The 57,671-nt window shown below is 70.7% G+C and carries 37 protein-coding genes and 1 pseudogene (2 of these 38 running past the window's edge); 21 read left to right on the top strand and 17 right to left on the bottom strand.

Features of this window, described 5'->3' with window-relative positions; translation table 11 throughout:
- The 5 genes in view from rhaS to HNR67_RS38135 are tightly spaced (at most 38 nt apart) and all read left to right on the top strand, a layout consistent with a single transcriptional unit that may run on beyond the window.
- Nucleotides 1-478, top strand: partial view of a rhamnose ABC transporter substrate-binding protein gene (rhaS, locus tag HNR67_RS38155; RefSeq protein ID WP_185008073.1) — the end only. It extends 584 nt beyond the left edge of the window; 478 of the gene's 1,062 nt are visible here — the last part of the coding sequence; the start codon falls outside the window, past its left edge; it ends in the stop codon at nucleotides 476-478.
- 16 nt (nucleotides 479-494) lie between these two features.
- Nucleotides 495-1,667, top strand: coding sequence for an L-rhamnose isomerase (gene rhaI, locus HNR67_RS45360; RefSeq protein ID WP_185008071.1), 1,173 nt, complete (start codon nucleotides 495-497; stop codon nucleotides 1,665-1,667).
- A complete protein-coding gene (locus HNR67_RS38145) occupies nucleotides 1,655-3,691 on the top strand; it encodes a bifunctional aldolase/short-chain dehydrogenase (RefSeq protein ID WP_407645162.1) in 2,037 nt (678 codons plus the stop codon). The genes rhaI and HNR67_RS38145 overlap by 13 nt, the downstream gene beginning before the upstream one ends.
- Nucleotides 3,692-3,729: 38 nt before the next feature.
- Nucleotides 3,730-3,951, top strand: a complete 222-nt coding sequence (locus HNR67_RS38140) for a LuxR C-terminal-related transcriptional regulator (RefSeq protein ID WP_185008067.1) — start codon at nucleotides 3,730-3,732, stop codon at nucleotides 3,949-3,951.
- Nucleotides 3,948-5,324, top strand: coding sequence for a rhamnulokinase (locus HNR67_RS38135; RefSeq protein ID WP_312989021.1), 1,377 nt, complete (start codon nucleotides 3,948-3,950; stop codon nucleotides 5,322-5,324). Before HNR67_RS38140 ends, HNR67_RS38135 begins: the two co-directional genes overlap by 4 nt.
- Before the next feature lie 25 nt (nucleotides 5,325-5,349).
- On the opposite strand, the gene HNR67_RS38130 is transcribed toward HNR67_RS38135, so the two are convergent.
- The 4 genes from HNR67_RS38130 to HNR67_RS38115 form a co-directional block, all read right to left on the bottom strand.
- The gene (locus HNR67_RS38130; protein ID WP_185008063.1) at nucleotides 5,350-5,937 is read right to left on the bottom strand and encodes a TetR/AcrR family transcriptional regulator; all 588 of its coding nucleotides are present in this window, start codon (nucleotides 5,935-5,937) and stop codon (nucleotides 5,350-5,352) included.
- Between the two features lie 44 nt (nucleotides 5,938-5,981).
- The gene (locus HNR67_RS38125) at nucleotides 5,982-6,920 is read right to left on the bottom strand and encodes an endonuclease/exonuclease/phosphatase family protein (RefSeq protein ID WP_185008061.1); all 939 of its coding nucleotides are present in this window, start codon (nucleotides 6,918-6,920) and stop codon (nucleotides 5,982-5,984) included.
- A gap of 509 nt (nucleotides 6,921-7,429) precedes the next feature.
- Nucleotides 7,430-7,813: a MerR family transcriptional regulator gene (locus HNR67_RS38120; protein ID WP_185008059.1), complete on the bottom strand. Its 384-nt coding sequence runs from the start codon at nucleotides 7,811-7,813 to the stop codon at nucleotides 7,430-7,432.
- A 14-nt stretch (nucleotides 7,814-7,827) separates the two neighbouring features.
- Nucleotides 7,828-8,292 carry an alpha/beta fold hydrolase gene (locus HNR67_RS38115; RefSeq protein WP_185008057.1) on the bottom strand — a complete coding sequence of 155 codons (465 nt, stop codon included), beginning with the start codon at nucleotides 8,290-8,292 and terminating at the stop codon, nucleotides 7,828-7,830.
- A 249-nt stretch (nucleotides 8,293-8,541) separates the two neighbouring features.
- On the opposite strand from HNR67_RS38115, the gene HNR67_RS38110 reads away from it, so the two are divergent.
- Nucleotides 8,542-11,790 (top strand): GH92 family glycosyl hydrolase, encoded by a 3,249-nt coding sequence (locus HNR67_RS38110; protein WP_185008055.1) that lies wholly within the window; start codon nucleotides 8,542-8,544, stop codon nucleotides 11,788-11,790.
- 8 nt (nucleotides 11,791-11,798) lie between these two features.
- Here HNR67_RS38110 and recQ read toward each other — a convergent pair whose 3' ends face one another.
- Both recQ and HNR67_RS38100 read right to left on the bottom strand, forming a co-directional pair.
- Nucleotides 11,799-13,646, bottom strand: coding sequence for a DNA helicase RecQ (gene recQ / locus HNR67_RS38105; protein ID WP_185008053.1), 1,848 nt, complete (start codon nucleotides 13,644-13,646; stop codon nucleotides 11,799-11,801).
- 171 nt (nucleotides 13,647-13,817) lie between these two features.
- A complete protein-coding gene (locus HNR67_RS38100) occupies nucleotides 13,818-14,588 on the bottom strand; it encodes a hypothetical protein (protein ID WP_185008051.1) in 771 nt (256 codons plus the stop codon).
- A gap of 176 nt (nucleotides 14,589-14,764) precedes the next feature.
- On the opposite strand from HNR67_RS38100, the gene HNR67_RS38095 reads away from it, so the two are divergent.
- A complete protein-coding gene (locus HNR67_RS38095; protein WP_185008050.1) occupies nucleotides 14,765-15,928 on the top strand; it encodes a cytochrome P450 in 1,164 nt (387 codons plus the stop codon).
- A gap of 82 nt (nucleotides 15,929-16,010) precedes the next feature.
- Nucleotides 16,011-18,068 (top strand): helix-turn-helix transcriptional regulator, encoded by a 2,058-nt coding sequence (locus tag HNR67_RS46010; protein ID WP_185008048.1) that lies wholly within the window; start codon nucleotides 16,011-16,013, stop codon nucleotides 18,066-18,068.
- Nucleotides 18,069-18,344: 276 nt separating this feature from the next.
- Here HNR67_RS46010 and HNR67_RS38085 read toward each other — a convergent pair whose 3' ends face one another.
- Nucleotides 18,345-18,662, bottom strand: a complete 318-nt coding sequence (locus tag HNR67_RS38085) for a hypothetical protein (protein WP_185008046.1) — start codon at nucleotides 18,660-18,662, stop codon at nucleotides 18,345-18,347.
- Between the two features lie 944 nt (nucleotides 18,663-19,606).
- Between HNR67_RS38085 and HNR67_RS38080 the strand changes: the two genes are divergently transcribed.
- Together HNR67_RS38080 and HNR67_RS38075 are read left to right on the top strand one after the other, a co-directional pair.
- Nucleotides 19,607-22,711, top strand: a complete 3,105-nt coding sequence (locus HNR67_RS38080; RefSeq protein WP_312989016.1) for an ATP-binding protein — start codon at nucleotides 19,607-19,609, stop codon at nucleotides 22,709-22,711.
- Between the two features lie 220 nt (nucleotides 22,712-22,931).
- A complete protein-coding gene (locus HNR67_RS38075) occupies nucleotides 22,932-23,555 on the top strand; it encodes a helix-turn-helix transcriptional regulator (RefSeq protein ID WP_185008042.1) in 624 nt (207 codons plus the stop codon).
- Nucleotides 23,556-23,559: 4 nt separating this feature from the next.
- Here HNR67_RS38075 and HNR67_RS38070 read toward each other — a convergent pair whose 3' ends face one another.
- Nucleotides 23,560-24,579 carry an SAM-dependent methyltransferase gene (locus HNR67_RS38070; RefSeq protein ID WP_185008040.1) on the bottom strand — a complete coding sequence of 340 codons (1,020 nt, stop codon included), beginning with the start codon at nucleotides 24,577-24,579 and terminating at the stop codon, nucleotides 23,560-23,562.
- A gap of 228 nt (nucleotides 24,580-24,807) precedes the next feature.
- On the opposite strand from HNR67_RS38070, the gene HNR67_RS38065 reads away from it, so the two are divergent.
- From HNR67_RS38065 to HNR67_RS38030, 8 genes and pseudogenes are all read left to right on the top strand, one after another.
- Nucleotides 24,808-25,365 (top strand): CGNR zinc finger domain-containing protein, encoded by a 558-nt coding sequence (locus HNR67_RS38065; RefSeq protein WP_185008038.1) that lies wholly within the window; start codon nucleotides 24,808-24,810, stop codon nucleotides 25,363-25,365.
- Between the two features lie 53 nt (nucleotides 25,366-25,418).
- Nucleotides 25,419-26,108 carry a haloacid dehalogenase type II gene (locus HNR67_RS38060; protein WP_221490188.1) on the top strand — a complete coding sequence of 230 codons (690 nt, stop codon included), beginning with the start codon at nucleotides 25,419-25,421 and terminating at the stop codon, nucleotides 26,106-26,108.
- Nucleotides 26,105-27,460, top strand: a complete 1,356-nt coding sequence (locus HNR67_RS38055; RefSeq protein WP_185008034.1) for an MmgE/PrpD family protein — start codon at nucleotides 26,105-26,107, stop codon at nucleotides 27,458-27,460. Before HNR67_RS38060 ends, HNR67_RS38055 begins: the two co-directional genes overlap by 4 nt.
- Nucleotides 27,461-27,485: 25 nt before the next feature.
- Nucleotides 27,486-28,616 carry a class I SAM-dependent methyltransferase gene (locus HNR67_RS38050; RefSeq protein WP_185008032.1) on the top strand — a complete coding sequence of 377 codons (1,131 nt, stop codon included), beginning with the start codon at nucleotides 27,486-27,488 and terminating at the stop codon, nucleotides 28,614-28,616.
- Between the two features lie 125 nt (nucleotides 28,617-28,741).
- A pseudogene (locus HNR67_RS38045) lies at nucleotides 28,742-29,719 on the top strand (LLM class flavin-dependent oxidoreductase).
- Nucleotides 29,720-29,889: 170 nt separating this feature from the next.
- Entirely contained in the window at nucleotides 29,890-33,318 is a 3,429-nt protein-coding gene (locus HNR67_RS38040; protein ID WP_281403275.1) for a BTAD domain-containing putative transcriptional regulator, read from the top strand.
- Nucleotides 33,319-33,353: 35 nt separating this feature from the next.
- Nucleotides 33,354-34,262 (top strand): hypothetical protein, encoded by a 909-nt coding sequence (locus HNR67_RS38035; RefSeq protein ID WP_185008028.1) that lies wholly within the window; start codon nucleotides 33,354-33,356, stop codon nucleotides 34,260-34,262.
- A complete protein-coding gene (locus HNR67_RS38030; protein WP_185008026.1) occupies nucleotides 34,263-34,994 on the top strand; it encodes a MerR family transcriptional regulator in 732 nt (243 codons plus the stop codon).
- Here HNR67_RS38030 and HNR67_RS38025 read toward each other — a convergent pair.
- The 4 genes from HNR67_RS38025 to HNR67_RS38010 are packed head-to-tail and all read right to left on the bottom strand — an operon-like array spanning nucleotide 34,983 to nucleotide 39,152.
- On the bottom strand, nucleotides 34,983-36,281 hold the full coding sequence (locus HNR67_RS38025; RefSeq protein WP_185008024.1) for a glycosyltransferase: 1,299 nt from the start codon (nucleotides 36,279-36,281) through the stop codon (nucleotides 34,983-34,985). The two genes, HNR67_RS38030 and HNR67_RS38025, sit on opposite strands and share 12 nt — an antisense overlap.
- Nucleotides 36,275-37,429 carry a cytochrome P450 gene (locus tag HNR67_RS46540; RefSeq protein WP_185008022.1) on the bottom strand — a complete coding sequence of 385 codons (1,155 nt, stop codon included), beginning with the start codon at nucleotides 37,427-37,429 and terminating at the stop codon, nucleotides 36,275-36,277. The genes HNR67_RS38025 and HNR67_RS46540 overlap by 7 nt, the downstream gene beginning before the upstream one ends.
- Nucleotides 37,426-38,358: an SAM-dependent methyltransferase gene (locus HNR67_RS38015; protein ID WP_185008021.1), complete on the bottom strand. Its 933-nt coding sequence runs from the start codon at nucleotides 38,356-38,358 to the stop codon at nucleotides 37,426-37,428. The genes HNR67_RS46540 and HNR67_RS38015 overlap by 4 nt, the downstream gene beginning before the upstream one ends.
- Nucleotides 38,355-39,152, bottom strand: a complete 798-nt coding sequence (locus HNR67_RS38010) for a class I SAM-dependent methyltransferase (RefSeq protein ID WP_185008019.1) — start codon at nucleotides 39,150-39,152, stop codon at nucleotides 38,355-38,357. Before HNR67_RS38010 ends, HNR67_RS38015 begins: the two co-directional genes overlap by 4 nt.
- Nucleotides 39,153-40,490: 1,338 nt before the next feature.
- Between HNR67_RS38010 and HNR67_RS38005 the strand changes: the two genes are divergently transcribed.
- Nucleotides 40,491-41,498 carry a polyprenyl synthetase family protein gene (locus HNR67_RS38005; protein ID WP_185008017.1) on the top strand — a complete coding sequence of 336 codons (1,008 nt, stop codon included), beginning with the start codon at nucleotides 40,491-40,493 and terminating at the stop codon, nucleotides 41,496-41,498.
- Here HNR67_RS38005 and HNR67_RS38000 read toward each other — a convergent pair.
- On the bottom strand, nucleotides 41,458-42,471 hold the full coding sequence (locus HNR67_RS38000; protein ID WP_185008015.1) for a UbiA family prenyltransferase: 1,014 nt from the start codon (nucleotides 42,469-42,471) through the stop codon (nucleotides 41,458-41,460). The genes HNR67_RS38005 and HNR67_RS38000 overlap by 41 nt on opposite strands.
- Nucleotides 42,472-42,731: 260 nt before the next feature.
- On the opposite strand from HNR67_RS38000, the gene HNR67_RS37995 reads away from it, so the two are divergent.
- Nucleotides 42,732-42,872 (top strand): hypothetical protein, encoded by a 141-nt coding sequence (locus HNR67_RS37995; RefSeq protein WP_185008013.1) that lies wholly within the window; start codon nucleotides 42,732-42,734, stop codon nucleotides 42,870-42,872.
- Here HNR67_RS37995 and HNR67_RS46535 read toward each other — a convergent pair.
- Both HNR67_RS46535 and HNR67_RS37985 read right to left on the bottom strand, forming a co-directional pair.
- Nucleotides 42,862-43,872: a cytochrome P450 gene (locus HNR67_RS46535; protein ID WP_185008011.1), complete on the bottom strand. Its 1,011-nt coding sequence runs from the start codon at nucleotides 43,870-43,872 to the stop codon at nucleotides 42,862-42,864. The genes HNR67_RS37995 and HNR67_RS46535 overlap by 11 nt on opposite strands.
- Before the next feature lie 148 nt (nucleotides 43,873-44,020).
- Entirely contained in the window at nucleotides 44,021-45,946 is a 1,926-nt protein-coding gene (locus HNR67_RS37985; protein WP_312989008.1) for a KedN5 family methylcobalamin-dependent radical SAM C-methyltransferase, read from the bottom strand.
- Nucleotides 45,947-46,955: 1,009 nt separating this feature from the next.
- On the opposite strand from HNR67_RS37985, the gene HNR67_RS37980 reads away from it, so the two are divergent.
- Nucleotides 46,956-50,168, top strand: a complete 3,213-nt coding sequence (locus tag HNR67_RS37980; protein WP_185008010.1) for an AfsR/SARP family transcriptional regulator — start codon at nucleotides 46,956-46,958, stop codon at nucleotides 50,166-50,168.
- Nucleotides 50,169-50,279: 111 nt separating this feature from the next.
- Here HNR67_RS37980 and HNR67_RS37975 read toward each other — a convergent pair whose 3' ends face one another.
- Nucleotides 50,280-56,030 (bottom strand): RHS repeat domain-containing protein, encoded by a 5,751-nt coding sequence (locus HNR67_RS37975; protein WP_185008008.1) that lies wholly within the window; start codon nucleotides 56,028-56,030, stop codon nucleotides 50,280-50,282.
- A 21-nt stretch (nucleotides 56,031-56,051) separates the two neighbouring features.
- Nucleotides 56,052-57,671: the 3' end of a LamG-like jellyroll fold domain-containing protein gene (locus HNR67_RS46530; protein WP_185008005.1), read on the bottom strand. Its footprint extends 3,012 nt past the window's final position; only the last 1,620 of its 4,632 coding nucleotides appear in the window; its start codon lies beyond the right edge, outside the window — the gene reads right to left on this strand; its stop codon occupies nucleotides 56,052-56,054.

The following is a 57,671-nucleotide window of genomic DNA, read 5'->3' as shown; positions in this document are numbered from 1 at the left end:
CATGAAACAGGAACTGGTGAAACCCAGGTACACCAAGCTGAAGCTGGTCGAGACCGCCTACGGCAACGACGACGACCAGACCTCCTTCCAGAAGACCCAGGCTTTGTTGGCCGCCCATCCCAACCTCAAGGGCATCATCTCGCCGACCACGGTCGGCATCGCCGCCGCGGCCCGCTACCTCAGTTCCTCGGCCTACCAGGGCAAAGTCGCGCTGACCGGCCTTGGCACACCGAACCAGCTGCGGGCTTTCGTCAAGAACGGCACGGTGAAGTCCTTCGCACTGTGGGAACCGGCCAAGCTCGGCTACCTCGCCACCCAGGCCGCGGCGGCGCTCGCTTCGGGCAGGGTGACTGGTTCACAAGGGCAGAAGTTCGCTGCGGGCAGCCTCGGCGAGTACACGATCGGCCAATCGGGTGAGATCGTATTGGGGCCACCGACGGTCTTCACCACGGACAACGTCGACCGCTTCGACTTCTGAGAGGGGGGAGCCGACGATGAGCGAGAACACCTTGCGGCACAACGCCAAACGCGTGCTGCGCGCCCAGCGGATCGAAACCCCCTCCTGGGCATACGGCAACTCCGGCACCCGGTTCAAGGTCTTCGCCAAGGCCGGGGTGCCGCGCACGCCGGAGGAGAAGATCGACGACGCGGCCTGCGTGCACGAGTTCACCGGCGTGGCCCCCAGCCTCGCCCTGCACATCCCCTGGGACCAGGTAGACGATTACCCGGCGCTGGCCCGCTACGCCGAGAGTCGCGGCATCCGGCTCGGCGCGATCAACCCGAACGTCTTCCAGGACAACGAGTACCGGCTCGGCAGCATCTGCCACCCCGACTCCGCCATCCGCGCCAAAGCAGTGGACCATTTGCTGGAATGCGTGGAGATCGGCAGCCAGACCGGCTCCGGCGTGCTCTCGGTCTGGCTGGCCGACGGCACCAACTACCTCGGCCAGGACGACATCCGGGCCCGCCAGGACCGCCTCGCCGAAGGTCTCGCCAAGGTCTACGCGGCCATGCCCGAGGGCATGCGGCTGTTGCTGGAGTACAAGTTCTTCGAACCGCACTTCTACACCATGGACGTGCCGGACTGGGGCACCGCGTTCGCGCACTGCCTGCGGCTCGGCGAACGGGCCCAGGTGCTGGTGGACACCGGTCACCACGCGCCCGGCACCAACATCGAGTTCCTGGTGGCCGTGCTGCTGCGCGAACAGCGACTCGGCGGCTTCCACTTCAACAGCCGCAACTACGCCGACGACGACCTCATGGTCGGCGCGGCCGACCCGTTCCAGCTCTTCCGCATCCTGCACGAGATCCACGGCGCGGGCGGGCTGGCCCCGGAGGCCGGCATCGAGTTCATGCTCGACCAGTGCCACAACCTGGAACCCAGTGTGCCCGCGCTGATCCGGTCGATCCTCAACGTGCAGGAGGCCACCGCCAAGGCCCTGCTGGTGGACCGGGACGCGCTGCGGGACGCGCAACGCGACGGCGATGTGCTCGGCGCGCACGCGGTGGTGATGGACGCCTTCAGCACCGACGTCCGCCCGCTGCTGGCCGAGGTCCGCCAGGACCAGGGACTGGACCCGGACCCGCTGGGCGCGTTCTACCGCAGTGGATACCAGGAACACATCGAGGCCGAGCGGATCGGCGGCGGTCTGGGGTGGGGCGCGTGACCCACCCCGAGGTGACCGCCCTGCTGGCCCGCGGCCACGCACTCGGCGCGGACCCGCGTAACACCAACTACGCCGGCGGCAACGCCTCCGCCAAGGCCACCGCCGTCGACCCGGTCACCGGGACCGACGTGGAACTGTTGTGGGTCAAGGGATCCGGCGGCGACCTGGGTACGCTGTCCGAGTCCGGCCTGGCCGTGCTCCGGCTGGACCGCCTGCGTGCCCTCACCCAGGTCTACCCCGGGGTCGAGCGCGAGGACGAGATGGTCGCCGCCTTCGACTTCTGCCTGCACGGCAAGGGCGGCGCGGCCCCGTCCATCGACACCGCCATGCACGGCCTGGTCGACGCGCCGCACGTGGACCACCTGCACCCGGACGCCGGGATCGCGCTGGCCACCGCCGCCGGGGGAGCGGCCCTGGTCCGCGAATGCTTCGGCGGCCGGGTGGCCTGGGTGCCCTGGCGACGCCCCGGTTTCCAGCTCGGCCTGGACATCGCCGCCATCCACCGGGAGAACCCCGACGCCATCGGCGTCATCCTCGGCGGCCACGGCATCACCGCCTGGGGCAAGGATTCCGCGGAATGCCAGGCGCACTCGCTGGAGATCATCCGCCGCGCCCAGCAGTTCATCGAGGACCGCGGCCGCCCCGAACCATTCGGTGCCGTACGTCCTGAATGGACACCACTACCCGAGGCGGAACGTCATGCCAGGGCGGCGGAACTCGCCCCGCTGCTGCGCGGCCTGGCCTCCACCTCCAGTCGCACCGACACCGGTCGCTTCCAGGTCGGCCACTTCACCGACACCCCCGAGGTGCTCGACTTCCTCAGCCGGGACCGCCTGCCCGCACTGGCCGCGCTGGGCACCTCCTGCCCGGATCACTTCCTGCGCACCAAGATCCGGCCGCTGGTGCTCACCGACCCGGCCGCCGCCACCGCCGAGTTCGCCGCCTACCGCGAGGACTACCGCGCCTACTACACCCGGCACGCCACCCCGGACTCCCCGCCCATGCGCGGCGCGGACCCGGCCATCGTGCTGGTGCCCGGCGTCGGCATGTTCTCCTACGGCCCGGACAAGCAGACCGCCCGGGTCGCCGCCGAGTTCTACGTCAACGCCATCAACGTGATGCGCGGCGCCGAGGCCCTCTCCGGCTACCAGCCCATCCCGGAGGCGGAGAAGTTCCGCATCGAGTACTGGGACCTGGAAGAGGCCAAACTCCGCCGCCGCCCGGCCCCGAAACCGCTGGCCGGCCGGGTCGCGCTGGTCACCGGCGCCGCCTCCGGCATCGGCAAGGCCACCGCCGCCCGCCTGGCCGCCGAGGGCGCCTGCGTTGTCGTGTCCGATGTGGACGGTGAAAGGGCGGCGGCGACGGCAGCGGAGATCGGTGGTCCCGACATCGCCGCCGCGGTCGTCGCCGACGTCACCGACTCGGCCTCCGTCGGGGCTGCTTTCGCCAAGGCCTGCCTGGCTTTCGGCGGCGTCGACCTGGTGGTCAGCAACGCGGGCCTGTCCATCTCCAAACCACTGACCGAGACCACCGACGCCGACTGGGACATCCAGCACCGGGTGATGGCCAGGGGCTCGTTCCTGGTCGCCAGGGCCGCGGCCCGGACCATGACCCGGCAGGGCCTCGGCGGCGACATCGTCTACATCGCCAGCAAGAACGGCGTATTCGCCGGTCCGAACAACATCGCCTACGGTGCGGCAAAAGCCGACCAGGCACATCAGGTCCGCCTGCTCGCGGCGGAGCTGGGGGAGCACGGCATCAGAGTGAACGGGATCAACCCGGATGGGGTGGTCCGCGGTTCCGGGATCTTCGCCGGCGGCTGGGGCGCGCAACGCGCCGCCGTGTACGGCGTACCCGAGACCGAACTGGGGAGCTACTACGCGCAACGCACCCTGCTCAAGGCAGAGGTGTTGCCGGAACACGTCGCGGCCGCGGTCTATGTGCTGACCGCGGGCGAACTCAGCCGTACCACCGGTGTGCACATACCGGTGGACAGCGGAGTGACGGCGGCCTTCCTGAGATGAGCTACCAGAGGATCAACGAAATGCCAGGAGGGACCACCATGGTGGTAGCCGACAACATCCGTGACCACGCCGTGCTCAGCGACGAGGAGGTCACCCTGCTCCGGCTGCTCTCGACCGGCCTGCCGATCGACGCGGTCGCCCGCAGGCTGGAACTGTCCGAGCGCACCGTGCGCAGGCGCACCCGCGCCATGTGCAACCAGCTCGGCTTCTCCAGCTCCATCCAGGTGATCGTATGGGCGGTACGCCGGGGCCTTGTGTGAGGGTCGCGGCGGTGGACCTCGGCGCCTCCAGCGGCCGGGTGATGTCGGTTGAGGTCGGCTCGGGCGGCCTGACCCTCACCGAGGTCCACCGTTTCGCCAACACCCCCATCACCCTGGCGGACACCCTGCACTGGGACCCGATCCGGCTGTACCAGGGCATCCTGCACGGCCTGCGCCAACTCACCGCCGACGGAAACCCCGTGCACGGCATCGGGATCGACTCCTGGGCCGTCGACTACGCCCTGCTCGCCCCGGACGGCGGCCTGCTCGGCCTCCCCGTGCACTACCGCGACAACCGCACCGAAGGCCAGCTCGAGCGTGTGCTCGCCAAGATCCCATCGGACCAGCTCTACGCCCGCACCGGCCTGCAACTCCTCCGCATCAACACCCTCTTCCAGTTGATGTCCGAAGTGGACGGTCCACGCCTGCCAGCCGCGGACTGCCTCCTCCTCATCCCGGACCTGCTCACCTACTGGCTGACCGGCGACCGCGCGGCCGAACGCACCAACGCCTCCACCACCCAGCTCCTGGACGTCCACAGTGGACAGTGGCTCACCGATGTCATGGCCGAACTGGGCCTGCCGCGACACATCTTCCCTGAACTACGCGACCCAGGAACCCCAGCGGGTGTGCTGAAACCCGACCTCGGCTTCCCGCACCCCATCCCGGTGACCAGGGTCGCCAGCCACGACACCGCCTCCGCCATAGCCGCGATCCCCACCCAAACCCCCCACTTCGCCTACATCTCCTGCGGCACCTGGGCCCTGGCGGGCGTGGAACTGGACCGCCCCGTCCTCACCACCGCCAGCCGCGAAGCCAACTTCACCAACGAACGCGGCCTCGACGGCACCATCCGCTACCTGCGCAACAACATGGGCCTCTGGCTACTCCAGGAATCCCTCCGCACCTGGAACGCCCAACCCGACCTGACCCCCCTGCTCCAGGCGGCCGCCGACCTACCCGCCCGGTCCCTGATCAACCCGGACGACCCGATCTTCCTGCCCCCAGGCGATATGCCCACCCGTATCCGCCACTGGTGCGCCACCCACGACCAGCCGGTCCCACAAACCCGCCCCGAGCTGGTCCGCTGCATCCTGGACAGCCTGGCCAACGCCTTCCAGCACACCATCACCAAGGCGGCCCAGCTGTCCGGCACCCGGGTGGAGGTCGTCCACCTGGTCGGCGGCGGCGCAGCCAACCCCCTGCTCTGCCAACTCACCGCCAACGCCTGCCGGCTCCCGGTCATCGCGGGCCCGGTGGAAGCAGCCGCCCTTGGCAACGCCCTGGTCCAACTCCGCACCGACCAAACCCTGCCCGAACTCCGCGAACTGATCCGCACCAGCGCAACCCTGACCCACTACCCGCCCCGCTAGCCACCGCGACGAGCCCCCTCCCCACCTACCGCGGGAAGTTCGTCAGCACCATCTCCACCACCCGGCGCAACTCCTCGCGCCCAACCCCATCCGCCGCGTGCACCGACATCCCCTGGCTGACCACCATCACCAGCCGCGCCAGCTCCGCCGCACTCGCCGACGCGGGAAGATCCCCCTCGGCCTGGGCCCGCTCGAACCGCTCCCGCAGCTGAACCTCCACCGCCCGCCGATGCGCCGAGATCTCCGCCCGCACCACCTCCGCACCACTCCCGGTGGCCAGCGCGCCCTGCACCACCAGACAGCCGCGCGGGCACCCGTCCGCGGTCACCGCGTCCACCGTGCCGTAGAGCAGGTGCTCGGCCGTGGCCCGCGCGGTCGGCTCGGCCAGCGCCTCGGTCACATGCCGTGCCGGACCGGTCGTGTAGCGCTCCAACGCCTTGCGGAACAACGATTCCTTGTTGCCGTAGGCCGCGTACAGGCTCGGCCGGTTGATGCCCATGGCCGCGGTGAGGTCGGACATGGCCGCGCCCTCGTAGCCATGCCGCCAGAAGACCTCCAGCGCCCGGTCCAGGGCCTGGTCGACGTCGAATTCCCGAGGCCGCCCGATCGCCATCCCGGCCCTCCTTCCGTACCAGCCGATACTGTACTCCGCGCAGGTCAGGCCAAGGCCAGCTCGGCGACCACCATCCGGTGATCCGTCCCACCCAGGCTGTGCTCGGCCACCGAGACCCCGGTCAGCCCCGCCCCGTGCAACACATGATCCAGCTCCACCACCGGCGGCACCCAGCCATCAGCGGGCCAGGTCGGCGCCCACCCGCGCCCCAGCTCCGCGTGCGTGTCCACCATGCCTGCCGACAACAGCCCACGGAACGAGGCGTGATCCAGCGTCGCGTTGAAATCGCCCAGCATCACCACATCCCGCCCCGCCACCGACCGCAACGACGCCAGATCCCGCGCCCACTGCGCCGGATCCCCCACCGGCCAGAACGTGTGCACCCCCACGAACTGGATCGACCGCCCACCCACCTCGACCCTGGCCACCGTCTGCGGCCACTCGGTCGGCGCGGCCAGCAACCCACCGCCACTCAACGGCAACCGAGAGTAGAGCGAGGTGTCCGCCTCCGGCCGCAACTCCTGATGCGGCAACACCGAATCCATCCCCGCCGCCGCCAATGCCCGCACCCCAGCCGCCGGAAGTTCCTGCACCGCCAGCACATCCAGCCGCTGCGCCCGCACCAACTCCACCAGGGCCCGCGCGTCCACCTGCCCCACCAGGCTGTTCACCGTCCCCACCCGCAACCGCACCGGCCCCGCCTCGCCCCCCGTGGCGACAAACCGAGGAACGATCACCACAACCTGCACCAAAGCCAGAACCGCGGCCAGCCAAGCCGCCCGCAACCGCAGAACCCCCAGCACCACCGCGACCACCACGGTCCCCACCGCCACCAACGGCAACCCCGCCATCGGCAACGCCAGCACATTCCCGTCATCCAGCCCCATGACCCGGACCACGACGAGCAACGTCACCGGCGCCAGCCCCACCCAGCCAAGCCAGGAAAGCACCCGCCGCCGCGGCCGAACATCAACAACGGTCATGCCCGCCAGTCTGCCCGAGCACCCCAACCAGCCAGTCAACGGCCGCCCGCAGCTCGGGCCCAGGCTCCCGGCCCCGAACGAGGTCGAGCAGCTCGTGGTAGCGCAGCACCATGGGATGACACCCAGCTTGGATCCGCCGCAGCAACCATTCTCGGAACTCCGGCCCGTCCACACCTCCGCATGCCGCCGCGAAAATCCCCGCAACCCGGTCCCCAGCCGCATGGCCGCCAGCCGCCAGATCCCTGCCCGCCGCATCCCTACCTGAAGCTTCCCCGCCTGCCGCTTCCCTGTCCGCAGCCCCTCCGGCCGATCCGCCGCATGCACCTCGAACGCCCGCCGCACCAGCACCCGGAACTCGCCATCGGCCACCAACTCGGCCAGCTCCAGCCACCACCCGAGCTGCGCCGCGGTCGGCTCCGCCGGCAACTCCGGCAACTCCGCCCGCACCTTCGCCGCGAACCCCGGATCCACCGCCAACCCGCGCAACGCCTCCGCCATCAGATCCCGCATCAGCCCCGCCGCTGCTCCGCCGACAACCGCGCCACGCCCAGCGCCGCCCGCGCCCCCACCGCGTCCAGCCCCCGGTCGGCCACCCGCCGCAGCACCGCCTCCCGCAGCCGCAGGTCCGCGATCGCCTCGGCCAGTCCGTCCGCCGCGGCCCCCGCGATCTCCGGCAGCGCCGCCCCACCCAGGACCCTGGCCACCGTCGGCAGGTCCAGGCACAGTGCGCGCAGGGCCTGGACCTGCTGAAACCGGGTCACGGCCGACTCGTCGTAACGGCGGTAGCCCGCGGCGGTGCGAATGGTGGGCGAGACGAGGCCGGAGTCGGAGTAGAAGCGGATGGTGGGCACCGGCAGGCCGGTTCGCCGGGACACCTCGCCGATCGAGTGCACACCATTGAGCATCGTCAGCCGGTCAACCGATTCACCAGCGCGGCCACCACCGCCGGCCGCTCCCGGTGGACGTCGTGGCCGGACTCGATCCGGATCAGCTCCAGCAACGGGGTCGCCGCCGCCGCGGCGGCCAGTTCGGCGTCCAGGAAACCGCGCAGGGCTCGGTGCGCGGAATCGGGATCCGGGGCGGCGTAGTGCTCGGGACGGGCCGGGTTGGTGTGTCCGTCCAGGTTCACCGCCAACGGGCAGTCCGGGTGCCCGGCGGCCCACAGCGCGGCCACGATCCCGCCCAGCGAATGTCCGATCACCGCGGGCGCGGCCGACCTCAGTCCGTCCACCACCGCCGACAGGTCCGCCAGCGCACCCGGCCAGGGCCAGGGCGCGGCCGCTGACCGGCCGTGCCCGCGCAGGTCCACCGTCACAGCCGTGGTCGGTTGTCCACAGGCCCTGGATGATCTTCTCGACAGCCATGTCGCCACGGTGAGCCCTCAAGTAACCGGAGACTCAAGCCGGTTCGCGCGGTCCGGGCCAAAATCGGACAGTTCCCCGGACAGGCCCTTTTCGTGGGTCGGCGGTCCGTGGCATGGTCGCTCTGACTCCGACAACGTTGTCAGCGAGGGGGCGGAACCTTGTCACCAACTCCCGGCAGAACCGTCACGCACGCCAGGAAACTCGCACCCGCCAGGACACGCTCGCTCGCCCGGACGCCCGCGCTCACGCGGGCCCGGGTGCTCGCGCCCGCACTGGCCGTGGCGCTGCTGGCCGGCGGGCTGGCCGCGCCCGCGACCGCCTCCGCGCAGCCGGTGGCCGACCCGACCACGCTGGTCAACCCGTTCGTCGGCACCCAGAACTTCGGCAACACCTTCCCGGGGGCGAGCGCGCCCTTCGGCATGGTCCAGGTCAGCCCGGACACCGGTGGTCAGGGCGGCTACGACTACAAGCAGGACCAGATCCACGGGTTCAGCCAGACCCACCTCTCCGGGGTCGGCTGCGGGGTGGCCGGGGAACTGCCGATCATGCCCACCACCGGGCCGGTCGACTCGGTCGAGCACACCGGCTACCGCTCCAAGTACTCCCACGACGACGAGGAGGCCAGCCCCGGCTACTACCGGGTCGGGCTGTCCCGCTACGGGATCAACGCCGAGCTGACCGCGACCGAGCGCACCGGCTGGCAGCGCTACACCTTCCCGGCGACCGCCGCGGCGAACGTGCTGTTCAACACCGGCAAGGCCAACCAGGGCGTGCACGATTCGGAGATCCACGTCGTCGGCGACCGGACCATCGAGGGCCGGGTCCGCGCGGGTGGGTTCTGCGCGGGCAAGGACGACCACACCGTCTTCTTCAGCGCCAGTTTCGACCGTCCGTTCAGCGCGTTCGGCACCTGGCGCGGCACCACCAAGCGCCCGGACACCCGCGATGCCGCCGGCGCGGGCGGCAACGGCGCCTGGGTGACCTTCGACGCGGCCACCGACCGGGACGTCGTGGTCAAGGTCGGCCTGTCCTACACCGGCCTGGACGGCGCCCGCCGCAACCTCACCGCCGAGACCGGCGCCGCGCACGACTTCGACGCCGTGCGCGCCAAGCTGCACCAGGCCTGGCAGCAGCGGCTGCGCTCGGTGAGCGTGGGCGGTGGCAGCACCGAACGGCAGACCGCCTTCTACACCGCGCTCTACCACTCCCTGCTGCACCCCAACCTGGCAGGCGACGTCGACGGCAAGTACCTCGGCTTCGACGACAAGGTGCGCACCGCCACCGACTTCACCCCGTACCAGAACCTGTCCCTGTGGGACACCTACCGCCCGCAGAACCAGCTGCTGGAAATGCTGGAACCCCAGGTGGCCAGGGATGTCGCGCTGTCAGTGCTGGCCGCGGGCCGGGACGGCGGCTGGCTGCCGCGCTGGGCACTGGCCAACAGCGAGACCAACATCATGACCGGTGACCCGGTCACCCCGTTCCTGGTCGAGGCGTGGTCCAAGGGCCTGCTCACCGGGCACGAACGCGAGGCGTACACCTTGCTGCGCAAGAACGCCACCGCCACCCCACCGGCCGGCTCCGTCTACAACGGACGGTCTGGTGTGGACTACTACAACAAGCGTGGCTACATCCCCTCCGGTCTCAAACTCGGCGTCGACTGCGCGCACAAGGGCGGCGACAACGACTGCGTGCACCCGGCCTCGGCGACCATGGAGTACGCGGCCGCGGACGCCTCGCTGGCCCTGCTCGCCGACGCCCTCGGCGAACGCGCCGACGCGCGGATGTTCGGCGAACGCGGCCAGTGGTACCGCAACCTGTGGGACAAGGGCATCAGCCAGTTCCGCCCGCGCACCACCGACGGCACCTGGGTCACGCCGTACGACCCGGTCGGCGCCGGGCACCAGTTCCACGAGGGCGGCGCGTACCAGTACCAGTGGCTGGTGCCGCAGGACCCGGCCGGACTGGTCGAGCTGATGGGCGGCCGCAAGGCCACCGAACAGCGACTGGACCGGTTCTTCGCCTACGACAAGCTGTTGCGCGACCCGGCGGGCACCGCACGCAAGGACTGGATCACCGATCCCTACGACTACTACGGCAAACCCACCTACAACCCGAACAACGAGCCCGACCTGCACGCGCCCTACATGTACCTGTGGGCAGGCGCCCCGGCCAAGACCGCGACCGTGGTCCGCGCCGCGATGACCCTGTTCACCACCGGCCCGGACGGCATGACCGGCAACGACGACCTGGGCACCATGTCAGCCTGGTATGTCTTCTCCTCTCTCGGGCTGTACCCGACCATGAGCGGCGCCAACTTCCTCGCCCTGTCCAGTCCGCAGTTCCCGTCCGCCACCGTGCGCATCGGCGACTGGGGCGGCCGCCAGGGCGGCACGCTGACCGTCACCGCGCCCGGCGCGAGCGATGCGAACCGTTACGTGCAACGGGTGTCGCTGGACAACCGGCCGGTCACCCGGACCTGGCTGTCCTGGGCCGACCTCGCCCGCGGCGGCACCCTGGCGCACACCCTGGGCAGCACCCCGTCGAACTGGGGCACCGGCCGCCAGGACGAGCCGCCGTCGATCAACCGCTCGATCGGCGACCTGCGCCACCACCTCGACGCGTCCTTGCGCCAGCCCACCGCGGTGCTGCCCACCTCGGCGAGCCCGCAACAGGCCACCCTGCCGCTGGACGTGCTCGGCCAGTCCCCGGGCGTCCTGGCCGCCCAGATCCGGACCACCGCCCCGGCGGGCTGGCGGCTCGACGCCCCACAGGCGCCGATCCTGCTGCGCTCCCAGCGGCTGCCGACCCAGCAGACCGTGCCACTGGCCCTCACCGTCCCGGCCGGCACACCGGCAGGCAAGTACCCGGTGCTGGTGCGGGCGGAGGCCCTGGACGGCAACAAGGTCGTCCGCGAACTCACCGTCGAGCTACGCACCGCCGCCACCTGTGCGAGCACCAGCGGCACCCAGTGCGCGGTGAACCTGGCCACCGTGGCCGACCACGACGGCACCGCCACCGTGACCGCCTCCGCCGAAGGAAACTTCGACGGCGGCGGCTGGAGCTACGACGCCGCCCTGCTGCCCGCGCCCGGCCCGGTCACCTGGGCGGCCACCACCTACGCCGCCCCGGATCCCAGCGGGACCAAGCCCAACTTCGTCGAATCCCGCGGCCAGTCCCTGCTGCTGCCCGAAGGCAGGCACAGCAGCCTGAAACTGGTCTCCGCCAGCCACAACGGCCCGGTCACCGCGCCACTGTCCATCCGCTACGCCGACGGCACCACCGTCGACGCCGCGCTGGCCGTCGGCGACTGGGCGGGTTCGACCCCGGCCGGCACCACCGTGCTGCTGGAGATGCCGCACCGGATCAAGGCGGGCACCGGGATCGACGGTCCACCGGTCCGGCTGTTCGGCCAGACCGTGCCGCTGGATCCCGCCAAGGCGATCCGCTCCATCACCCTGCCCAACGATCCGCGTATCGAGTTGTACGCGCTCACCCTGTCCTAGTCATAACCTCATTCGGCGCCTCCGTGCAGGACGTCGAGGACCTGCTGGCCGTACGCCTCCAGCTTCGCCTCGCCGATACCGCTGATGCCGCCGAGCGCCGCCAGGGTGGCCGGGCGCTCGGTGGCGATAGTGCGCAGCGTGGCGTCGTGGAAGATCACGTAGGCAGGCTTGGCGATCTCCTTGGCCACCGCGCCCCGCCAGGCACGCAGCTGCTCGAACAACGCCGTCGCCTCCGGTGACAGATCCGCCGCCACCGCGGCCTTCTTCGCCTTGGCCTGGCTGGACTTGCTGACCGGCCGCTCCGGCTCCCGCCGCAGCAGCACCTCGCGCTGACGGCTGAGCACCTGCCCGCTGGCCTCGGTGAGCACCAGCGTGCCGTAATCGCCCTCCACCGCCAGCAGACCCTGCGCCAGCAGCTGCCGGACCACCGCCCGCCACTCCTGCTCCCGCAGATCGGCCCCGATGCCGAAGACGGTCAGCGCGTCGTGGTCGTGCTCGATGATCTTGGCGGTCTTCTTGCCCAGCAGGATGTCCACCACCTGCCCGGCGCCGAACTTCTGGTTCCGCTCGCGCTTGAGCCGGTACACCGCGGACAGCAGCTTCTGCGCCGCCACCGTGCCGTCCCAGGACTCCGCCGGGTTCAGGCAGGTGTCGCAGTTGCCGCACGGCTGGCCCTGCTGCCCGAAGTACTTCAGCAGCTGCACCCGGCGGCACTCCACCGTCTCGCACAGCGCGAGCATCGCGTTGAGGTGCTGCCCCAGCTTGCGCCGGTGCGCGTCGTCACCCTCGGAGGTGTCGATCATCTTGCGCTGCTGCACCACGTCCTGCAGCCCGTAGGCCAGCCAGGCCGTGGACGGCAGCCCGTCCCGCCCGGCGCGGCCGGTCTCCTGGTAGTAGCCCTCCACCGACTTCGGCAGGTCCAGGTGGGCCACGAAACGCACGTCGGGCTTGTCGATGCCCATGCCGAAGGCGATGGTGGCCACCACGATCAGCCCGTCCTCGCGCAGGAACCGGGCCTGGTTGCGCGCCCTGGTGCCCGCGTCCAGCCCCGCGTGGTAGGGCACCGCCTCGAAACCGTTGGCGGAGAGGAACTCCGCGGTCTTGTCCACCGACGCCCTGGACAGGCAGTAGACGATGCCCGCGTCGCCCTTGTGCTCGGTGCCCAGTAAGTCCAGCAGTTGCCGCTTGGGATCGTTCTTGCCGACGATGCGGTACTGGATGTTGGGCCGGTCGAAGCTGGCCACGAAATGCCTGGCCTCGGTCAGGTTCAACCGGGTGGCGATCTCGGTGTGGGTGGCCTCGGTGGCGGTGGCGGTCAGCGCGATCCGCGGCACGTCCGGCCAGCGCTCGTGCAGGTCGGACAGGCCCAGGTAGTCGGGCCGGAAGTCGTGCCCCCACTGGGACACGCAGTGCGCCTCGTCGATGGCGAACAAGGACACCCGGCCGCGGTCGAGCAGCCGCATGGTCGACTCCAGCCGCAGCCGCTCCGGCGCCAGGTAGAGCAGGTCCAGCTCCCCGGCCAGGAACAGCGACTCCACCAGTTGCCGCTCATACGGCAGCTGGGTGGAGTTGAGGAACCCGGCCCGCACCCCGGCCGCGGTCAGCGCGTCCACCTGGTCCTGCATCAGTGCGATCAGCGGCGACACCACCACGCCGACGCCGGGCCGCACCAGGGCGGGAATCTGGTAGCACAACGACTTTCCGCCGCCGGTGGGCATGAGCACGAGCGCGTCGCCACCCGCGACGACATGCTCGATGATCGCCTGCTGCTCGCCGCGGAACGAGTCGTAACCGAAGACGCGGCGCAGTACCTGCGTCGCGTCCGCCACGTCCGTTCCGGCCTCCGTCGAAGTCACGGGGCCGAGATTACCGACACCCGCCGACACGCTGTGCCGCAGCGCGTTCCGAACGGGTGGACCGGGCCGGTGACCGACGGTGAGCTTTCCGTCGGCCACCCCGGTTGACCTGCCCCTCGACCAAGATCCGCGGCGAAAAAAGAGGCTGCACGGGTTTCCCCGACGGTGGACTCAGGCCGGGCCGACGAAGACCGCCTTGTCCCGGCCGAAGCCCGGCTGGAAGGCGAGCTGCATCTCGCCAGGCTTGGCGCCGACGGCGTAGGCGACCTCGTAGCTGAAGCTCTTGCCCGGCAGCACCGTGCCGGTGTCCGTGCCGGTGCCGCATGGACCGTTGAAATCGCTGATCGGCTTGGCCTCCCGCCCGTCGAACTGGGCGTCGCTGAGCCCGAGCAGCAGACTGGTCTCGACCGCCTCCTTGGTGCCGTTGACCACGGTGACGGTGAACTTGGCCGCACGGTCCACTGTGGACGGTGAGGAGAACTTGCCTGGCTTGCAGGCGATCGGCTTGGCCACCTCGACGGCCAGCCCGTCCTTCCAGGTGTAGCGTTTACCCCAGGTCGGTGCTTCCGCGGGTGGCGGGTTGTCGACCGGTTTCGCCTTGCCCGGGTCCCCGTCACTGACCTGGCCCTGGTTGGTGCTGCCCTGAAGTGCCTCATCCAGTGCCTTGACCGCGGCCACCTGCACCACCACCGTGATGACGATGGCCAGCACGCACAGCGCGGCGCCGATGGCGGCCAGCACCTTGCGGGTGCCGAACAGCGCGATCACCCCGAGCACCAGGCCGACTCCGGCGGCGATCGCGGTGACGTTGTTGAGGATGATGATCGGCGAGCCGAGCAGTCCGACCAGACCGAGGATCAGCGCGGTCAGGGCGAGGCCGCTGAACTTCGGTGGCGGCGGCTGCGGCGGTGCTTCGGGCATGATGGGCAACTGGTGGGTCATGGTCGCTCCCTGGGCGAAGGCTGGTGCCCGGAGGTCGCGGGGTGACGCGATGTCGTTAGCGCACACCGGTTTCGTTCACCATTACGGGCGACGGGCTGCAACGAACCGGGGAAGCGGCGGTCACGACTGGGCCACCACGTAACGTTCCGGCAGGGACCGCGAGAACAGGGTGTGACATGGGCGGCGAGGCGGGCACGGGCCAGGACCGGCGGCTCATCCGGGACGGGGCGTCCGACTGCCCGGTCACCCAGGTGGCCGCGGGGCACTGGTCCGTCCGTGGCCTGGCCGCGGGCCGCACGGTGTTGCGCAGCACCGAGACCCGGCAGGCCGGGCTGGCCATCGAGCGGATGGACAAGCTGCCCAGCTCGCTGCGGCGGCCGGTGCTCTACCGGGATGGGCCCGAGCACCGCGAACACCGCAGGCAGACCGCCAGGTTCTTCACCCCGCGCCGGGTCGAGGAGCACTACCGGCCGCTCATGCGCCGGGTGATCGAGCAGCAGATCGCCCTGCTGCACCAGGAGAAAAGCGTCGACCTGGGGCGACTCAGCTTCCAGGTGGCGCTGACCGTGGTGGCCGAGGTGGTCGGTCTGACCGACAGCAAGCCCGGCATGGCGGCTCGGCTGGAGGCGTTCTTCCCGGTCCGCCCACCCGGGTTCCTGGCGCTCAACCTGGCCTGGCTGCGGTTCCACTTCGGCGACGTCCGGCCCGCGGTGCGCGCCCGCCGCCGCGCGCGCCGGGACGACCTGATCTCGCACCTGATCGACGAGGGCTGCCGGGACAGCGAGATCCTCGGCGAATGCCTGACCTTCGCCGCCGCCGGCATGGTCACCACCAGGGAGTTCATCAACCTGGCCGCCTGGCACCTGTTCGCCGACCCGGAGCTGTGCGAGCGCTACCGCACCGCGGGCGAAGCGGATCGGCTCGCCATCCTGCAGGAGCTGCTCCGGCTGGAACCCGTGGTCAACACCCTGAAGAGGCGGACAATCGCCCCGATCGAGCTAGCCGGCGAGGCCGGTCCGGTGACCATCCCGGCCGGGGATCTGGTGGAGATCGAGATCAGCGCGACCAACGTGGACCCGGCCGCGGTCGGCGACAGCCCGGCCGACATCTGCCCAGGTCGCGAGTTGCCCGGCGGGCCGGGACCGGTGGCGCTCGCCTTCGGTGACGGGGCGCACCGCTGTCCCGGCGCGCACATCGCGATGCTGGAGAGCGACCTCTTCCTGCACGCCCTGTTCACCCAGCCGGGGATCACCCTGGAGAGTGCGCCGACGGTGGCGTTCCGACCGGAGATCGCCGCGTACGAGCTGCGTGGCCTGCGCGTCTCAGTGCGGGGAACCTGAAGTCGGCTCGGCCCGCGCCCGCCGAAGGACTACGGTCGGAACCGGGCCTAGGTGGGAGCGTGACGTGGCAGGGTCGGGACGGATGGGACTGAACGTCGACGCCTTGCGCGCGGTCGAAGGGGTCCCGGACGCCCGCCAACCGCAGCGGGAGGTCAGTGGCCAGCCGGGTCCGCCGGTGTTCGAGGGCCTCGGACCGCACGCGGGCGCGGTGGCGGTGGCGGTCGCCGTGCTCGGTCCGGACGCGCCGCTGCGGGACACCGCGGAACTCGCCCAGCTCAGCCTGCCGGACACCCTCGCCGCGGTGGACGTGCTGACCGCGGCAGGCGTGCTGGTCAACCAGGTGCCGCTGTCCTTCCGGGCGGCCGAGACCGCGCAGACCGTCCTGAGTGGACTGCCGGTGGGCGCGCGGATCACCGTGCGGCTGCGCGCGGCCGAACTGCTGCGCGCGTTGCCCGGCGCGGTCGAGCGGACCGCGGACCAGCTGGTGCTGATCGGTCCGGTCGGTCTGGACTGGGCGGCCGACGCGCTGTGTGCCGCCTCGGCACAGGCACTGGATCGCGGGGACTGGCGGGCGGCGGCGGAGTACCTGCGGCAGGCGCTGGCCGAACCGCTGCCGGTGGCCGAGCGGGTGGACTACACCCAGCGGCTGGCCGCGATGCTCACCGACACCGACCCGCTGGCCGCGGTGACCTGCCTGCTGCAGGAGCTGCGGCGGCCGGACACCCCGGCCGAGGTCACCGCCACCACCGGGTTGCTGCGGCGGCTGGCGACCCGGTTGCCCAGCACCCAGGACGTGCTGCGCCTGTTCGACGAGGCCGCCGACCGGGTGCACCAGCACGATCCGGCCGCCGCGGTGCGGTTGCAGCTCACCAGGGCCGGGTTCGCGCTGTTCCGGCCGGGCGGCACGACCCGGCTGAGCAGGCTCGAACGCTGGCTGTCCGAGGCCGACCTGGCCGATCCGGTGGCCCGCCGGGGCCTGGCCGCGGTCCGCTCCTGCCTGGCCGCGTTGCGTGAGCCACGGGCGGGTGACGCGATCGAGTTGGCCACCGCGGTGCTGGCCGAGGCCAACGTCAAACGGGAATGGGACGCCTGCTGGCTGTCGCTGTCCGCGCTGCTGCTCGCCGGGGACGACGAGGCCACCGAACGCGCCTGCCGCGGCCTGGACGCCGACCTGCCCGCCGACGGCGCCGAGATCCAGCGCTTCGGCTGCGAACTGACCAAGGGTTACTACCTGCGGCGACAGGGAAAACTACGCGCCACAGTGTCCACTTTGGACAGTCTGCTGACCGCGTGCGCGGACTACGGCCTGGCCCGCAACCACCCGATCGTGGCCACCGCGGCCGCCAACCTGGCCGAGACTTTGGTGCACACTGGAGCACTAAGGCGGGCGGAACAGGTGCTCGCGGAGTACCGCCTCGACGGCGACATCCGCGACACCGGCTCTTCGATGTGCTTGTTGCGTGGCCGGGGCGCGGTCGCCGCCGCCAACGGCGACCTGGACACCGCGCTGTCCGCGCAACTCGACTGCGGCCGGCACGTCACCGGCTGGGCCGAGCTGAACGCCGAGTTCCTGCCCTGGCGCTTCGAGGCGGTGCTCACCCTGCTCCGCGCCGACCGCCACGACGACGCGGTAGCCCTGGCCGAGGCAGACCAGACCGCCGCGACCGCCTGGGGCACCCCACGCGCCCTGGGCTTCGCCGCCTACGCCCGCGCGCTGACCCAGCGCGGCGCCCAGCGGATCGAGCTGCTCACCGAAGCGGCGCAACACCTGTTCACCGCGGGTGCCGCGCTCTCGGAGGCACACGCCCGCTACGACCTGGCCCTGGCCCTGCGCGAGGCGGGATCCGCCGACGAGGCCGTACCCCACCTGGCCCGAGCCCGCGAACTCGTCGACTACTGCGGCGCCGCGGCCCTTGGCGAACGCCTGGGCGTCCTCAACCAGCCCGACCGCCCCCTGCTCACTCCACAGGAACGGCGCATCGCCCGCCTGGTCGCCCGCGGCCACACCAACACCGAGATCGCCGAAGACCTGAGCCTGGCCCGCCGCACGGTCGAGTTCCACCTGTCCAGCGTGTACCGCAAACTGGCCATCACCGGCCGCGGCGACCTACTCGCCTGGACCGGCCCAGAGATCGACTGACCGGCCAGCGAGCGGCTGGCCGACCCGGCGAGCGGTTGGCCAGCCCGGAGAGCGGCTGGCTGATCTGGAGAGCGGCTGGCTGGCCCGGAGATCGATAAGCCTGGTCCGAAGATCGGCCAGGAGCGGCGGCGATCCACTCGAAGCGACACCGGTCGGCTTGAAGCGACAGCGATCGCCCTGACTCGACAGCGATCGTCTTGAAACGGCAACGATCGGTCGGAAGCGGCAACGATCGGTCGGGAGCGGGATCGGCCGGCCGGGATCGGTGGCGGCCGGCTAGGAGGCGGCGGCCCGATCCCGAACCAGCCGAAACGCCTCGATGTACTTCGGCAGTTCCAGCCGCGCCGCCTCCAGACTGCGCCGGTCGACCGCCACCGCGGCCACCCGCTCCCCGGGAATCAACCAGTCCGCGGCCGACTCCCGCTCGTCCTCCCCGGCACACCGCAGCAACAGGCACACCGAGTCCAAGGTCCGCACCAGCTCCGCGACAATCCCCGCCGCCTGCTCGGCGTCCAACGCGAGCAAGCCATCAGCGGCCAGCCGAAGGAAAAGATCACCCGCAAGCCCGCCGTACCCGGTGTCGCTGCTCGCCATCCCGCGCCTCCGCAACCCGCCGATCGGACCGCTCAGAAGTCCACTACTCCCCACCCCCCGCCCGATACCCCCACCCCCCAAGATCTGCCCAGACACCCGACCGGTCTTGCCCGCACGGACACCCCGAAGACCTCTTCTGGACACGTACCGCCCTCGACTGACCACAATCTCGCCCACAGACCACCGATGTCTCCACTGCCAACGGTCGGTTCCGGCGCTGCCCGCTGTCTGTGACGCCGAGCATCGGTTCTTTGACGCCGAGCACCGGTTCGCCACACCTTCAGGTGACCTCTGCTTCCGGACCGGGCATCGCGGGATGGGTGAATGCGCTGCTCAGGTATGGTGGACTGGGTTCGGGCGGAGCTGGGTTGGGCGTTCGGGACCTGGTTTTCTGGGCAAGATCCAGACGGCAAGGAACCGAATCGGTGTTACCCACGTTGCGCAGGAGAACAGCGGCGCCGGCAAGCGCGGGGCACCCGTGTCAGCAGGGCAGCCGACGCGGCGAGTAAGAGAATGCAGCGGCCAAGCGGGTGCGACGGCGGACGCGCCGAGCGAGGCTGAGCCCGCGAACCGGCTCCGACCGGCTCCGAGACAGCGAACCCGGCGTCCCGAGCGAACTCAAGGCCGCGAGCCGCAGGGCTCTGCCCGGCACGTCGGGCTGGTGGGCCGCCGGGCTGGTGGGCGCGGCGCGGTCCGCACGGGGCTCGCGTCGAGGCCGGCCTGGCAGGTCGGTCCGGCGGACTGGGGACGGATGGTCCCGCACGCGGAGTACATGGAGCGGGTGCCAGGCCGGGCACGCCGGAGCCGGGCAGCCTCGCGGTCACAGCTCTCCGGCCAGACTCCCAGTGTTACCGCCAGACTCCCCGCGGCCCCGCCAGGCTCCCAGTGCTGCCACCAGACTTCAGCTCGCTGGCCAGGCATCCACGGGCAGTGGCCGGACGTCCATGGCTCACCACCCGAGGCCGTGGCTCGGACCCAGCCGCACACGCAACCGCTCCGCCCGTGCCCCAGAGCTGGCCCCGCGTCCGCAACCCGCCCACACCCGCACTCTCTCGCCCGGCGACCCGCGCACACTCGCGCTGCCCCGCGCACACTCGCGCCCGCCCGCGCTGCCTCTCGCCCGCAACCCACCTGACCTGCATGTCCAGAACCAGCCACACCCCCGGCCCGACCCCCAGCCTGCTGGCCCTCGACATCCGCCGGGTCGTAAGTTACTGCGCATGCTGCCCGGACCCCCGTCGGACATGTGGATCGGTCGCGACAAGGAACTCGAGGTCCTCCGGTCGGCCGTCGACGCCCTGGGGCGGGGGACGGGGGCTGTGGTGTGGGTTGAGGGGGAGCCGGGGATTGGGAAGTCGGCGCTGGTCGCGCGGGGGTTGGGGGCGGCGCGGGTTGCGGGGTATGACGTGTTGGTTGGGGTGGCGGATCCGATGTCGCAGCGGTCGCCGTTGCGGGTGATGTTGGATTTGCTGCAGGTGGGGCCTCGGTCGGTGGATCCTCGGCGGGCTCGGATCGCGGGGATGTTGCGGGAGCGGCGGTTGGGGTTGTTGGAGGCCGCTGATGTCGCCTGGGTTGAGATCGAGTTGTTGGCGGGGTTGGTTGACGAGTTGTGCACGGCTGGGCCGACCGTGCTGGTGGTGGATGACCTTCAGTACCTCGATGAGGCCTCCTTCCTGTTGTGGCATCGGTTGGTGACCGCGGTCGACCAGTTGCCGTTGCTGCTGGTCACCACCTGTCGGCCGGTGCCTCGGCGGCGGGAGGTGCTTGAGCTGCGGGCGGCGTTGGGCCGGCGGGGGCATCCGTTGCTCATGGTGGAGCCGTTGGGGGCCGATGAGGCGGCGGCGATGCTCTCCGGGCTGGTGGGGGAGGTGGGGGCGGGGGTGGTGGATCGGTTGCGGGAGTTGGCCATGGGGAATCCGCTCTACCTGCGGGAGTTGGCTGACGCGGTGCGGCGCAACAACGCGGTGGGGGCGGGCGAGGTGGAGTTGCCGACCTCGTTCGCGGAGGCGTTGACCGGGCGGTTGCGGGTGGTGCCGGAGGGATCGGCGGAGATCTTGCGGATGGCCGCCCTGCTGGGTGGGCGGTTCGCGGTCACCGAGTTGGCCGTGCTGATGCGGCGGTCGGCGGCGGAGCTGGTGCTGGGGCTGCAGGACGCGCTGGCCGCGGGGATCGTGGTGGACACCGGTGGGCAGATGGCGTTTCGGCATCCGTTGATCCGGCAGGCGCTCTACGACGGGATGTCCGCGGCGTTGCGGGCCGCGCTGCACCGGGAGGCGGCGCAGGCGCTGGCGGTGTCGGGGGCCGGGGCGTTGCGGGTGGCCGAGCAGTTGCTCGCCTCCGGGCAGCCGGGGGATGCCTGGGCCCGTGGATGGCTGGCGGGGACAGCCACCGCGTTGGCCGCGCACGCGCCGGAGGTGGCCATCGAGTTGCTCTGCCGGGATGTGGATCAGACCCTGGTCGAGGACGAGCACGGCGAGATCCTGCTGGTGGTGCTGGCCTGGGTGTTGCTCGGCGTCGGCCGCCACGACGACGCGGTGGTGCGGGCCCGGCAGGGACTGGCCGCGGCGACCCGGACCGGGCACCGGGCCGAGATGTACTTCGTGCTGGTGCGGGCCCTGTTCAGCCTGGGGCGCAACACCGAGGCGGTCGAGGCGGTGCGGCGAGCCTTGTCCCGCACCGACCTGCCGGTGGCCTGGCGGGCCCGGTTGCTGGTGTCGCTGGCCATGTTCCAGCGCGCGGGCGAGGGGGACGTGGACGCCGCCGAGATCACCGCGCGGCAGGCGCTCAACCTGGCCGAGAGCGTCGGGGACTCCTTCGCCACCGCCTACGCGCTGACCGTGCGCTGGCTCAACCAGTCCATCCGCCGCGATCACCTCGGCGCGCTGACCAGCATCGATCGTGCCCTGGAGGTCCTGCGCGGCGGGCCGGACCACGCCGATCTGCACGCCTACGCCCAGGACGGGCGGATCTTCAGTCTGCAGAACCTCGGCCGCTGGCCGGAGGCCGCCGCCGCGCTCCGGCAGGAACGCGAGGACACCGCGCACCGCTCCACCGGCACCCGGCTCGGGGTGACCGCGGCGGTGTTGCTGTACTGGCTGGGGGAGTGGGGCGACGCGCTGGCCGAACTCGATCCGAATCACCTGGACGTGGTTGGTTTCACCTATTCAGGGCTGCGCGAACCCGGTCCGTCACTGCTGTGGCATGGCGTGGCCGCGTTGATCGCCGCCCGCCAGGACAACCGGGACACCGCCCGCGAGCACCTGCGCACCGGCGGCGCGGTGCCGATCACCACCATCGGCGACCGGGAGAACCGGGACTTCCTGGTCGCCGCGCAGTGTGTGGTGCTGGAACAGGACGGCGACCCTAGGGCGGCCATGACCACCCTCGCCGGGATGCTGCTGGACCGCCGCCCCGGCGAGATGTCGCTGATCCACCAGTGGCTGCCCGACCTGGTCCGGCTGGCCACCGAACTCGACGAGCGGGACACCGTGCGGGCCGCGCTGGCCGCCTGCCGGATCGAGGCCGAGGCCGAGACCACGCCCGGCCGGGCCGCCGCGGCCGTGCTGCGCTGCCAGGGCCTGGCCGAGGCCGACCCCGCCCCGCTGCGGGCCGCCGTCCAGCGCTACCGCGACACCGGCCCCGCGATCGAACTGGCCGCCACCCTGGAGGACCTGGCCGCCGTGCTCGCCGCCCGTGGCGACCTCGCCGAGGCCAGGCAGGCCCTGCACGAGGCGGTCACGCACTACGGCGGGTTCGGCGCCGACTGGGACATCCGCCGTGCCGAGGGCCGCCTGCGTGAACACGGCGTCCGCCGCGGTGTGCGCGGCCGCCGCGCCCCGCGTGAGGTCTCCGGCTGGGCCGCGCTCACCCCCACCGAACTGCGCATCGCCGACCTGGTCGCCGACGGCCAGTCCACCCCGGGCATCGCCGCCGGGCTCTTCCTCTCGCCACGCACCGTGCAGACGCACATCTCGCACATCCTCGGCAAGCTCGGCGTACGCGGCCGGGTGGAGATCGCCCGCGAGGTCTTCCGCCGTAGGGCGGGCTGACCAGGCCGGATGACATCCGGGGAGGACACGGGCTGTCCTCCGCAGGTCACCTCCGCAGGTACCCGCAGGTTGCCCGAGCGCACCACCGGGTTTGCCCGTTCGTCCCCCGGTCCGCGCAGGTCAACACCCTGTCGTGAGCACACCGTCAGGTGGCCGATGTCTCTCGTGTCACTCAGCGTCAGGCTTGGGGTGTCGGTCCACCAGGTACGGGGAGAACGCAGTGGAAGCAATTCGCGTGGCGGTGTACGCACCCGATCCACTCACCGCCGCAGGCCTGTCCAGCACCCTGCGCACCCGCCCGGAGATGGCGGTCGAGGAGGGCCTGCAGTCCCCGCGTTCGGACGCCAGGGTGGTCGTGGCCGACACGCTGACCCCCGAACTGCTCTCCGTACTGCGCCGCGCCGCGGCCAACGGCGGTGTGCCGGTGGTCCTGGTGGTCAACCAGCTCGACGAGTCCGAACTGCTCGCCGCGGTGGAATGCCGGGTGGTGGCGGTGCTGCCCAGGGCGGCGGCCACCGGCGACCGGCTGGTGCACAGCATCCGCGCGGCCGCGGCCGGCGGCGGGGTGCTGCCGCCCGCCATGCTCGGTGAGCTGCTCAAACACGTCGAGCGGCTGCAACGCGAGCTGCTCGCGCCCAAGAGCATGAACGCCGCAGGGCTCAGCCCGCGCGAGGTGGACGTGCTGCGGTTGATGGCCGACGGCTGGGACACCGCGGAGATCGCCACCCAGCTCTGCTACTCCGAGCGCACCGTGAAGAACGTGATCTCCGGCGTCACCCAGCGGCTCAACCTGAAGAACCGGCCGCACGCGGTGGCCTACGCGCTGCGTGCCGGGATGATCTGAGCCCTCAGCCGAGCCTGCGCCCCACCACGGTGATCTCGTGCCGGTTGTGCTGCAGCTGCCGGGCCTCCAGGATCTCGTAGCGCTGCCGCAGCCTGCCCAGTGCCACCCGCACCGTGTCGTGCGGCCGGTCGGTGCCGATCTTGAGCGTCACCACGCACAGCGCGCCGGGCAGCAGCCGCTCGGCCGCGTCCACCATCACCTGCGCGGAGAGCACCGCGTCCATCCGCATGTCGTTGACGGCCAGCGCGAACCGCTGCCGGGTGCGCTCGAAGAACCGGCCGGCGGTGGTGCGTTCGTGGTGCACCAGCGGATCGGCCAGCAGCCGAGGGTCCAGGTCGCCGGGGTCGACCGCCCAGACCTCCAGGCCGCGCTCGCGCAGGATCCGGGTCCAGCCGCCAGGGCTCGCGCCCAGGTCCACCGCGGTCCCGCCGCGTGGCAGCGGCAGGTCGACCAGCTTGAACAGCTCCTCCAGCTTGAACTCGGCCCGGCAGATCTGCCCGGCTGGCTTGGCCAACCGAACCCTGCCGCCCGGCCAGTCGCTGAGCGCGTGCGCCGTCCCGGCGAAGCCCAGTGACACGTGCGTGTCCGAGATCACCGCCGACAGCACCTGCTCCGCCCCGGACCGGCGGACCGGGAAACCCTGCTCCGCCAACGCTTTCCCGAGTTCGGTGTACAGCTCCTGCGACCCGTAGGCCACCGCCCGCTTACCGCTCACCCACGCCTGCACCGCCACCTCGGCCCCGGCGTCCACCCGCTCGGCCAGCAGCGGGCCCGCCGCCGCGGTCAGCGCGTCCAGGGACGCCTCGGCCGCCGGCAGCCGCAGCAGCTCCTCGGTGAGGTGCCGCACGAACACCACCGGCTTGGCCCGCGTCGCGTCCGCGATCTCCGCCAGCGTGCCGTCGGTGGTCAGGCAGCCCAGGTCAGGGCCGATCCGCTCGACCTTCCCGCCCGGCGCCAGCTCCCGCAGCCCACGCGAGGCGGCCGCGAAGTACTCCTCCGACGCCGAGAACAGCACCCGCGTCACCCGTGCTCAACTCCCACCAGACGATCCACCCGCCCAGGCTAACCGGCGGCCTGGCAGCCGTCGCCCGGAGCAGGCATCCTCGAACACGGCGACCGGACATCCGGGGGGAAGTCAGGTCCATGGCTGACGAGTCGGCTGACGTGTCCGACAATGAGCGGGAGCACCAAACGTCAGCTCTATACTGGATCGAACTACTGAACATCCAGTCCTCGCCGATCGGGAGTGTCCATGGCCCTGAGTGATTACACCGGGCGGGCCGTGCTGACCGCCGTCGACCTGGTCAACAGCCAGCAGGTGCTGACCGGGCAGGACACCCTGGCCACCGAGGCGGAGCTGGCCGGACTGCTCGGCGCCCGCGGCTGGGTGCTGGACCGGCCGCTGGCCGCGACCGACCTGGAGCGGCTGCGCGCGCTGCGGCCCCGGCTGCGGTTCGTCTTCGGCGGCACCCCGGTGCGCAAATCGGTCGAGGACCTCAACGCGCTGCTGCGGGACCTGGGTGCGCAACCGCAGCTCACCGACCACGACGGCGACTGGCACTGGCACTACGTCCGGCCGAGGGCGCCGCTGGCCGAGCGGGTGGCCACCACCTGCGTGGTCGCGCTGCTGACCGTCATCGCCGACAGCGGTGCGGCCCGGCTGCGGATCTGTGAGGGCGCGGGCTGTGGCAACGTCTTCGTCGACGCCTCCCGCCCCAACTCCCGCCGCTTCTGCGACACCAAGGGCTGCGGCAACCGCGCGCACGTCACGGCCTACCGTGAGCGCCGCAGGCAGCGCGGCCCGGAATGACAGTAGTTAAGAGTCATTGACTACTGACGCCAGTCGTACCTACTGTCATGGGTATGGCGCTTGACACTGCTGTCCGACTGGTCACCTTCGACACCTACGGCACGCTGATCGACTGGGACTCCGCGCTACGCGCCCAGCTCGCCACGTTGTTCGCGGTCAACGGAGTCGAGCTGGACGTCGGGGAGTTCCACCACCGCTGGTACCACCGGCACGCGCTGCCCGCGGTGTCCGGCCCGTTCCAGCGTTACCGCGACCTGCTCGCGAGCACCGCCGCTGCCGCCCTGGCCGAGGACGGAATCGTGCTGCCGCAAGCGGATCTGGCCACCCTGGGCGACGCGATGGCCGAGGCGGACCCCTTCCCGGACACCGTCCCGGTGCTCGCCGAGCTGCGCCGCCACCTGCCGCTGGCCACGATCTCCAACAGTCAGCAGGACATCATCGAGGTCAGCGCGCGCAAGCTGGGCGACCCGTTCACGCACGTCATCACCGGCGAGGTGGTCGGGGCGTACAAGCCGCACCCGGCCCTGTTCGAGCTGGTGCTGGAGCGCGCGGGGGTGCGGCCGCACGAGGTGGTGCACGTGGCCCAGTCCCAGTTCGTCGACCTGCCCCGCTCGGTGCCGATGGGCATCCCGACGGTGTGGATCAACCGCCAGGCCCAGACCCGCCACCCGGACACCCCGGAACCCGCCGCCGAACTGCCGGACCTGCGCGGTCTGCCCGCACTGCTGGGGTTCGCCCGATGACGCCGACCCAGCAACTCCTCGACGCCCTGCCCGCCTTCGCCCCCGACCGGCTGCCCGTCGCGGTGCTCGACCAGGCCAGGACCACCCTCTACGACTGCCTCGGCGCGCAGCTCGCCGCCACCTCCCGCGAGTTCCCGATCATGCGGTTGCTGGAACGGCTGGTCCGCGAGGTCGGCGGCACCCCCGAGTCCAGCCTGGTCGGATCCTGTCTGCGCACCACCGCCGCCACCGCGGCCCTGGCCAACGGCGCGCTGGCCTACTACTGCGACATCGAAAGCCACCACCCCGCCGCCAACGTGCACGCCATCGCCGTGATCGGCCCGGCGGCCCTGGCCGTCGGCGAACGGCAGCACGCCAGCGGCGTCGAGGTGCTCGCCGCGATCGTGGCCGGTGTCGACATCGCCGCCAGGGTCAGCTACGCGCTGGGCCCGGCCGCCCAGTACGCCCGCGGCTTCCATCCGACCACGGTGGCGGGCACGCTGGGCAGCGCGGTCGCCGCGGGACTGTTGCTGCGCCTGGACAACGACTCCTTCCGCAACGCGCTGGGCCTGGCAGGCACCAGTGCGGGCGGGCTGCTGTCCTGGGTGGACGATCCGACCGAGCAGTCCCGCCCGCTCAACATCGGCCTGGCCGCCCAGGCCGGGGTGCAGGCGGCACTGCTCGCCGCGACCGGTTTCCGCGGCCCGGCCGACATCCTCGGCGGCAAGTACCCCTTCGGCAAGGCCTTCACCGGCCAGTGGGACCAGCACGCGCTGCTGGAGGGCATCGGCACCCGCCACGAGATCACCCGGCTTTTCTTCAAGCGCAACGCCTGCTGCGTCTTCATCCCCGCGAGCCTGGACGCCCTGCTCGACATCATGGCGACGGAATCCCTGTCCCCACAGGACATCGCCAAGATCGCGATCCGCGCACCCGAGTCGTCCTACCAGGTCATCGACAACAACCCACTGCGCTCGCACAGCGTCCAGTACGTGCTGGCCGTGGCCGCGCACCAGGGCCACGTCACCTTCGCCGACATCCTCACCGACCGCGGCGCCGACCCGGATATCGACGCCCTGGCCCAGAAAATCACCATCACCGGCGATCCCGGGTTCGACCGGCAGGCCCACCAGTCGATCGGCTCCACCGTCCACCTCACCACCAGCACCGGCGCCGTGCACCACCGGGAAGTCGAACACCCACTGGGCAGTCACCGGAACCCACTGTCCACACAGGACCTGGCCGACAAGTTCACCGCGCTCACCACCGGCATCCTCACCCCGGACCGGGCCGCCCAACTCAGGTCCACGCTCGACAGGCTGCACACCCTCCCCGACATCAACGACCTCACCCGCCTGCTAGAACTGGGTTAGGGACGCGACACCAGGGGGAAACACCATGTCAACCGACATCACCCGGCTCATCTCGGCCGCGGGCGGCCACCCGGCCGACCTCGCCACCGCCATCGACGAGGTGGGCCCGGCCCGCTGCACCGAGATCGCCGCCGACGAGATCGCCTACCGCCTGGACCCGCCCCGCCTGGACCCGGACACCAGGATCGAGGTCCAACTCCGCCTGTCCCACCGCGACACCACAACCGACCACCTGGTCGGCATCACCGACGCGGGCGCCACCCACACCCAGGCCCGATCCGCCAACCCGCACGCCACCATCCACCAGGACCTGGGCGAACTGCTCCGCCAGCTCCTGGGCCCGCGCGAGGCGGCGAGTGCCGCCAGTCGTCAGGTGGAACTCCGCGACGCCGGGAACATCGAGTCCTTCCGCCGCCCACCGGCCTTCTTCGCCGCCACCCAACGCCTGCTGGCCACCCTGGACCACCGCGACCGGCCCACCCTGACCGAGCTGGCCAGCCGGCACGAGTCGGACAAGTGGGGGATCCACCACTACACCCAGCACTACCCGCGCTACTTCGAGCCGCTGCGCGACCGCCCGCTGACCGTGCTGGAGATCGGCATCGGCGGCTTCGACAACCCCACCGCGGGCGGCGCCTCGCTGCGCATGTGGAAGCACTACTTCCCACGCGCCACCATCCACGGCGTCGACGTGCACGACAAGACTCCCCATGCCCAGCAACGAATCCACATCCTGCGCGCCGACCAGTCCGATCCCAAGGCACTGGAGGAGGTGGTGGCCCGCACCGGCCCGCTGGACATCGTCATCGACGACGGCAGCCACCAGAACGCCCACGTGCTGACCACCTTCCACACCCTGTTCCCGCACGTCCGCGACGGCGGCTACTACGCGATCGAGGACCTGCAGACCTCCTACTGGCCCCGCTTCGGCGGCACCAGCGAGGACCTCAACTCCCCACACACCAGTCTCGGTTTCCTCAAAACCCTGGTCGACGGCCTGAACCACGAGGAAGTCCTGGCGTCAAGCCCCCGCGATCGCGCCCCTACCGACCGGTCGGTGAGGAGCCTGCACTTCCACCACAACCTGGCCGTGCTCGAGAAGGGCGTGAACCTGGAGGGCGGCGGGCCGGACTGGGTTCGCTACGGCCCGAAGTAGGCATCGGCAACCGAGCCGAGGACGGTGCCGAGCCGGATCGCGACCGCCGGGTCAACGCCCGGTGGCGTTGACCACCCCCACCCGTCCCACGGGAATCTCCGCGCCCCACCGGCGTTGTCCACTACGTGACAGCACGGCTTTCCATCCTCGACCGGTCGAGCACCAGACAAGGCCAGAGCGCGGCGCAGGCGTTGCGGGACACGGTGCGCTTCGCCCAGCAGGCCGAGGAGCTGGGCTACCACCGGTTCTGGGTGTCCGAGCACCACAGCGTTCCCGGGCTGGCCGGGTCGGCGCCCACGGTGCTCGCCGCCGCCATCGCGGCCGCCACCGGCACCATCCGGGTCGGCACCGGCGGCGTCATGCTGCCCAACCACCAGCCCCTGGTCGTCGCCGAACAGTTCGGTGTCCTGTAGGCCCTCTTCCCCGGCCGGGTCGACATGGGCCTTGGCCGCTCGGTCGGGTTCACCAACGGCGTCCGCCGGGCCCTCGGCCAGGACAAGGAAGCCGCCGACACCTTCGCCACCCGGCTGACCGAACTGCTCGGCTACTTCACCGGCGACCAGCAGACCCACCCCGGCGTGCACGCCCTCCCCAGCGAGGGCCAGCCGATCTCCCCCTTCATCCTCGCCACCGGCGCCGGCGCGGACATCGCCGCCGCCTTCGGCCTGCCCCTGGTGGCCGGCGGCCCCCGGGCAACGGAGGCGATCACCCGCTATCGCACCGACTTCCGCCCCTCCAGGTGGTCGCCACACCCCTACGTCATCGTCGCCGCGACCATCGCCGTCGCCGACACCACCGAGCAGGCCCGCCGTCTGCTGCTCCCCGAAGCCTGGGCCACCGCCCATTCCCGCACCCACGGCGAGTTCCCCGCGCTGCGTTCCCCCGAGGACGTGCTGGCGATGGACCTGACCCCGCGCGAACGCACCCTGCTGGCGGAGGCATCGCGCGGCCAACTCCATGGCACGCCCACCGAGATGGCCACCGCCCTGGACGACCTGATCACCCGCACCGGGGCCGACGAGGTCCTGGTGACGCTGAGCACCCACAGCCGCGAGGACATGCTCACCTCCTACCGGCACCTGGCGACGGCGGCGAGAAACTAAGTCACAAGCACGCGCCAGGAGCCCGGCGACGCCATAGGCTGACTTTCACCCGTTCGGTCGAGGGGCGGTCGCTGTCATTACCGCGAACAACGGATCCGATTCGTCGTATTGTTGGTCTCGGGGTAGGGACAGCGATGCCATCGCGGCGGTAGCTGACGGGGGGACTTGCAATGGTGCCTGTGGGCTCTTTTGGTCGGGTAGTACGGGAAAAACGGATCATGCTGGGTATGAGCCAGCGTGAACTTGCCAGGCGATCAGGTATAAGCGTGCGCGCGCTCCGCTACATCGAACTCGACCAGGTGCGCAATCCGCGGCCGGAGTCGTTGCGCAGGTTGACCCGGGCTGTTGGTCTGGATCCGGTGGACGATCCGGAGTCTGTCCCGGTGGTGGAGACCGGCGTCCGGCTTGGTGTGCTTGGCCAGTTGTTGTTCACCAGGAATGGGCGGCCGATTCAACTTGGTTCGCGCAAGCAACGCGACCTGCTCGGGCTGCTCGCATTGCAACCTGGTGTGTTGTTCTCCAGAGCGGACATCATCGATGTTCTGTGGGAAAATCGGCCGCCTCGGACCTGCGCCGGACTGGTGCACTCCTACGTGTCCCGGCTGCGGAAGACGCTGCGCGCGGCCAGCACCGCGGGTGATCAGGAACTGGCCATCTCGGCCGAACAAGGCGGCTATCGATTGGTGGCTGAGCCCGGCTGTCTCGATCTGGTGGACTTCGACGGTCTGGTCGCCATGGCGCGGCGGCAATCCAACGACCTCAGGCGGTTCGAGCTGTTGGGAAACGCGCTTGAACGCTGGCGGGCCGCGGTCGTCTGTGATCTGAGCGAGCGGGTGCGGCGGCATCCAGCCGCGGTCTCGGCCGCCCAGCGGCGTACTGCCGCGCTGCTGTGCCACGCCGACCTCGCGTTCCAACTCGGCCACCCGGATCGCGGACTGGAGCGCCTCGCGCCGATCGCGGTGGACGACCCGCTGCATGAAGGCCTGCAAAGCCGGATGATGCTGCTCCTCGGCGCGTCCGGTCAGCAGGCAGCGGCGCTGCGCCTGTTCCGTACGGTCCGCACCCAACTTGTGGACGAGCTGGGCGTGGAGCCTGGCCCCGCGTTGCTGGGTGCCTACCAGCGGGTCGTCGAAGGTGACGAGCACAGCTACCGCCCAGCCGTGCCGGCGCGGGCCACCACGGTCACGGTGACCTCGGCCCCGCCCGTGCAACTGCCACCCGAACCGGGTGTCTTCGCCGGGCGGCAGCGTGAGCTGGGCGCGCTGGACCAGGCCGCGGACGCGAGAGTGGTGCTGGTGACCGGCGCCGCCGGAGTCGGCAAGACAGCGCTTGCCGTGCGGTGGGCGAATCTGGCTCGGCACCGCTTCCCGGACGGAGCCCTGTTCCTCGACCTTCAGGGGCACCTACCTGGCGGGGCGCTCGATCCGGACGGTGCCGTGCGCAGGCTGCTCAACGGACTGGGCGTGCCCCCGAACCGGATTCCCGCCGAACCGGATGGGGTGATGTCGCTGTACCGATCCCTGCTCGCCGGACGGCGGATGCTGATCCTGTTCGACAACGCCGCAGGTTCCGCCCAAGTTCGTCCATTGCTGCCGGCGGGGCCGGGCTGCTTCGCGCTGGTCACCAGCCGGGCCGGGCTCGGTGGTCTGATCACCCGGGATGGCGCGCAGGCGGTGCGGCTCGGTTTGCTCACTGAGCCCGACGCCGAGGGGATGCTCTTCGGCATGCTCGGCGGGGAGCGGCTGCAGGGACGCTCGGCGGAGCTGACCCGACTCATCCGTGCCTGCGGTCACCTGCCACTGGCATTGCGGATCGCCGCGACCAACATCATCTGTTCCGGGGCGTCCGGGATCACCGAGTTCACCCGGCGCCTGGAAGCGGAGGATCCGCTGTCCGTGCTGGTCGTCACCGGGGAGGCGAACCTCGCCGTGCTGACCGCGTTCGACCTCTCCTACCAGCGTCTGGAACCCGCGGACCAGCGGATGTTCCGGCTGGTGGGCAGCCTGCCCGTGCTGGAAGTGACCCGAGAGCTGCTGGCGGTCGTCCTGCGTGCCGACAGCAGCGCGGTGGGCGGCCCGCTGGACCGCCTGGCCAACGCTCACCTGTTGGACCGCGGGCCCGGCGACCGATTCCAGCTGACCGGGCTGCTCCGGCACTACGCGCTGCGGCTCGCCAGGGCCGAGGATTCCGCCGAGACGCGGGCGGCCTGGCGCCGCCGGTGCGTCGAGTTCTACCTCGGCGAGGTCGCCAGCGCTGAGCCTGAGTGGGTTGACCAGGAGTTCGACAATCTGTTGGCGCTGGTGCACGAGATCGCCAGGCACGGGCACCGGCAGGCGGCCTGGCGCATCATTCCCCTGCTGCGGCCCTACTTCTGGTCCCGTCCGTGGCAGCCGGACTGGCTGCGCGCCGCGGAGGCGGGGCTGTCCGCCGCGCTGGTCGACGGCACCGCGGGCGACCAGGCTGACCTGCACCTGGGGCTGAGCGAGTTGCACCTCATCCGCGGCGGTTACCGGCACAGCGTCGGGTACGCGATGCAGTCCCTGGCACTGAGCGAGGAGTCCGGCTGGCCGGATCGGCAGGCTGCCGCGTTGGTCGGCCTCGGCCTCGCCCATGGCTGCCTCGGCCAGCTGACCGAGGCGGTGGACCACGCCGGCCGGGCGCTGGAGCTGTATGTCTCCTCGGGTTGCCTGGCCGGACAGGCGAGAAGTCATGTTTGCCTTGGCCTCGCCCTCCGGGACTCCGGCAGCCTGGCGAGTGCGCTGAGCCACCAGCTGGCCGGATTGGACCTGCATCGGCGGCTGGACCTGTCCGTGGGCGAGGCATCCAGCCTGCAATTGGTCGCGGAGCTGTTGCTGGCCAGAGGCAGGCTGCCCGAGGCGTTGGGCCTATTGGAGCAGGCGCTGGCCCGGCAGCGGGCGCTGGCCGATCTGGGGGGTGCCGCGGAGTCCGCCCGGCTCGTCGCCGTCTTCCTGACCGCCACGGGACACACCTCGGCCGCGGCGACGGCGGCTCGGGGCGCGGTGCGGCTGGCCGCCGGCTGCGGCGATCCGCACCGGGAGGCCGACGCTCGCAACACCCTCGGTCACCTGCTGAGGCAGAGTGGCCGGCCCGCAGAGTCGGTCCGTCAGCACCTGCTCGCCCGCGAGATCTCCGAACTCGGCGAGCGGCCAGCGCCGCGGATCGCCGCGCTGATCGGTCTGGGATCCAGCCGCGGGCAGCTGCCGGCGGAGGTGAGGCTGCGGCATCTCGCCACCGCTGTCGAGGTCAGCCTGGCCAGGGGATACCGCCTGCTGCACGCCTCCGCTCTGATCACACTGGCCGAGGCGTGTGCCGAGGACGACGGCCCGGCGGCCGCGGTCAGGTACGCGGAGGAGGCGCTGCGTGTGTACGGCTCGGCGGGGCACGTGGCAGGCGACCGGACGGCGGCGCGTGTGCTGGCCCGCCTGCACGAGCGCAGCGGTGACCATCGTGCTGCCCAGCGCTGGCACACCAGGCATGGCCGAACCCGGCTGGACTTCACACCTGAGGAGGCGTGTCGGCTGGCCGGCAACGTGGTCGCCGTGGCCGAGGTCGTGCCTGAGCCGCGCGTCTCGACTTGACATTGTCGCGGCGTCAAGGTTGAGCATGAGGTGCCATGACCGCCATCGCAGCTGACCGACCGCTCGTCACCGAACCGCCCGCCGGCACCGGCGGCCCCGGGGCGGCCCGGTGGCGCCGACTGCTGGTGGCCATCCCGGTGATCGTCATCGCCGCTGAGGCCACCGCCCTGCTCGCCGGACTGGTCCGGTGGCGGGACGCGCTGTGGCTGTTGCTCGCGCTGGAGGGGCCGCACATCGCGCTGATCGCGGGCACCATGGGCTACGCGACCGTGCTGACCGTTCGCCGCCGCAGGGGCGGAATGCCGGGCTGGACGGCTTTCCAAAGTTCCTACTACCAGTTGCTCCCCGCCCCGGTGGCCTGGGCGATCACCCGGGAGTTCGCCAGTCTCGCCGCGGTGCTCAGCCTGCTGCTGCGCGGCCGCCGACGCGAGGCCCGGACCTTCGGCTATAGCGCGGGCCGGGGCCGGGTCTTCGCGATCATCCTGCTGGCCATCCTCATCGAGCTGGTGCTGCTGCACCACGTGATCCCGTGGCCGACGGTGCGGTTGATCCACGACATCGTCGGCGTCTACTCGCTGATCATCGTCATCGGCTACTGGGCCGTCCCGCTGACCCGGCCGCACCGGCTGCTCCCGGACTGCCTGGTGCTGCGATCCGGGCACGACGTGGTGGCGGTGGTGCCCTGGCGTGGCACCGTGATCATCGAGCACGAACGACTGGGCATCCACCCGGAACTCGACCTGGCCGAGGAGAGGTTCGTGCTGCCCAACGGTCGGGGCGTGACCTCGCTGGTCATCCGGTCGGCCGAGCCGGTCCGGGCGCGGCTCGGACCGCGCATCGGACCGGTGCGGGTCATCCATCTCGGTGTGGATGATCCGCGTGCCTTCCGGCGGGCCGCGGCCGAGCTAGGCTCGATCCGGGATCCTGAACAGTCTGGACCGTGAATGCTGATTGGCGAACTGGCCGAGGTCGTCGGTGTGTCCACCCGCGCGATCCGGCACTATCACAAGATCGGACTGTTGCCGGAACCGGCGCGGCGGGCCAACCGCTACCGGTCCTACACGGTGCGCGACGCGGTTCGGCTGGCCCGCATCCGCCAGCTGACCGAGCTGGGGCTCACCCTGGACGAGGCGCGCGACGCGCTCGCCGAGGACGAGGGCCGGAGCCTGGTGAACATCCTGGCCAGGTTGGAAGCCGACCTGGACCGTGAGGAGCGAGAACTGCGGGACCGCCGACGCAGGCTGCGCCGGCTGCTGGACCGCGACGACGCCACCACGAGTGAGCCGATTTCCGAGCTGGCCCGGCTCATCCAGGACACCTTCCCTGACAGTGTGGCGGCCGGCAGGGACCGTGAGTACCTCACCGTGCTGGACCGGCGCGTCACCCCGGAACTGGCCGCGTACTGCCGGGTCCTGCTCGCCGATCCTGGGCTGGTGGCTCACCTGGGTGAGATGTACCGGCGCTTCGACGAGATCAGCGACGTCGCACCCGAGGACCCGCGGGTGGCCGCGCTCGCCGCCGATCTGATGCGACTCCTGCCCACCGAGCTCGCCGACCTGGTCCGCACCCCGGACCCCCGCCGCCATCCGATCGCGGACGCGGTGGCGCGGGACCTGCCACCCGCGCACGCCCGGCTGCTGGAACACCTCTTCGAGTCGTGGCGACTACCTGGTTGAGTTCAGCTCCGCGATGAGCAGCCGGGCGGCTGTGCCGGCGCCGTCCTCGGTCCGGATCCTGCGCCCCAGCGTCTTGGCCGCGGCCACCAGGTTTGGCAGCCGGGTGACCCGCAAGGCCGCGGCCAGCCTGTCCTCATTCAGGTTCCGGCCAGGCAGAGGCGGTGCCGCGACACCAAGTTCACGCACCCGGCGGGCCCAGAAGTAGGCATCGAACACGAACGGCACCACCACGGACGGGATGCCCGCGCGCAGCACCTGCGCGGTGGTGCCCGCACCACCGTGGTGCACCGCCGCGCGCAGCCGGGGAAACAGCAGCTCATGGGCGACCGGCTCATCCAGCACGAGCACGTCCGGACCGAGATCGGCGGCACCAAGTCCCCACCAGCCCGCCGCGAGGATCAGGCGGTCGTTTGCCCGCCTGGCTGCGGCGCACACCATCCTGGTGATCCTCCCGGGATCGACCCCGGCCATGCTGCCGAACCCCACATACACCGGCGGTGGTCCCGCCGCGAGGAAGTCCGCCACCCTGGCAGGCAACTCACCAACTGCCTGGCGGAACCAATAGCCGGTGACCTGTTCCCGTTTGCTCCAGTCGCGCGGGGCGGGCACCACAGCGGGACTGAACCCGTACAGAGTGAGCACCGCATGCTCCTGCGCCGGTGACAACCCGTGTTCGGCGAGCAGCTTGCGGACCAGACCGCGGAACAGCGCGCGCCGCGTGTGGCCGGCGAGCACATGTGTCAGCCGATGACCAGCCGGGGGCACCGGCAGGTCCTGGGTCGCCATCGCGGGGAACGCGGTGGTCGGGTGCAGGGGCTGGAACGCGGCGTCGACACACCGCAGGCCGCGGGCCAGCGCGATTTCGCGGCTCACACCACCCAGCACCCCACAGGAGACCAGCGCCGCCGCACCGTCCAGCGCGGTCCAGATACTGGCCATGAGTCTGCGGTCGAAGGGGATGCCGCCGGGGCCCGCGGCCAGCTCGCCCGTCCGCGCCGCTTGGCGGATACCTGCCAGGACCAGCCGTGGGCTGCGCTCCGCCCGGCCTTGCATGATCAGGCGTACCGCTGGACTGGCCAGCAGGGACTGGGGATCGCCGTGGATCTCCGCGAACTCCGCACCCGCCCCCGTGGCCAGTTCGCGGAAGCCCACGTGAGTGGCCAGCCGCACCCGGTGTCCGGCGGCCGTCAACGCGGCGGCCAGTGCGGCCGGCGGCTCGACGTCGCCCCGGGTGCCCATCGCGAGCACCACGACCTCGGCCTCGTCCGTCCTCGACTCGTTCACCATCGAACCGGCACCTTCTCCGGGCCGTCGTCCAGCCTGCCGGTGCTCCAGGGCAACTCCGCGACGGGCTTGGTCAGTCGCAGGTCCGGCATCGCCCGCACCAGCCCGGTCAGTGCGACGCGCAGTTCCATTCTGGCCAACGCGGCACCGAGGCAGTGGTGCGCGCCGTACCCGAACGCCAGCTGCGGGCGTCCGTGGCCAGCCGGGGCGAACCGGCCGGGGTCGGGGAAGGCCGCTGGATCGTGCGCCGCGGCGAGCAGGGGCGCGAGCACGATCTCACCACGACGGATAAGCGTGCCCCCCAACTCGACGTCGGTTCGGGCGATGCGCACCAGACCGGCCCGGTCGGAGTGCCAGCGCAGGATCTCCTCCACCACCTCCGGCACCGTCTCCGGCGCGGCGGCCAGCCGTCGATACCGATCCGGCTCCCCGAGTAACGTGATCAGGCCGAGGTTGAGTGTGTTGGCCGTGGTGGCGTAGCCGGCCACCACGATGCTGACCGCGAGCCCCTGCAGCTCGGCGGCGTCCGGGCAGGTGGCCAACAGGTCGGTGAGCACATCGTCGCCCGGGCTGGCCGTCTTCTCCTCGATCAGTGCGGCGAGGTGCTCGTTGACCGCGCCCCACGCGCTGAGCTGAGCGCTGTCCTCGGTTGCGGAGAGCGCCATGATGTCGCCCGCCCACGCCCGTAGCCGCGCGTCCTCTGCCATGGCCACACCGAGCAGCCGCGCCAGCACACCCGCGGAGAGTGGGTAGGTCAGCCCGGCGGCGAGATCCGCGGTGTCGCCGGTAGCGCGCAACTCGCCCAGCAACGTCTCCGTCAGCTCTCCAGTCTGTCGCCGAAGGCCCTCGATCCGCCTCGCGGACAGGCTTCGAGACACCATCGCGCGCAGTTCGGTGTGCCGCGGCGGGTCCTGGAACAGGAGGTCGCCGGGCAGGGGAGTGCCGGACAACCGGACGCCTCCGGGCAGCCCGACCGAGAACCGGTCGTCGCTGAGCAGGGCGCGGATGTCGGCGTACCGGGTCAGCAACCAAGCCGTTTCCCCCGCGGGGGTGCGGATCCGGCTGACCGGATCACGCGTGCGCAGTTCCGCCCAGGCGGGCGGTGGTCCCAGCCGCGGTCCGGGGAAGGGCCACCGCGGTGCCCCGGTCACCCCCGCCGTCCCGGTCGTGCCGTGGCCAGCACATAGTCCTGCGCACCGAGCCGGACCACGCCGTCCCGGTGGTCGAATGCGCGCAGCCAGCCATGCCACATGGCGCGCACCAGCGGATTCAGCCTTCGGCGCACCGCGGGATCAGTCAGCTGCCCGGCCAGGTAGCGGCTGAACTGGGGGTAGACGAAGTCGCGGATGCTCTCCACCCGTACCTCGACGAATCCCGCCACGGTCAGCGCCTCCGTGTAGCCGGCCCGGTCGCATCGGTTCGCTGGGGGCACCCCGCCGAAGGTCTGCTCCAGCCATCCGCTGATCCGGCTCTGGCTCTGGGGGGCCGGTGCGATGGGTTCGGCGACCACCAGCGCCCCGTCCGGCCGCAGCACTCGGCGGGCCTCCCGGAAGAAGTCGGCCCTGGTACGGAAGTGCATCGCGGACTCGACCGCCACAACCCGATCGAAGTGGCCGTCGGGGAACGGGATGGCGGTGGCCGAGGCGAGCCGGAGTTCGATCGTCTCCGTCAGCCCGGCAGCCGCGATCCGGCGGCGAGCCAGCAGCAGGTGGTCAGGGATGATGTCGATGCCGACGATCTGCTGGGGCTGGAACCTGGCGGCCCACTGAAGATCCTGGTCGGCGAAGCCGAACCCGGCGTCCAGGACCCGTTGCCCTGGGACGAGGCCGGCCCGTTCACCGACCAGGTCGACCAGTGCTGCACACGCCTCGTCCAAAGTGGATGGTGAGTTCGCCCAGTAGCCCAGGTTGCGGAACAGAGTGCGCTCGGTCAGCAGGTTGTGCGTGGACTCCAGCTCGTACAGGGCGCGCACGCCGGATTGGCCCCGTCGCAACGGCATGCCCAGCGCCTGCGCGTACTCCCGGAGCCGGACCGCGGGGCCGGGGGGCTGGGTGCCTGGCCCATCGGCGGCGGTGGTCATGATGCGGTGCCGCGGATGACCAGGTAGCCCAGTGGTAGCCGGTATCCATCCCCGTCCCGGTGCGCCGCGGCGAGATCTGCGAGATCGGCGTGCAGGCCGGCGCGGCTGTCCGCGCCGAGTTCGGCGAATGCGGCCATGGTCGGTGGAAAGTGCGACGCCCAGAAGGTCCGCAGCTCGGTCGTCGAGCCGAAGTGCCACTCCAGGACCTCTTCCCTGGTCTGTATGTCGTGGAAACCCGCTGCCAGCCGGGCCCGTACAGCCTGGTCGTCGCCCCAGACCAGTGGGTCGGCCAACCCGGCGGACAGCGGCTGCCAGCGGTGGAAGATCTTGGCGAGCGCACCCATGAACCCGGCCCGTCGCCACTGCGCCAGTGCCAGGGTGCCACCCGGGCGCAGGACTCGGTGCAACTCGCTCACCACCAGCTCCGGCTGCGGGGCGCATTCGACCCCGAAGGTGGAGACCACCAGATCGAAGTCGTTGTCGGGCAACGGAAGCTCCTCCACGTCACCGACGAGCCAACGGATGTCCAGGCCCTCCGGCGCGGCCAGTTCACGGCCCAGATCAAGCATTTCGGGCGTCAGATCGGTGGCGGTCACCTGAGCGTGCCTGCGGGCTGCGGCTCGTGCGGCGGAGCCGGGGCCGGAGGCCACCTCGAGAACCCGTTGGCCTGCGGTCACCCCGACCCACTCCACCAGCAGCTCCGCCGCGGGCGCGGTACGGGCCGCGACCGGCCGGTAGTCGCCCAGCTCGGACATCATCCACTTCCAGCCGGCCTTCAGCGCTGCCCCGTCCACCTGGCCCACCCCCCATCTTCTTGTCCTGTTTCGGATATCTCGACGGTAGGAGTGGGTCTGCCCATCGCGCTGCACTGCTTCTGCACGACTGTCCGGATGCGGCAAGACCGGTGCAGGCCCGGTCCAGTCGGGCCGGGCTAACTGCTGGTTATGTCGTTCGGGCGGACCTGACGGCACACGAGAGGCCAGAACAGATGCTGCGCAAGAACAATCCCACCGGTGACCAACTGCTCCCGCGATCCCAGTTCACCCAGGCCGCTGAGCGCGCCCGGCAGCACCTGCTCGACCGCCGACGGTCCGAAGGTTCCCGGCTCATCGACCGGGACCTGGAGATCTCCGTGACTTGCTACAACGTGCGGTCCGGCTGGCCGGAGTCCGAGGACACCGCGGTCGTGCCGATGGTGCTGTACCAGCACGGTGGTCGGAGACGGCCGGGTGGCGCGCTGAGCCGGGCGCTCGGCCACGCCGCCAAGGCCCAGCAGTGGGGCTGCGCGGCTCCGCCAGTGTGGTTCCGCGACGGCGCGCACAGCACCGTGAGGGTCCTGGAGGCGCTGTCTGAGCTGGGCCTGGCCAAGATCCGCGCAGGTGGGCGCACCCGGTGGTACCGCGGAGGACACTGTCTGCGCGGTGTGCTCACCCCTGTTTGTCGGGGTGCGGACGCCGGCCGCGGCGCAGACGCTGTGGTCGATCCTCGACCCGCTGCGTTTCGCCGAGAGCGGCCACCGACAGCACGACTCCCTGTTCGCCATGGTCTGCCACGGTCGACAGCTCCCGCTGCCGCGGCTGGCGCTCATGTTGCGCACCGAGCCGGTCTGGTTCTCCCCCGAGGGCCCGCTACGCGCGGCTCCGGCGAGCGGAGGACGCGATCCTGGTGGCCCAGATCAGATCTCGCCGCGCCGAGGGCAAGGTTGTTCTCCCCGACGGGGATAACCGGGACCAGCTGGTGACTCCGCTCGCCGTCGGCCACGAGACCGCGGCGCCATCGCTGTTCTGGTGTCAGGAACGATTAGTACGCCACCCAGCCCGCACCCGCCAGGGCGACTGAGGGGACCAAGGTGGGCTGTAAGTCCTATGTGGACGGTGTGCTCAACGGGACCTTCCGCGCCCGACCGGTGGTGAGTGGCATCGTGCGCTGCTCTCCGCCGACACCAAGGTCGGCGGGTGTCTGATCCCTGCGGGCATCAGCTGACCCTGCCGATCTCGTTGCCGCACAACGGTCACGATCTCTACCAGGAACCGGAGCGGTTCCGGCCGGATACACGGGCCGGTGCTGGTGCCCGGCCGCGTCGCAGTGGCGCCGCGCGTTGGAGCCGACGATTGTCTTTCAAAGGGGGATGTATGAGCACGACAACACCAGTGGACTTCGGCGCGGACGATCTTGTGCTGTCCACCGAACTGGCGAACTCGCTCGCCGACCGGTGGCGGCTGGACGATGACCGGCTGGGCGAGATCTGTCGGTACGCACTGCTGCCGCCGGGAAAACTGTTGCGGCCCATGCTGTTGGTGGAATCGGCTGTGGCGGTCGGCGGGACCCGGTACGGGGTGCTCCCGGCCGCGGTCGGGGCGGAGAGCGGCCACACCGCGAGCCTGGTCCACGACGACATAATCGACCAGGACGAGCTGCGCCGGGGCCGCCCTGCGGTGCACGTCCGTTACGGCGTGGACGACGCGATCGTCACTGGCGACGCGCTGCTCTTCGACCTGTTCGCCGGACTGGCCGGTTGTCGGTACCGCGGGGTGGCCGAGGCGCGCATCGTGGACGCGCTGGCGGAGGTCGCGCGGTGTGGTGTCGAGCTGTGTCGCGGGCAGATGCTGGAAGCAGAACTGACCCGCGACCGGTGTTTCGACGCGGCGCGTTACCGGCGGATGGTCCACCTCAAGACCGCCGCGTTGTTCCGGGGGGCCTGCGTCAGCGGCGCGTTGCTTGCCGGTGGATCGGCCGAGGAAGTGGCGGCGCTACGGCGCTACGCCGACGAACTGGGTATCGCCTACCAGATCCAGGACGACCTGCTCGGCTATCTCAGCGTCCCGGCGGTGACCGGAAAACCGCAGGCCAGCGACGCGCGAAACGGCAGGATCACCATGCCGCTGATCCTGGCCGGCCAGGCCGGGGGACCCGCCGCCCGGCGCGCCATCGAACGGCAGCTGTGCGGCGGCGGTGACGCGGCCGCCCGGCACGCCCGGCTGCGTCGCATCGTTGCCGGTTCGGGTGCCCTGGACGAGGCGCGGGACTTGGTGCGAGAGGCGGTCGGCAGGGCCGGTTCGGCGCTGGCCGTGCTGCCGCCCGGCGCCAGCCGGACCCGGCTCAGGAGGGTCGCGGAACTCCTGCTGGACCGGGACCGTTGAGGAAACGGGTCGCGTGGTCACGGCGCCGCATCGCCAGCCGCGCCAAGGCGGTGATCGCCAGGGCGGGCACCAGCAGCCACAGTGTGGCGAGTACACCCAGAGCGGTGGCAAGCACGGCTGAGGACAGCACCAGCCGCTCGATGACCACGATCTCGTGCGCCCGGAGCGCGTGCAGCCTGGGCACGGGCCGGGGCGCGCGCAGCAGTATCGCGGCCGCGCACCCGGTCAGCGCCACCGACACCGCCAGGAATCCGAGATAGCCACCGTGCCGGAACTCCGCGGCCGACAGCGGTGCCAGACAGGCGAGGCCGATCCAGCCAGCGCACAGCCAGCCCAGCAACCGCAGGGAGGCATGATCGCCATGCCGGACCGGATGGGTCTGGTACCCGCCCGCGCGGTCCCCGTCCTGGTCGCAGAGCGCGCCCAGCAGGTTGGATGCGGTGTCGTGCACCCAGAACACCAGCCCGAAGGGCAGCAGGTCCCACCTCGGTTCACCGCCGACCGAGGTCATGCCGACCAGGAAGGCCAGCATCGCGGGACCGCCCCGGACGAGGTTGCCCGCGAAGCCGTGGCCCTTCAACTTCCAGCTGTACAGCACACCGAGCACCGCCGTCACCGCGACCACGGCGAGGTTGAGCGGGTTCAGCAGCACGGCGAGCATCAGTCCGACCACGATCGCCAGGTACATCCCGGCCGCGGCCTCCCGGGCCGACATCCGGCCGGACGGTATGGGGCGCAACGGTTTGCTCACCGCGTCCAGTTCCCGATCGAAGTAGTCGCCCCCGTACAGCGAGGCGATCCAGCCCAGGGTCGGCACCGCCCACGCGCCGAGGTACTGCCACAGACCGGTGTCCTGGCCCGCAGCGAGCACCGCGCCGGCCAGGCCGAGCAGACCCGCGTGGAAGACGGTGTCCGGGCGGCAGGTCTCCAGGTGTGCCAACAGCTTCCGCCGGATCGAAGTGAGATCGGACATGGTTGCTCCTTCAACACCAGGTGGACCACTCGCGGTTGTGGTGGCACCGCACCAGCGGGCTGGCACGTCATGGTCTGCGAGCGCAGGAGCACACTCGACGGCGGCGCGGGCATCGGCCTGATGCCCAACGCGCTGCGCACGCTCGACGCCCTTGGACTCGGTACCCAGGTCCGGGCGTGCGCTGAATCGCAGCTCGCCGGCGGGCTTCGCCCGTCGAGCGGCACTGGGTTGCCTGCTCCTGCCCTCGGGTGCCTGGTGTGATGCCAGATGATCCCGTCAGACCGGCGGAGGCCGGCCCCACCGTGGAGCTGCGGCGGGCCGACGTGGTGCTGGCCGCCGACGGTATCCACTCCGCGACCTGGAACACGCTCTTCCCCGGGCGTTCCGCCGTCACCAGCTGACTGGCAGCGCGGTCAGTCCGCGGACCAGCGCACCGCTTCGCCAGGCGACCGGCCCGGCCCGGCACAGCCCCGGCAGTGCCCGCAGCAGCCCGGCGACCGACTCCTGCAGGATCACCCTGGCCAGCGGGGCGCCGATGCACCGGTGCGGGCCGTGGCCGAAGGCCAGGTGCGGATTTACCGTGCGCCCTGGGCACACTCGGTCGGCCGAGGAGAAGACACGTTCGTCCCGGTCGGCGGAGGTGATGTCCACCAGCACTGGCTCACCGGCGGCGACCACCACTCCACCAAGCTCGACCGCCTCCAGCGCGTAGCGGGGAGGGGCGGGGCCTGCCTCCAGTGGGATCCACCGCAGCAGTTCCTCCACCATGGCTGGCACCGCCATCTCGGCCGAACGCAGTCGGGCCGTCAGTTCTGGCTGGTCCAGCAGCGCTACCCAGATGTTGCCGATCTGCGCTGCGGTGGCCTCGTACCCAGCGACCAGGACGGTCATCACCAGGATCACCAGATCGGCCTCCGCGTGGTCCTGTGTGCCGGCGAGCAGGCTGATCAGGTCGGTGCCCGGTGCCCTGGCCGGTTTGCGGATGAGGTCGGTCAGGTAGTCCCACATCTGTCCGAGCAGTTCGGCCTGGTACTCCGGTGTATGCGTGGTGGTGGACAGGCCTACGTCCGCCCAGTGACGGAACCGCGCGTGGTCGTGCCGCGGCACGCCGATCAGCTCAGCCATCGCGCGGTGCGTCAACGGATTCGCGAAGCTGGTGACCAGATCTGCGGGTGGGCCGATCGCGATGAGTTCGGCGGCCAGTTCCGCGACCAGTCCCGCGATCCAGGGCCGCAGCCGCTCGGCCCGGCGCGGGGTGAACGCCTTGGCGATGAGTGCGCGATGCCTGGTGTGCTGCGGCGGGTCGAGTGCGACCAGACCGACGGCGTGCGCCTCCGCCGACACCCGGGGAATGTCCCGGCCCGCGGTGGCGGCCCGGGAGAAACGTGGGTCGGTGAGCACCTGGCGCGCCTCGGCGTGCCGGATCGCCAGCCAGGAGGGTTCACCAAAGGGTAGCCCTACCCGGATCAGCCCGGCGTCACGGCGTAGAGCGGCGTAACGTGGGTCGATCCTGTTGCCCGCACAGCGAAACGGGTATCGGTGGACCCGATCAGCGGAGTTCACCGGCCAACCTCCCCATGTAGTAGATGATCTCCTCGTGGTTGGTGGTGGTGACGTAGTCCGCGGCGCCGGCCTTGTAGTAGATGTCGGTCACCAGGTCCCGTGGCACCGAGGAGATCGGTTCGCCTCGGCGCAGCGCGGCAGTGAGCGCGGGGACGTGGTAGGGCAGGCGCACCGCCCGGTCGACGTGGAACTGCTCGCCGTTGACGGACACCACAGGCAGGCCGGGGTGGGCGCAGTCCGGTACCGGGCGCTGTCCCTCGACGAGGTGGGCGGGCAGTGTGCGGAGGTCGTAGTCGAACACCGCGTCCAGAGTCCCGGTCACCTCCGCGTCCAGTCCGGGGCGGATCTCGGCCCGCCACCAGCCACGTAGCGCGTCTCGGGCCGCGGGCACGCCGTAGACGTAGGCCAGCAGCGGTGCCAGCACATTGGAGTCAGTGAAGGCGTTGTCCATGGCGTGTCGGAACGGCGATGTCACCGAACTCCTGTCCTGCGCGACGAACCCCATCAGGGAACGAATCGCGGTGGACTGGGTGATGCCGGCGAGCCTGCGCAGCGCCGGCCAGGTGTGTCGCAGCACCGCGCTCTCCGCGAGCAGCCGGGAGAAAAGCAGGAACTGGTGCATGTACCGGTTGTCCGCCAAGGACATGGTGTCATGTCGCAGCACGTGCTCGAAGTCGTCAGTGTCCCCGCGCACGGTGACCAGGCCGTACTGTTCCTTCTTCGCGGAGAACTCTGTGTTGGGCAACAACAACAGCGGATACGCGGCCACCCGCGACACGTGCTCGGCGAGCCGATCGTAGCCCTCCAGAAAGGACTCCACGGTCTCACCCGGAGCACCCCAGATCAGCTCCGCGTAACTCTGGAGCCCTTCCGCGGCAAGCCATTCCGCCAGCTCCTCCCACTGGTTGACCTTCATGTTGCGCCGGTTCATCAGGTTCAGCGCATCGTCATCGAGGGTCTGCAGCGCCAGGGTGAACGAGCTGTGCAGCCCGGCCTCCTTCATGATCCGCACGATCTCGTAGAAGACCTTCGACTTGTTCTTCGCCCAGGACGTCTCCACGGTCCGTGGATAGCCGTACCGCGAGCGGACCTCGATGAAGTCCTTGATGAACTCCAGGTCCGAGGCGAGCATGCCGAAGTTCGCGTCGCACAGTGCGATGGTGTGCACGCGATGTCTGCCGAGAACTTCCAGTTCCGCGCGCAGTCGGTCCCGGGAGAAGGCACGCACCCGCTGGCCCACCGCGCCGCCCCAGTAGCAGAAGGAACATTTGTACGGGCAGCCACGGTTGGTCTCCATGATGGCCACGTCGTAGCGGAAGGTGCCGTCGGCTCCGGTAAGTGGTATCGCCTCGGTCAGGAATGGCGACCCGATGATGTCCAGATCCTCGATCCGAGGACGGTCCGGGGTGGTGCGCAGCATCCCGCTGTCGTCGCGATAGGACACTCCGGCGACGTGGCCGAGGTCGTGCGGTCTGCCGCCGGCGAGGAGCTCGCGGACCAATTCGACGAAGGTCAGCTCCCCCTCGCCATTGACCACCACGTCCACCTCCGGGCACATCCCGAACACCCGAGCTGCCTGGTCCGAGACGTGATTGCCGCCGAAGACCACCCAGCCGTCCGGCCGGAGCTGCCGGTAGGTCTCGGCAAGGGAGGAGAAGGTGCGGACGTTCCATCCGAGTACGGAGAACGCGATCAGGTCCGGCGGCTCATCGCTGAACAGGGTGTTGGCGATCTCGAACGCCGTCACCCCACCACCAAAACTGTGAATCTCGATATCAGCCTGAGCGGCGATCTCCGGATCTTGCAGCGCGGTCGCCTTGAGATACCCGGCGGCCAGCGGTAGGGATTCCAACGCCATCTTCCAGACACCCTGCTGCACCAGCCAGATCTGCGGTCTCTTCGAGGCGCGCACAGCGGTCTCCCTTCGTCGAGATCGACGCTATGACCGCCGCAGGCAAGCGACCTGCACGCTGTCTGGACGGACCGGCACACGGGAAACCGCCTCACCACCAGTACTTTCCCCGCCCATGTCGAACAGTTGGGCAGCAAGACCGGCAAGAACCGTCAGCCACCACAACTGCCCGGCCGACCACGCGAGAGCCCACTGGACGCCACGCGCACCCGTTCGGCGCCCACTGGAGCGGGTGACTCCACGGCACACGGATCGGACGCCGCCCAACGGCGGTAGGCGATCCCCGCGACCGGATATGGCAACGCCGCCCGAACGAGGTCCGGAGGCAAAGCTCTCTCGGGTGGGCGTGAGGCTTCGCCCTCGCGAGACGGATAGCCGGATCAGGCTCGCGCCTTCTGTGAACCTGATCCGGCTACCCGGCGGTGGGTGACACTGGGATCGAACCAGTGATCCTCCCGCTGTGCTCCCACGGCCACCGCACCGTGGACATGTTCGAGTTCTCGGCGGGACATCGCCCTCTGCCGTTCGCGCGGCATGAGGACGGCGCCGCTGTACTGCGTGGCGCTGTTCTTCAGCCACGGTGGCTACCTGGGCTGCACCGCAAGCTGATGCCGACTGCCGCCGAGAGCCACCGGTGGAGCCAAAGGACGGGCGACCCTCCGGTGATCTGTTGGGCGAACCACATGCCGCTGTTCCAACCGGCCAAGTACGCCAAGGGTGCGGACCTGTGGTGCCCGTCGACCGTGGACGATCGCGACACCTGGCAGACCACGACGCGTCGCCTCGCCCTGGAGATCCGTGCTGGGCCCGACACCGCGCTGATCGGTGGGCGATTCAGCGATCGTCTCCCCGACTGGCACCACGCGCGGCCGGATATGTTCCCCCTGAGCCTGGACGAGTCTGTCCACAAAGGCGTTACCGGTGGTCAGCACCGGCCTGTATCGTCTGGTCTGGCCAGGGATCGAACCACTGCCACAGGGGGTAGTCGCTGTCCGCTGTCCACATCCGGGTGCTGGGCACGGTCTCCGTCGAGGTGGACGGGACGCCGGTGCCGCTCGGCGGGGCGAAACCCAGGACGTTGCTGGCCGCGTTGCTGGCCAGGGCTGGGGATGCCGTCCGGCCAGCGCATCTGGTCGATCTGATCTGGAGTGCCGCGCCGCCGGCCTCCGCCCGTGCGGTGGTCCAGACGTATGCCTCCACGCTGCGCAGTGCCCTGCGCAAGGCGGGGGCGCCGGACCTGATCGTCGGGGACGAGGCCGGGTACCGGGTTGTGCTCGGGGCCGCCCGTTACGACGCGCGGGAGTTCACCGAGGCCGTGCAGGCCGCGCGTGATCTGCTGGCCCGTGCGGAGTTCGAGCCGGGGGCGGCACTGCTGCGGGAGGCGCTGCGGTTGTGGCGGGGTCCGGCGTTCACCGGGCTGGGCGGTGGGTTCCTGCTCGCCGAGGCCGAGCGGCTGGACGAGTTGCGGATGGCCGCCCTGGAGATGCGCTGCACCGCGGACCTGGCCTGTGGCAGGCACGAGCGACTGGTGCCCGAGCTGCGTGGGCTGGTCGCGGAGTATCCGTTGCGGGAGTCCTTCTGGGCCTTGCTGATGCACGCGTTGCTGCGCTCGGGGCAGCAGTCCGCGGCACTGGCCGCCTACGAGCAGATCCGCTCCACGCTGCGGGAGGAGTTCGGCACCGACCCCGGCCAGCAGCTGCTCGAGGCCTACGAGCTGGCGTTGCGGGACGAACCGCGACCGGTCGCCACCCCGTCGGCCGAGGTGCCCATGCAGCTGCCTGCCGATCTGGCCAGCTTCGCCGGGCGCACCGCCGACCTGGCCGCGCTGGACGCCCTGCTGCCCGAACCTGGCTGCTCCGCGCCGCGCACCATCGCCCTGGTCGGGCCCGGCGGGATCGGCAAGACCGCGCTGGCCGTGCACTGGGCGCACCGGGTGCGCGCGGGATTCCCGGACGGCCAGCTCTTCGTCGACCTGCGCGGCTACGACCCGGTGTCCTCGGTGTCGATCGAGCAGACCCTCACCGCGTGCCTGCGTGCCCTGGGCGTGTCCGCGCAGCGGGTGCCGGTGACCCTGGACGAACAGGTGGCGCTGTACCGCTCGCTGCTGGCCGGAAAGCGCGTGCTTCTGGTGCTGGACAACGTGGCCAACGCCGGGCAGGTCCGCCCGCTGCTGCCGCCCGGCTCGGGCTGCGTGGCCCTGGTGACCAGTCGCAGCGACCTGCGCAGCCTGACGGTGCTCAACGACGCGCGGGTGCGGTACCTGGACGTGCTGACCGCCGAGGACTCCCACGACCTGCTGGCCGAACTGTGCGGCCCCGAGCTGCTGGCCGCCGAACCGGCGGACGCGCGGCTGCTGGCCGCGCTGTGCGGGCACCTGCCACTGGCCCTGCGCATCGCCGCGGCCAACCTGCACGGCCGCCGCCACACCAGGGTCTCGGACTACGTGCTCGCGCTGCGCGAGGACCGGCTGGCCGAGCTGGCCGTCGAGGACGATCCGGCGGTCGCTGTGCGGGCCACCTTCCACCTGTCCTACCAGGCCCTCGACCCGGCGACCCGGCAGCTGTTCCGGCTGCTCAGCCAGGCCCCCGGACCGGATTTCAGTCAGGCGGCCGCGGTCGCGCTGGCCGGCCCGGCCGCCGGGGTGCGGCGCTCGCTGGACCGGCTGGTCTCGGCCAGCCTGCTGACCCGCAGCCCGGCCGGGCGCTACCAGTTCCACGACCTGATCTGCCACTACGCCACCGACCTCGCCAGGGAGGAGGACACCCCGGAGGTGCTGCACGCCGCCGAGACCCGGCTCTACGACCACTACCTGGCCACCGCCTCGGCAGGCACCTCGCTGTTCTACGCCGGGGTCCGGCAGCTGCGGCGGATCCCGGCCACCGAGGCCAACCCGTTCACCGACGGCGAGGCCGCACTGCGCTGGCTCGACGAGGAACGGGTCAACCTCATCGCCGCCGCGGAACGCGCCGCGGCCGTTCCAGGGATCCGGCACTACAGCGGCCGGTTCGCCGACGCGCTGCGCGGCTACTTCTCCGGCCGCGGCTACGCGGCCGACGGCCTGGCCCTGTGCACCGCGGCGCTGGCCGCCGCGCGGGAGTCCGGTGACGCCCAGGCCGAGGCCACCGTGCACGCGCTGCGCGGGCTGATCTTCTACAACCTCAGCGACTACGAACGCTCCATCACCGAGCACGAGCTGGCCCTGGCCGCCAACGACCGCGAACCCAACCCGGTGGCGGAGATGGAGTGCCTGCACCACCTGGGCCGGGTGTACGCCCAGCTGGGCATCCCGCGCGAGGCCATGGCCTACCACGAGCGCGCGCTGGCGATCGCGACCGGGATCGGCGATGAGCTGATCGAGGCCCGCGAGGTCAACTACGTGGGCGTCGCGCACCTGTCCCTCGGCAACATCGACGAGGCCACCCGCGCTCACACCAGGGCCCTGGACATCACCGGCAGGCTGGACGACAAGATCGTGCGGCTGCGGGCCTGGAACGGCCTCGGCCTGACGCACTGGACGGCAGGCCGCCTGGCCGAGGCGGCGGACTGCCACCGCGAGTGCGTGGAACTCTGCCGCCGCTGGGGCCTGGAGTACAACCTCGCCGCCGCACTCGTCTGCCTCGCCGAGACCTGCTGCGACCTCGGCCGGTACGAGGACGCCGCGCGGCACGCCCGCGAGGCACTGGAACGCGGCCAGCAGATCGGCGAACGCCGCCACGAGGCCAGCGCGCTGGAGATCAACGCCACCGTGCGCCGCCGCCTCGGCCACCACCGGGAGAGCATCCAGGGCTACACCGACGCCCTGGCGCTGGCCACCCGGATCAAGTTCCGCTACGGCGAGGCATCCGCGCTCATCGGCCTCTCCGCCGCGCACCGCGCCGAGGGCCGTCCAGCCGAAGCGGCGACCTATGCCCGCCAGGCCCTGACCAGGATGCGTGAAACCGACATGCGGGTGCTGGAGATCGCCGGCCTGACCGAACTGGCCGCCTGCCACCTGGCCCTCGGCAAGCCCGCGGAGGCGGGGGCGCAGGCCGAGCGGGCGCTGGCGATGGCGGTCAAGGACGGCCAGCGGCTCAGCCAGGCCCGTGCGCTCGGGGTGCTCGGGCAGGTCCGGCTGGCCGAGGGCGACGGGGCCACCGCGGCCGGGCACTGGCGGTCGGCGCTGGAGATCTTCACCGAGATCGGCGCCCCGGAGGCCGCGGAGATCACCGAACTGCTGAGGTGAGCGCCGGGTTCCTGCCCGCATGACGGTGGCCGCCACCCAGGATCGGGCAGCGGCCACCTCGTCACTACGGCTCAGCGGGGGTCGTGCTTGTTGCTGAGCCTCTTTTTCCGGCTATGCCCCATATCGGGGAAAATACTGGTGCGACTTTTCTCGACGCCGGACCTCCTCGATATTTCCCGGACCGGCACGGCCGGACCAACCGTGCTCGACGCCCACCCCCATCGGGACGGCCTCGACACCGCGGAACGCGTCAATGACATCCACTGAAGCGGACAGGTCGCCCTCGTCGCTCCGGCCGAACTCAACGCGGTCGACCTTGTACCAGGTGCCCGATCCACCCAGGCCCTCGATCGTGCCCTCGTTGATCTTGATGCTGATGCCGCCGCCATAGCCGACCTTCGGCGCCATCCCCGCCTTCAGCGTGGCCGACCAGCCCCAGCCGTGGTAGTCCCTGGCGACGCAGACCTCGCCCCCGACTCCACCACCGACGTAGGCCTCGGCCGAAGCGCAGGCGGAGACCGTGAACCCGCCGTCGGCGTCGTCGCGGAACTTGCCCTCCCGCCATATGCGCTCGACCTCGGCCTTCAGGTCGTCCATGGTCTTGCGCTGCTCCGACGCCAGCAGTTTCTTGTACAGCGAGTCCGCAGCGGCCTCCGCCTTGATGGCGTCCACGCACCACATGCTCGACCGTTCAAGGGCGTCGTTGCTGCATTCCATGTTCACCGCGACCCTGGCCTGGTAAAGGCGAGCCCACCTCTTCATGTGCTCGTCGCTCGCGCCTGCCGGCAGTTGCATGTGGACGATGGCATGTGGCGTGCGCTGTTTCTCCGTGGGGATTCTGAGAAGGTCCCGTGCGGAGGACTGCTTGTCGGGTTTCGGCGACTGCTGCTGCTTCTGCTTCTGCGAACCGCAGCCGGTGGCCAGCGGACAGCCGTTGTCGTCCAGTGCCACGGCCAGCCCACTGGGGTCGCTCATCGAGATCGGGCTGTTGTTCGAGTAGGCGTACCCGTGCAGCTGCTGCGGATCCAGGTAGTCGCCGATCGGGTCCACCGACAGGAACCGGCCGGTGTCCGCGTCGTACTGCCGCCTGCCCAGGGTCGTGAAGCCCGCCGAGGAGTCGACCGTGCCACCCACGAAACCCTTGTCGCCCGCGAAGTTCCCCTGCGGGCCACGGGCTCCGCCGAAGGGCAGCTGCCTGCGCTGCTCGGTCTTGAGCGTGGCGCTGTCGATGGAGGTGTTCACCGTGCCGTGGTGGTCGGTGGCCAGATAGTCCAGCCGATCACCCGAGCGCGTGGCCACCATCCGCCCGCCGTGCGAGTAGTACCGGGTGACCGTCTTGGCCATGCCCTTGACGTGCAGCTCCTGCCCGGCCAGGTACACCGTGGTGCCCGAAGGGTCGCGGCGGATCAGGCGATCCCCGGACACGCCGTAGACGAACTCGGTCGCCTTGTCGCCCTCGGTGACCTTGACCAGCCGCCCCTCCACGTCCCAGTCCAGCTTCTGACCCGCGCCCGAGGGCGCCTTGCGGGCCACGGTGTTGCCGACCGCGTCGTAGACCGGCTCGTCCACCGCGGCCGCGGCCAGGCCGGGCTTCACGGCCGAGACCGACTTCATCCGGTGCCCGCCACCCTTGGCGTAGTTGCGGACCGTGTTGCCCGCGGCCGCGTGCTGGGTGTCGGTGAGCCTGCCGCCCACCTTGTCGTAGGTGAAGGACTGCCAGTACGGGGCCGGGCCTGCCAGGTTCCCCGTCGACGGCGCCGCGGCACAGGGCTGAGCCGTCTTCGCCGGGGTCCACGCCGAGGTCAGGCGCTGCAGGTGGTCGTAGCCGAAACACTGGACATCCGGCGTCTTGTCCAGGGCCTGGTCCACCATTGCGGTGATCAGGCCTGCCGGGTTGTAGGTGTAGTTGACGTCGGCCTGCATCGGCTTGGCCGTCTCGGTGTCCACGACCGTGCGGTTGGCCCGCCGGGTGTCCGGCTCGTAGTAGGTGGACACCCAGGAGTGCTTGCCCGCCTCGCCGAGCCACAGCTGCTGCTGCTCGCCGTACTTGGTGTAGATGGTGTCGGAGACGTACTTGACGTCGTCCTTGCCCTCGGGACCACCGTAGGTGCTCTTGAGCCGCCCGAAGTCGTCGAAGGTGTGCGTCACCGTCTCCGCGCCGAGCACGCCGGGCACCGCGGGGATCCCGGTGCTCTTGACGCTCCCGTTGTCGTTGTACTTCACCGTGGTCAGGTACCTGCCCGCGATGCCCGTCTCGGATTCGGGGAGCACCATCTCGGTGGAGGCGGGTCGGCCTGCCAGGTCGTAGGACACGACCGAGTCGGTGTAGGCGGAGTTCCCGATCCACCGCGTGCTGGTGGCGGCCAGGCCCTTGCCACCGGGCACGGTGTCGTAGGTCCACTCGGCGTGCTTGATCACGCGGTCCGGGCGCACCTCCTCCTTGCGCGTGGTGCGGCCGAGGTCGTCATAGCTCGTCCGGAGCACGACGCCCCGCGCGTCCCTGGTCTCGATCAGCCGGTGCGCGTTGTCGTAGGTCCGGCGGGTCACGCCCTTGTCCGGGTCGTGCTGCACGACCAGGCGGCCGAGCAGGTCGTACTCGTTCTGCCAGACGTTGTTCTCCGGGTCCTTCACCTCACTGAGCTGCCCAGCCGCCGTGTAGCGGTAGGTCGTGGCGTCGTGGGAGGGGCCTGGCGCGTCGGTCCGGCGTTCGATGACCTGCCCGCGTGCGTCGGTCAGGGTGGTGGTGGGCACTCCGCCCGCAGGCGGCGTGACCTTGGTCCAGTTCCCGCCGTAGGTGATCGTGCTGCGCCACTTCTCCTGCGGCGCCTTGAAAATCTCCGCGGTCGCCCGGCCGGCGCCGTCGAACTCGGTGACGGTGTGCGGCGGGGTCGCCTCCGAGTTCGAGGCCATCCACAGCTGGTCGTCCACGTCCTGGCCGTTGAAGAACGGCTGGCTCTGCTGGAAGGCCCGCCCGTGCGAGTCGTACCGGATGTCGGTCAGCAGCCTGCCCTCCTCGGTCGGGCGCTGGGTCTGCCGTGGCCGGAGCTGTCCGTCCAGGATCTCCTTGGTGGTCAGGTAGGTGCCGTTGGGGCCGAGCGTCTCGGTGGTGACCACGTTCGGCTGAGTCCGGGAGATCTTGTAGCTGAACTTCTTGTTGCCGTTGTCGCCCGCGGGTTCCCGGCCGGGCAGCCAGACCTGGGTCAGCCGCCCGAGCGGGTCGTACGCGGAGTGGACGGTCCGATCGTCCACATCGGACACCTTGAGGGTCGCGCCGGTCGCCGGGTTCACGGTTGTGGTGACCGGGAAGCCCAGCGGGTTCACCGTCCTGGTCTGCGTGACCGGGCCGCCCACCCTGGGGGTGAACTCGGTGGTGGTGACCTTGCCCAGGGCGTCGGCCACCTCCAGCGCGCGGCCGTGCTCATCCCGGCGTTTCACCGTGCTGGTGGTGATGTGCTCGAACTTGTCGACGGCGGTCCGGCTCTTCAACGCCTGCGTGGCGATGACGTTGCCGCGGTCGTCGTAGGTCGAGCGGTCGTTGCTGATGGCGTGCTCGGGGAACCTCGCGGTCGCGTCGCAGGCCACCGCGATGGTGTCCACCTCGGTCGCCCGGTCCATCAGCCACTTCGCGGTGTCGCGCTGGTACTTCGTGGTGACGCACCGGTCGTCCTCGGCCTTGGCCACCTCGCCGAAGTCGTGGACCTTCGAGACCAGCGCGGTCGGGTCGGTGTCCTCGTAGAAGGACTGGGTCTTGGTCTCCTGCTTTCCGTTGCCCGCGAGCGTGGTGAAGGTCCGGATGACCCCGTCCCGGACGATCCTGGCCTCGTGCTCGCCCCGCCTGGCGGTCGGCTTCTCCCGCCAGAACGGCTCGTTGATGACCTTGCTGACGACCTCGGCGGTGTCACCGAGGTAGGTGGTCGTCTCGCGGGCGATGCCGCTGAGCCAGTTGTGGTCATCCACCGAGCCGCCCTCGGAATCGGTGACCTTGACCGAGGGCTTTCCCTTGTCCCCGTGCATGCCCCGGTAGTACGTGGTGGCGACCTTGGTGCGCTTGCGCGCGTCCTCGGAGGTCGCGCCGGTGCGCACGATGACCTTCCCGTAGCCGCGGAACTGGTTCCACGTCTTGTCCTTGTCCGCGGTGAACTCGGACTCGTCGTAGTGCCAGGCCGCGCCGCCGCTGTACTCGTAGTCGGTCCGGCTGCCCACCTCGCTGCCGATCCAGTCCGAAGTGGACACGGTGGACACGACGTACTTGTGGAAGTAGTCGTTGCGGGGCTCCCAGGTGTCCGGCACGGTCCACTTCACCGGGAAGCAGCGCAGGGTGTTGGTCTCCGGGGTGAGCACCGTGTGCTCGGTGCAGTCCGGGGCGGCGTAGGTCACCGAGGTCACCGCGCCGGACTCGGAGACGATCGCGCCGATCCGGAAGCGGTTCAGGAAGGAGTAGCCGTCGTTCGGCTTGACCACCCGGTTCGGCTTGAGGACGCCCTCGAAGCTCACCTCGGGCAGGGCCAGCTCACCGCCGTCGTGCCCGGTGTGCGTGATGCCTGCCAGCCACAGCGCCGGCTTGCCCAGGTCCTTGGGGTAGGGGAACTCGTGCCGCAGCGTCCAGGAGTCGACCGGGCGGTAGCCAGCGCCGTCCCGCACCTCGGTGCGGATCTTGGCCAGCCGCTTGGTGGTCCAGAACGACGGCGCCCAGGTCTTGTCGCACTTCGGGCCCTCGCACCGCAGGTCCAGTGGGACGTCCGGGAAGTTGGCCCGGTTCGCCTCGACCTTCGGATCGCACTTCGATCCCGGCACGCACCGCTCGGCCACCTCGAACTCGACCCGCCCGCCTGCGGCCAGTCCCGGCATGTCCTCGCGCAGGCCGTACTCGATGCTCTTCAGCCAGCCGCCGCGCACGTAGTCCGCGGTCCTGGTGTTCTTGTTCTGCCCGTACTTGTTCAGCTCGGTGCCGTAGTTGTAGACCATCACGTCACCGTTGGGGCTGACGACCTTGTCCAGGTTCCAGCGATATGCCTGGTCGCACCAGGACCCGGCGAAGCCGTCCCGCCGGTAGCAGGGCTCGCCGTCGTCGTCGCCGTACACCGGCACCGTCCAGGTCGCCGCGGACTCGATGCGCACCCCGAAGAAGTACTGGGTGCCGTCGGTCGTGGTGACCCGCCAGTGCTCGCCGTCGTTGTCGCCGTTGCGGTGCTCCGCCCTGGCGATCAGCTCGACGCGCATCCCGTTGTCGCTCTTGGGTTTCCACCCGCCCGTGGTGTCGTCCCTGATCAGCGCGGTGTTGGTGCCGTTGAGCGAGAGCGTGGCGTTGTGGCTCTTCCAGCACAGGTCGAGCGGGTTGTCCCTGGGGTTGCCGGGCAGATCGACCTGACAGCCACCGTAGGTCCGTTCGACCGAACCCGGCCACAACGACCAGCCGTCGCCGACCCAGGATGCCTGGTTGTTGCTCGCGCTGGTCAGCCCGTCCACCGCGCCGGAGTTGTAGCCCAGGCCCAGCGAGGGCATCAGCTCACCGGCGGCCGGGGGCACCTTGAGCTGGTAGGACCAGTTGAAGTCACCGGTCTGCCCGGCCACCTCCCCCTTGCCGGACTGGCTCAGCGCGGTGGCCGAGTAGTCCCCGTCGCCGCGCTGGGCCGCAGGCAGCTTCGCCTGATCGCCTCGCCTGGCCGACTGCCCGGCCTCGTCCTTCTCGTTGCCGCGGCTGCCCTGACGCACCAGGGTGACCGGAACCGACGGCACCTCCGGCAGCTCCACCGACGGCCCGCCGGCCGCCGAGGCGGTGGAGGCGGTCGCGACGACCAGTGACAGCGAGAGCGCGGCGACCAGACCTATTGTGATCGCACGTCTGGATCTGTTGTGACGCATGGTTTTCTCCCCAGAGAGTTGTCAGGCCGGACCGTAGGACTGGACGAGTTCCTTCACCCGGTCCCCGTTGAGGCCACCGGTGTAGACCCGCACGTCGTCGAGGCGGCCCGGCCAGTGGCGGCCGTAGCCGTTGTCCTGCTTGGCCCGGCCCAGTTGCAGGCCGCCTGCACCGGACCACGGGGTGACCAGGGTGCCGTCGCCGACGCGCTTGCCGTTGACGTAGAGCCAGACCTTCCTGGCCCGCGCGTCGTACACGCCGGTCAGGTGGGTCCACTTGTCCGGGCCGATCTCGGTGGGCAGGGTGGACAGGGCGGCCTGGGTGATCGTGCCGTTCTGCTCCGGCATCTCGAAGATCCAGGTGCCGTGGGCGTTGGTGCGCCGGTCCTTCTTGTGCCCCAACCGGAATTTGACGCCCTTGCCGCCGTCCAGGCTCACCGCGGTCGTCTCGCCGTCCTCGGTGGCCTGCAGGTTGACCCAGGCACTGACGGTGAAGTTCGCCTCAGTGCGCACGTCGATTCCGGTGGTGGACACCGCGCCGTCCACGCCGTTGAGCTTCACCGCGTTGCCCGAGCGGCCCGGCTCGAAGGCGGCGCCGCCGTGCAGGGTGCCGCCGCGGGGGCCGACCGAGTCAGCCGCGGTGCCGCCGCCGGTCTCGTCCAGCTTCAGGTTGTGCACCAGGGAGAGGTCGCGGCCGGCGTTGGCCCTGATCTCGTCCTCGAACAGGATGCGCTGGTAGGTGCGCACATCGTCGATGTCGCCGCGGAAGAACTCCGCCGACCGGCCTGCGGACTGGCCGCGGCCGATCTGGAACTCCCCGGTGGCCGGCAGCGGCCCGTCGAAGGCCGCCGCGCCCACGGCCACACCGTTGAGGTGCAAGGAGATCTCCTTGCGAACCTGGTCGTGCACGGCCACCACGTGCGTCCACACGTTCGGCTGCACGCTGCCCCCGGTCACCGTCACCGGCTTCGTGCCCACCGCGGTGACGGCCCATTTGCCCTCGGCGGTGGTGTGCAACGCGAAACCGCTGCGGTCGGCGCCGTCCTGGGCGATCGCGGTCTGCGCCGCGTTCGCCGCCGCCGGCTTCAGCCAGGCCGAGACCGCGTAGCTGCGCGTGGTGTCCACCGCGTTGGGGGTGGAGATGTGGTCGTCCACGCCGTCCAGGCGCACCGCCTGGTCACTGGTGTTGGCCGTGGTGCTCTGGCCGGGCACCCAGGCCGGATCGCCCTTGGCCGTGCCGTCGCGGGCGCTGCCGGAGTCGTCGGTGGCGCCGCCGTCGAGCTTCCAGGACCCGGTGGGCACGCCGTCGGCGGCGATGATGCCCCGGATCTCGGCCTCGTCCAGCACCCGGCTGTAGGCCCGGATCTCGTCCAGTCCGCCCGGCCAGAAGCTGTTCTCGACGTTGTTCCACCGGACCGCGCCTGCCACCAGGGAACCACTGGAGGAGTTGTAGCTCTTCCAGGGCGCGGTGGCGGCGAGCACCCCGTCCACGTAGAGCTTGATCTGCTCGGCCGGCCGGTCGAACACACCGGTCAGGTGGGTCCAGGTGTTCAGCTTCGATGGAGTGCTGGAGAGCGCCTGCGCGCCCGGCGCGGTGGGGGTGTCCGCCGCCGCGCTCGCGTACAGCTCCCACCTGCCGACGCC

The organism is Crossiella cryophila (genome assembly GCF_014204915.1).
In the GTDB taxonomy this organism is placed as follows: Bacteria; Actinomycetota; Actinomycetes; order Mycobacteriales; family Pseudonocardiaceae; genus Crossiella; species Crossiella cryophila.
Note: the sequence above shows the minus strand (reverse complement) of the source record. Positions and strands in the feature narration are given on the sequence as shown.

Excerpts from the sequence above, each read along its gene's own strand:
- rhaI (WP_185008071.1), top strand. The coding sequence starts at position 495 with ATGAGCGAGAACACCTTGCGGCACAACGCCAAACGCGTGCTGCGCGCC.
- HNR67_RS38140 (WP_185008067.1), top strand. The coding sequence starts at position 3,730 with ATGGTGGTAGCCGACAACATCCGTGACCACGCCGTGCTCAGCGACGAG.
- HNR67_RS38130 (WP_185008063.1), bottom strand. The coding sequence starts at position 5,937 with ATGGCGATCGGGCGGCCTCGGGAATTCGACGTCGACCAGGCCCTGGAC.
- HNR67_RS38125 (WP_185008061.1), bottom strand. The coding sequence starts at position 6,920 with ATGACCGTTGTTGATGTTCGGCCGCGGCGGCGGGTGCTTTCCTGGCTT.
- HNR67_RS38100 (WP_185008051.1), bottom strand. The coding sequence starts at position 14,588 with ATGACCCACCAGTTGCCCATCATGCCCGAAGCACCGCCGCAGCCGCCG.
- HNR67_RS38095 (WP_185008050.1), top strand. The coding sequence starts at position 14,765 with ATGGGCGGCGAGGCGGGCACGGGCCAGGACCGGCGGCTCATCCGGGAC.
- HNR67_RS46010 (WP_185008048.1), top strand. The coding sequence starts at position 16,011 with ATGGGACTGAACGTCGACGCCTTGCGCGCGGTCGAAGGGGTCCCGGAC.
- HNR67_RS38085 (WP_185008046.1), bottom strand. The coding sequence starts at position 18,662 with ATGGCGAGCAGCGACACCGGGTACGGCGGGCTTGCGGGTGATCTTTTC.
- HNR67_RS38080 (WP_312989016.1), top strand. The coding sequence starts at position 19,607 with ATGGCTCACCACCCGAGGCCGTGGCTCGGACCCAGCCGCACACGCAAC.
- HNR67_RS38065 (WP_185008038.1), top strand. The coding sequence starts at position 24,808 with ATGGCCCTGAGTGATTACACCGGGCGGGCCGTGCTGACCGCCGTCGAC.
- HNR67_RS38060 (WP_221490188.1), top strand. The coding sequence starts at position 25,419 with ATGGCGCTTGACACTGCTGTCCGACTGGTCACCTTCGACACCTACGGC.
- HNR67_RS38055 (WP_185008034.1), top strand. The coding sequence starts at position 26,105 with ATGACGCCGACCCAGCAACTCCTCGACGCCCTGCCCGCCTTCGCCCCC.
- HNR67_RS38050 (WP_185008032.1), top strand. The coding sequence starts at position 27,486 with ATGTCAACCGACATCACCCGGCTCATCTCGGCCGCGGGCGGCCACCCG.
- HNR67_RS38040 (WP_281403275.1), top strand. The coding sequence starts at position 29,890 with ATGGTGCCTGTGGGCTCTTTTGGTCGGGTAGTACGGGAAAAACGGATC.
- HNR67_RS38035 (WP_185008028.1), top strand. The coding sequence starts at position 33,354 with ATGACCGCCATCGCAGCTGACCGACCGCTCGTCACCGAACCGCCCGCC.
- HNR67_RS38030 (WP_185008026.1), top strand. The coding sequence starts at position 34,263 with ATGCTGATTGGCGAACTGGCCGAGGTCGTCGGTGTGTCCACCCGCGCG.
- HNR67_RS38025 (WP_185008024.1), bottom strand. The coding sequence starts at position 36,281 with ATGGTGAACGAGTCGAGGACGGACGAGGCCGAGGTCGTGGTGCTCGCG.
- HNR67_RS38015 (WP_185008021.1), bottom strand. The coding sequence starts at position 38,358 with ATGACCACCGCCGCCGATGGGCCAGGCACCCAGCCCCCCGGCCCCGCG.
- HNR67_RS38005 (WP_185008017.1), top strand. The coding sequence starts at position 40,491 with ATGAGCACGACAACACCAGTGGACTTCGGCGCGGACGATCTTGTGCTG.
- HNR67_RS38000 (WP_185008015.1), bottom strand. The coding sequence starts at position 42,471 with ATGTCCGATCTCACTTCGATCCGGCGGAAGCTGTTGGCACACCTGGAG.
- HNR67_RS37995 (WP_185008013.1), top strand. The coding sequence starts at position 42,732 with ATGCCAGATGATCCCGTCAGACCGGCGGAGGCCGGCCCCACCGTGGAG.
- HNR67_RS37975 (WP_185008008.1), bottom strand. The coding sequence starts at position 56,030 with ATGCGTCACAACAGATCCAGACGTGCGATCACAATAGGTCTGGTCGCC.